This is a genomic window from Comamonas terrae (genome assembly GCF_001544075.1).
Taxonomy (GTDB): domain Bacteria; phylum Pseudomonadota; class Gammaproteobacteria; order Burkholderiales; family Burkholderiaceae_C; genus Comamonas; species Comamonas terrae.
In genome coordinates, this window is sequence record NZ_BCNT01000019.1 from 1 (window position 1) to 56,673 (window position 56,673).

Annotated in this window: 51 protein-coding genes and 1 pseudogene (1 of these 52 only partly in view); 12 read left to right on the plus strand and 40 right to left on the minus strand. The window is 66.7% G+C overall.

All coding sequences use genetic code 11. From position 1 onward, the window contains the following. Window positions 1–359 (plus strand): annotated as a pseudogene (locus Cte04_RS19055) (hypothetical protein); the annotation flags it as partial. A gap of 93 nt (window positions 360–452) precedes the next feature. On the opposite strand, the gene Cte04_RS19060 reads toward Cte04_RS19055, so the two are convergent. The 7 genes from Cte04_RS19060 to Cte04_RS19090 form a co-directional block, all read right to left on the minus strand. Beyond that, a complete protein-coding gene (locus tag Cte04_RS19060) occupies window positions 453–1,355 on the minus strand; it encodes a carbohydrate kinase family protein (protein ID WP_066482649.1) in 903 nt (300 codons plus the stop codon). A gap of 26 nt (window positions 1,356–1,381) precedes the next feature. Then, the gene (locus Cte04_RS19065) at window positions 1,382–2,626 is read right to left on the minus strand and encodes a DUF3426 domain-containing protein (protein ID WP_066482650.1); all 1,245 of its coding nucleotides are present in this window, start codon (window positions 2,624–2,626) and stop codon (window positions 1,382–1,384) included. 68 nt (window positions 2,627–2,694) lie between these two features. Next, entirely contained in the window at window positions 2,695–3,585 is an 891-nt protein-coding gene (gene prmA / locus Cte04_RS19070) for a 50S ribosomal protein L11 methyltransferase (protein WP_066482653.1), read from the minus strand. Window positions 3,586–3,676: 91 nt separating this feature from the next. Continuing rightward, window positions 3,677–5,035: an acetyl-CoA carboxylase biotin carboxylase subunit gene (gene accC, locus Cte04_RS19075; protein ID WP_066482658.1), complete on the minus strand. Its 1,359-nt coding sequence runs from the start codon at window positions 5,033–5,035 to the stop codon at window positions 3,677–3,679. Between the two features lie 207 nt (window positions 5,036–5,242). After that, a complete protein-coding gene (gene accB / locus Cte04_RS19080) occupies window positions 5,243–5,704 on the minus strand; it encodes an acetyl-CoA carboxylase biotin carboxyl carrier protein (RefSeq protein ID WP_066482661.1) in 462 nt (153 codons plus the stop codon). Window positions 5,705–5,849: 145 nt separating this feature from the next. Continuing rightward, a complete protein-coding gene (locus Cte04_RS19085; RefSeq protein WP_066482663.1) occupies window positions 5,850–6,425 on the minus strand; it encodes a TlpA family protein disulfide reductase in 576 nt (191 codons plus the stop codon). Further along, entirely contained in the window at window positions 6,418–7,047 is a 630-nt protein-coding gene (locus tag Cte04_RS19090) for a hypothetical protein (protein ID WP_174522951.1), read from the minus strand. Before Cte04_RS19090 ends, Cte04_RS19085 begins: the two co-directional genes overlap by 8 nt. Window positions 7,048–7,307: 260 nt before the next feature. Here Cte04_RS19090 and mpl point away from each other — a divergent pair, with 260 nt between their 5' ends. Then, the gene (gene mpl / locus Cte04_RS19095; RefSeq protein WP_066482668.1) at window positions 7,308–8,705 is read left to right on the plus strand and encodes a UDP-N-acetylmuramate:L-alanyl-gamma-D-glutamyl-meso-diaminopimelate ligase; all 1,398 of its coding nucleotides are present in this window, start codon (window positions 7,308–7,310) and stop codon (window positions 8,703–8,705) included. A gap of 171 nt (window positions 8,706–8,876) precedes the next feature. Here mpl and Cte04_RS19100 read toward each other — a convergent pair whose 3' ends face one another. After that, window positions 8,877–9,194, minus strand: coding sequence for a hypothetical protein (locus Cte04_RS19100; protein ID WP_066482678.1), 318 nt, complete (start codon window positions 9,192–9,194; stop codon window positions 8,877–8,879). 392 nt (window positions 9,195–9,586) lie between these two features. Between Cte04_RS19100 and Cte04_RS19105 the strand changes: the two genes are divergently transcribed. After that, complete coding sequence (locus Cte04_RS19105) at window positions 9,587–9,955, plus strand: YqcC family protein (protein WP_066482683.1); 369 nt, start codon at window positions 9,587–9,589, stop codon at window positions 9,953–9,955. 94 nt (window positions 9,956–10,049) lie between these two features. Here the strand turns inward: Cte04_RS19105 and Cte04_RS19110 are convergent, their stop codons facing one another. The 3 genes from Cte04_RS19110 to rodA form a co-directional block, all read right to left on the minus strand. Continuing rightward, the gene (locus tag Cte04_RS19110; protein ID WP_066482687.1) at window positions 10,050–11,210 is read right to left on the minus strand and encodes a 3-deoxy-7-phosphoheptulonate synthase; all 1,161 of its coding nucleotides are present in this window, start codon (window positions 11,208–11,210) and stop codon (window positions 10,050–10,052) included. 542 nt (window positions 11,211–11,752) lie between these two features. After that, on the minus strand, window positions 11,753–13,213 hold the full coding sequence (gene tldD / locus Cte04_RS19115) for a metalloprotease TldD (RefSeq protein ID WP_066482926.1): 1,461 nt from the start codon (window positions 13,211–13,213) through the stop codon (window positions 11,753–11,755). Window positions 13,214–13,600: 387 nt separating this feature from the next. Continuing rightward, on the minus strand, window positions 13,601–14,779 hold the full coding sequence (rodA, locus tag Cte04_RS19120) for a rod shape-determining protein RodA (protein WP_066482688.1): 1,179 nt from the start codon (window positions 14,777–14,779) through the stop codon (window positions 13,601–13,603). A gap of 138 nt (window positions 14,780–14,917) precedes the next feature. Here rodA and Cte04_RS19125 point away from each other — a divergent pair, with 138 nt between their 5' ends. The 6 genes from Cte04_RS19125 to ruvC all read left to right on the plus strand — a co-directional run bounded on the left by Cte04_RS19125 (window position 14,918) and on the right by ruvC (window position 20,870). Continuing rightward, the gene (locus Cte04_RS19125; RefSeq protein WP_066482692.1) at window positions 14,918–15,502 is read left to right on the plus strand and encodes a YqiA/YcfP family alpha/beta fold hydrolase; all 585 of its coding nucleotides are present in this window, start codon (window positions 14,918–14,920) and stop codon (window positions 15,500–15,502) included. A 46-nt stretch (window positions 15,503–15,548) separates the two neighbouring features. Then, complete coding sequence (locus Cte04_RS19130) at window positions 15,549–17,624, plus strand: ribonuclease catalytic domain-containing protein (RefSeq protein ID WP_066482694.1); 2,076 nt, start codon at window positions 15,549–15,551, stop codon at window positions 17,622–17,624. A gap of 25 nt (window positions 17,625–17,649) precedes the next feature. Continuing rightward, on the plus strand, window positions 17,650–18,510 hold the full coding sequence (locus tag Cte04_RS19135) for an energy transducer TonB (protein WP_066482699.1): 861 nt from the start codon (window positions 17,650–17,652) through the stop codon (window positions 18,508–18,510). A gap of 121 nt (window positions 18,511–18,631) precedes the next feature. Further along, on the plus strand, window positions 18,632–19,507 hold the full coding sequence (gene aroE, locus Cte04_RS19140; RefSeq protein WP_066482702.1) for a shikimate dehydrogenase: 876 nt from the start codon (window positions 18,632–18,634) through the stop codon (window positions 19,505–19,507). A gap of 9 nt (window positions 19,508–19,516) precedes the next feature. Next, on the plus strand, window positions 19,517–20,227 hold the full coding sequence (gene mtgA, locus Cte04_RS19145; RefSeq protein ID WP_066482705.1) for a monofunctional biosynthetic peptidoglycan transglycosylase: 711 nt from the start codon (window positions 19,517–19,519) through the stop codon (window positions 20,225–20,227). Between the two features lie 94 nt (window positions 20,228–20,321). Continuing rightward, window positions 20,322–20,870, plus strand: coding sequence for a crossover junction endodeoxyribonuclease RuvC (gene ruvC, locus Cte04_RS19150; RefSeq protein ID WP_066482708.1), 549 nt, complete (start codon window positions 20,322–20,324; stop codon window positions 20,868–20,870). A 67-nt stretch (window positions 20,871–20,937) separates the two neighbouring features. Here the strand turns inward: ruvC and Cte04_RS19155 are convergent, their stop codons facing one another. From Cte04_RS19155 to dapF, 26 genes are all read right to left on the minus strand, one after another. Then, the gene (locus tag Cte04_RS19155; protein WP_066482710.1) at window positions 20,938–21,348 is read right to left on the minus strand and encodes an RcnB family protein; all 411 of its coding nucleotides are present in this window, start codon (window positions 21,346–21,348) and stop codon (window positions 20,938–20,940) included. A 280-nt stretch (window positions 21,349–21,628) separates the two neighbouring features. Next, entirely contained in the window at window positions 21,629–21,805 is a 177-nt protein-coding gene (locus Cte04_RS21785) for a hypothetical protein (protein WP_169798068.1), read from the minus strand. A gap of 21 nt (window positions 21,806–21,826) precedes the next feature. Then, window positions 21,827–22,750, minus strand: coding sequence for a UDP-3-O-acyl-N-acetylglucosamine deacetylase (lpxC, locus tag Cte04_RS19160; protein ID WP_066482712.1), 924 nt, complete (start codon window positions 22,748–22,750; stop codon window positions 21,827–21,829). A gap of 254 nt (window positions 22,751–23,004) precedes the next feature. Further along, a complete protein-coding gene (gene ftsZ / locus Cte04_RS19165) occupies window positions 23,005–24,198 on the minus strand; it encodes a cell division protein FtsZ (RefSeq protein ID WP_066482714.1) in 1,194 nt (397 codons plus the stop codon). 146 nt (window positions 24,199–24,344) lie between these two features. Further along, the gene (ftsA, locus tag Cte04_RS19170) at window positions 24,345–25,574 is read right to left on the minus strand and encodes a cell division protein FtsA (RefSeq protein WP_066482717.1); all 1,230 of its coding nucleotides are present in this window, start codon (window positions 25,572–25,574) and stop codon (window positions 24,345–24,347) included. Between the two features lie 73 nt (window positions 25,575–25,647). Then, the gene (locus tag Cte04_RS19175; RefSeq protein ID WP_066482724.1) at window positions 25,648–26,445 is read right to left on the minus strand and encodes a cell division protein FtsQ/DivIB; all 798 of its coding nucleotides are present in this window, start codon (window positions 26,443–26,445) and stop codon (window positions 25,648–25,650) included. After that, window positions 26,442–27,428 (minus strand): D-alanine--D-alanine ligase, encoded by a 987-nt coding sequence (locus Cte04_RS19180; protein WP_370671039.1) that lies wholly within the window; start codon window positions 27,426–27,428, stop codon window positions 26,442–26,444. The genes Cte04_RS19175 and Cte04_RS19180 overlap by 4 nt, the downstream gene beginning before the upstream one ends. Window positions 27,429–27,430: 2 nt before the next feature. Then, entirely contained in the window at window positions 27,431–28,864 is a 1,434-nt protein-coding gene (gene murC / locus Cte04_RS19185; protein ID WP_066482733.1) for a UDP-N-acetylmuramate--L-alanine ligase, read from the minus strand. After that, a complete protein-coding gene (gene murG, locus Cte04_RS19190; protein ID WP_066482746.1) occupies window positions 28,861–29,946 on the minus strand; it encodes an undecaprenyldiphospho-muramoylpentapeptide beta-N-acetylglucosaminyltransferase in 1,086 nt (361 codons plus the stop codon). Before murG ends, murC begins: the two co-directional genes overlap by 4 nt. Beyond that, the gene (ftsW, locus tag Cte04_RS19195) at window positions 29,943–31,214 is read right to left on the minus strand and encodes a putative lipid II flippase FtsW (protein ID WP_066482753.1); all 1,272 of its coding nucleotides are present in this window, start codon (window positions 31,212–31,214) and stop codon (window positions 29,943–29,945) included. The genes murG and ftsW overlap by 4 nt, the downstream gene beginning before the upstream one ends. Then, window positions 31,211–33,127 (minus strand): UDP-N-acetylmuramoyl-L-alanine--D-glutamate ligase, encoded by a 1,917-nt coding sequence (murD, locus tag Cte04_RS19200; protein ID WP_370671040.1) that lies wholly within the window; start codon window positions 33,125–33,127, stop codon window positions 31,211–31,213. The genes ftsW and murD overlap by 4 nt, the downstream gene beginning before the upstream one ends. Before the next feature lie 32 nt (window positions 33,128–33,159). After that, the gene (gene mraY, locus Cte04_RS19205) at window positions 33,160–34,338 is read right to left on the minus strand and encodes a phospho-N-acetylmuramoyl-pentapeptide-transferase (RefSeq protein ID WP_066482757.1); all 1,179 of its coding nucleotides are present in this window, start codon (window positions 34,336–34,338) and stop codon (window positions 33,160–33,162) included. Then, window positions 34,329–35,768, minus strand: coding sequence for a UDP-N-acetylmuramoyl-tripeptide--D-alanyl-D-alanine ligase (locus tag Cte04_RS19210; RefSeq protein WP_066482768.1), 1,440 nt, complete (start codon window positions 35,766–35,768; stop codon window positions 34,329–34,331). Before Cte04_RS19210 ends, mraY begins: the two co-directional genes overlap by 10 nt. Beyond that, window positions 35,765–37,303, minus strand: a complete 1,539-nt coding sequence (locus tag Cte04_RS19215; protein ID WP_066482777.1) for a UDP-N-acetylmuramoyl-L-alanyl-D-glutamate--2,6-diaminopimelate ligase — start codon at window positions 37,301–37,303, stop codon at window positions 35,765–35,767. The genes Cte04_RS19210 and Cte04_RS19215 overlap by 4 nt, the downstream gene beginning before the upstream one ends. Further along, complete coding sequence (locus Cte04_RS19220; RefSeq protein WP_066482784.1) at window positions 37,300–39,045, minus strand: peptidoglycan D,D-transpeptidase FtsI family protein; 1,746 nt, start codon at window positions 39,043–39,045, stop codon at window positions 37,300–37,302. Before Cte04_RS19220 ends, Cte04_RS19215 begins: the two co-directional genes overlap by 4 nt. Further along, a complete protein-coding gene (gene ftsL / locus Cte04_RS19225; protein ID WP_066482787.1) occupies window positions 39,042–39,329 on the minus strand; it encodes a cell division protein FtsL in 288 nt (95 codons plus the stop codon). Before ftsL ends, Cte04_RS19220 begins: the two co-directional genes overlap by 4 nt. A 43-nt stretch (window positions 39,330–39,372) precedes the next feature. Next, window positions 39,373–40,302 carry a 16S rRNA (cytosine(1402)-N(4))-methyltransferase RsmH gene (gene rsmH, locus Cte04_RS19230; RefSeq protein WP_066482800.1) on the minus strand — a complete coding sequence of 310 codons (930 nt, stop codon included), beginning with the start codon at window positions 40,300–40,302 and terminating at the stop codon, window positions 39,373–39,375. Between the two features lie 14 nt (window positions 40,303–40,316). After that, window positions 40,317–40,745, minus strand: coding sequence for a division/cell wall cluster transcriptional repressor MraZ (gene mraZ, locus Cte04_RS19235; RefSeq protein WP_066482805.1), 429 nt, complete (start codon window positions 40,743–40,745; stop codon window positions 40,317–40,319). Window positions 40,746–41,101: 356 nt separating this feature from the next. After that, a complete protein-coding gene (hslU, locus tag Cte04_RS19240; protein ID WP_174522952.1) occupies window positions 41,102–42,421 on the minus strand; it encodes an ATP-dependent protease ATPase subunit HslU in 1,320 nt (439 codons plus the stop codon). A gap of 78 nt (window positions 42,422–42,499) precedes the next feature. Beyond that, window positions 42,500–43,045 (minus strand): ATP-dependent protease subunit HslV, encoded by a 546-nt coding sequence (gene hslV, locus Cte04_RS19245; RefSeq protein WP_066482812.1) that lies wholly within the window; start codon window positions 43,043–43,045, stop codon window positions 42,500–42,502. A 139-nt stretch (window positions 43,046–43,184) separates the two neighbouring features. Further along, on the minus strand, window positions 43,185–44,927 hold the full coding sequence (locus Cte04_RS19250) for an STAS domain-containing protein (RefSeq protein ID WP_066482937.1): 1,743 nt from the start codon (window positions 44,925–44,927) through the stop codon (window positions 43,185–43,187). A 46-nt stretch (window positions 44,928–44,973) separates the two neighbouring features. Then, window positions 44,974–45,726 (minus strand): RNA polymerase-binding protein DksA, encoded by a 753-nt coding sequence (gene dksA, locus Cte04_RS22085; RefSeq protein ID WP_245633450.1) that lies wholly within the window; start codon window positions 45,724–45,726, stop codon window positions 44,974–44,976. Window positions 45,727–45,974: 248 nt separating this feature from the next. Continuing rightward, on the minus strand, window positions 45,975–47,081 hold the full coding sequence (locus tag Cte04_RS19260) for a CobW family GTP-binding protein (RefSeq protein WP_066482820.1): 1,107 nt from the start codon (window positions 47,079–47,081) through the stop codon (window positions 45,975–45,977). A gap of 198 nt (window positions 47,082–47,279) precedes the next feature. Further along, on the minus strand, window positions 47,280–48,335 hold the full coding sequence (locus tag Cte04_RS19265; RefSeq protein ID WP_066482822.1) for a tyrosine recombinase XerC: 1,056 nt from the start codon (window positions 48,333–48,335) through the stop codon (window positions 47,280–47,282). A gap of 9 nt (window positions 48,336–48,344) precedes the next feature. After that, complete coding sequence (locus Cte04_RS19270) at window positions 48,345–49,055, minus strand: DUF484 family protein (RefSeq protein WP_066482826.1); 711 nt, start codon at window positions 49,053–49,055, stop codon at window positions 48,345–48,347. Further along, on the minus strand, window positions 49,052–49,930 hold the full coding sequence (dapF, locus tag Cte04_RS19275) for a diaminopimelate epimerase (RefSeq protein ID WP_066482942.1): 879 nt from the start codon (window positions 49,928–49,930) through the stop codon (window positions 49,052–49,054). The genes Cte04_RS19270 and dapF overlap by 4 nt, the downstream gene beginning before the upstream one ends. A gap of 163 nt (window positions 49,931–50,093) precedes the next feature. Here dapF and Cte04_RS19280 point away from each other — a divergent pair, with 163 nt between their 5' ends. Continuing rightward, entirely contained in the window at window positions 50,094–51,776 is a 1,683-nt protein-coding gene (locus Cte04_RS19280) for an MBL fold metallo-hydrolase (RefSeq protein WP_066482833.1), read from the plus strand. A 40-nt stretch (window positions 51,777–51,816) separates the two neighbouring features. Continuing rightward, entirely contained in the window at window positions 51,817–52,587 is a 771-nt protein-coding gene (locus Cte04_RS19285; protein ID WP_066482835.1) for a pseudouridine synthase, read from the plus strand. A gap of 138 nt (window positions 52,588–52,725) precedes the next feature. Here Cte04_RS19285 and Cte04_RS19290 read toward each other — a convergent pair whose 3' ends face one another. From Cte04_RS19290 to Cte04_RS19300, 3 genes are all read right to left on the minus strand, one after another. After that, complete coding sequence (locus Cte04_RS19290; RefSeq protein WP_157082177.1) at window positions 52,726–54,438, minus strand: tannase/feruloyl esterase family alpha/beta hydrolase; 1,713 nt, start codon at window positions 54,436–54,438, stop codon at window positions 52,726–52,728. A 64-nt stretch (window positions 54,439–54,502) separates the two neighbouring features. Then, complete coding sequence (locus Cte04_RS19295) at window positions 54,503–55,501, minus strand: Bug family tripartite tricarboxylate transporter substrate binding protein (RefSeq protein WP_066482844.1); 999 nt, start codon at window positions 55,499–55,501, stop codon at window positions 54,503–54,505. A 23-nt stretch (window positions 55,502–55,524) separates the two neighbouring features. After that, complete coding sequence (locus Cte04_RS19300) at window positions 55,525–56,010, minus strand: DUF3237 domain-containing protein (protein WP_066482847.1); 486 nt, start codon at window positions 56,008–56,010, stop codon at window positions 55,525–55,527. 103 nt (window positions 56,011–56,113) lie between these two features. Here Cte04_RS19300 and Cte04_RS19305 point away from each other — a divergent pair, with 103 nt between their 5' ends. Beyond that, window positions 56,114–56,673, plus strand: partial view of a helix-turn-helix transcriptional regulator gene (locus tag Cte04_RS19305; RefSeq protein ID WP_245633448.1) — the 5' portion only. It continues 289 nt past the right edge of the window; 560 of the gene's 849 nt are visible here — the first part of the coding sequence; it begins with the start codon at window positions 56,114–56,116; its stop codon lies beyond the right edge, outside the window.

Consider the following 56,673-nt stretch of genomic DNA (forward strand, 5'->3'; position numbering starts at 1 on the left):
TTGCCGCACCGGCCAAGAAGGCTGCTGCGCCCAAGGCCGCCGCCAAGGCTCCTGCCAAGAAGGCTGCTGCTCCCAAGGCCGCCGCCCCCGCCAAGAAGGCTGCTGCGCCCAAGGCCGCCGCCAAGGCTCCGGTCGCCAAGAAGGCCGCCGCACCCAAGGCCGCGGCCCCCGCCAAGAAGGCTGCTGCGCCCAAGGCCGCTGCCAAGGCTCCGGTCGCCAAGAAGGCGGCTGCTCCCAAGGCTGCTGCAAAGAAGGTGGCGGCGCCCGCTCCCGCACCTGCAGAGGCACCTGCACCGATCGCACAGACCCGTCTGGCGCCTCAGGCTGCATGGCCCTTCCCTACCGGCAACAAGCCCTGAGCCTCCCCGGGCTCTGCATGCCCCGATCCCGGGGCATAAAAAACCGGCATCTTGGAGGGCCGGTTTTTTTATGCCGGAGTCCGCCGCATCAGTTCATGGCTGCACGAAATCCAGCACATAGTTCTGCGGGCCGCGATGGGCGATTTTCAGCGCGCCCATGCGGTTGCCCAGCTCGGCGCAACGCACCAGATCCCAGCCGCGCTCCAGGCCGAACAGCAGGGCTCCGCGCCAGGCGTCGCCGCAGCCCGTGGGATCCACAATGGCCGCCGGCTTGACAGATGCCACCGCCGTCCTGCGGCCATCCTCCCAGACCTCGCAGCCTTGCGCACCCAGTGTGACGATCAGCCCGCGGACCTTGCGCGAGATCTCATCCAGGCTCCAGCCGGTGCGCTCGCACAGCATCTTGCCTTCGTAGTCGTTGACCGCCACCCAGTCGGCCTGTTCGATGAAGGCCTTGAGCTCTTCGCCGTTGAACATCGGCAGGCCCTGGCCCGGATCGAAGACGAACGGGATGCCTGCGGCCTTGAACTGGGCCGCGTGCTCGATCATGGCCTGCCGGCCATCAGGTGCGATGATGCCGACCTTGACCTGCGCCGCCATCCCGGGTGTGATCACGTTTCCGTGCGCCTGCATCATGGCACCGGGGTGGAAGGCCGTGATCTGGTTGTTGTCGCGGTCCGTCATGATCATGCACTGGGCCGTATGCGTGTCCTGCAGCTGGCCCACATGCGCGGTCTCGATGCCCAGTGCCTGCAAATGGCCGACATAGTCCGCACCGTCACTGCCCACCATGGCCATGGGCCAGGCATCGCCGCCCAGCAGGCGCAGGCTGTAGGCGATGTTGCCGGCACAGCCGCCAAAGTCGCGGCGCAGCGTGGGCACCAGGAACGACACATTGAGGATGTGCAGCTGGTCGGGAAGGATCTGGTCCGCAAAACGACCTTCGAAGGTCATGATGTTGTCGAATGCCAGCGATCCGCAGATCAAAGCGGCCATGATGTTGTTCGCTTTCTTGTTGAAATTTAGGGATAAAAAACCAGGGCGCGGTAGCCCGCCACGGGCGCAGGCAGTTCCTGCACCTGCACCGGCACGCTGACGCTCCATTCCTCGCGCGCGCCCAGCTGCGCTGGTGCCCCCAGGGGAACCAGCTCGACCACGCGGCGCAGCAGCGGCTTGTCCTGCGCATCGGTCAGCGTCAGCTCCGCCACGGGCGTGGCCACCGGTACCTCGGAGCGGTTTTCCAGACTCAGGCTCCACAGATACTGGCGCTGGCCAGGCAACTGCCTGAAGCCCGAGCTGCTGATGACCACATCGGCAATCTCGCGGCGCGCCTGCAGCTTGCAGCCTGCGGCCAGGCACATGGTGCGCAGCACCGGCTGCAGCGCCGGATATTGCACGGCCAGCGCATCGCGCTTTTGCCACAGCATCTGCGTGGCAAGGCTGGCCGCCGCCGCCACACAGCCCAGCAGCAGCACGCCGCGCACCGTTGCGCTGTGCCAGAAGGCCTGGCGACGGGCCTGGCGCACAAAGCCGGGCTCGGCCTGCGCGGTACCGGCCTCATCAGGCGCCTGCATCCCAAGCTCGCCATCGTCGTCCTGCCCAGCCTGGTCCGGGCGGCGCACATGCGGCGTGCCGTCGGTCCATGCAGGAGACGGGCCGGATAAAGATGCCTCAGGAGCCGGCGTGTCCTGCACGGAAGGCGGTGCCGGAAATGCCGGCGGCTGCGATCCGGGCCGGGCCGGCTCCCGCTCTCCACGCACATGCCGCCCATCGTTGCCATGCAGAGGCCTGGACTGGTCGACAAACGACGGCTCGAACAAGGATTCAAGAAAGGGCTCGTCACCCGAAGGCTGGCGCTCCTGCGTATCCGGCGCGACCCTGGTTACGGGCTTTGCATCGATGCTTTCTTCGGCAGCCGTGCCGGCGGAATCGGGCAAGGCGGCAGCCTGCGCATCCGCCAAAGTGCCGAAACCCGGTTCAGGGGCGCCAGATGCCTCCGACGGCGCCATGGATTGATCCACCGCATTTTTTTCGGCGGCATCTGCAGGGACTGGCGCGGGGGCCGACCGGTGCGGCCGGTCCGGCGGGATGCCTCCCCGTGCCGCGGCAATTTGCAGCACCTCGTCCGGCAGCTCCAGCAGGTCCAGCGAGGCATCAAAGACGTTCTGGCAGATGCCACAGCGCACCCAGCCCTGCGAGATGCGCAGCTGATCGGCCACCACTTTGAAGCGGGTTCCACAGGAGGGGCAACGGGTGATCTGGGTCATCGATTGGCAATTGTAGGCAGGAGCATGGGTTCGCCAGGGCAGATGCAGCGAACCCGCACGTCGCGCGATCAGGCCGGGCGCTGCGCCGTCATCAGGATCCAGCCGTCCTCGCTGTCGGCCACCTCCAGCTTCAGATAAGGCGCATAGGCCTGCTTGAGTTCGTCGGCCTGGCGCTCCAGGATACCGGCCAGCACCAGACTGCCGCCGGCCGCGACGCGGCCGCACAGCAGCGGAGCCAGCACTTTCAGCGGCGTGGCCAGGATGTTGGCCAGCACGGTCTGGTACTCGCCCTCGGCCGCATCGGGCAGGCCCGACCTGAGCTGCACGTGGTTGGCGCTGGCGTTGTAGTTGGTGGATTCCACGGCCGCGGGGTCGATGTCCACGGCATCGATTTGCGTGGCACCGAACTTGGCCGCGCCGATGGCCAGGATGCCGGAGCCGCAGCCATAGTCCAGCGTGCGCCCCAGCGAGCCCTGGGGCTGGCGTGCAATCCAGCGCAGGCACATGCGCGTGGTGGGATGCGTGCCGGTGCCGAAGGCCAGGCCCGGATCGAGGCGGATGCTGACCCTGGCCTGCTCGGGCAGCTCATGCCAGCTCGGCACGATCCAGAAATCGGGCGTGATGTCCACGGGCGCAAATTGCGATTGCGTCAGGCGCACCCAGTCCTGCTCGGGCACCGGCTTGACGGCCAGCACCGAGCAGCCTTCGAAGAAATCCTGCGGCTCCAGCAGCGCACAGGCCTCGCGGGCCGCCTCCTCGTTGGGGAACAGTGCAATCACGCGGCTGCGCTGCCAGCCTTCCTTGGGCGGCGGCATGCCGGGCTCGCCGAACAGTGCCTGTTCGGCCTCGGTTTGCGCATCGGCATCCTCCACCGAGACGCTCAGCGCATCCAGCGCATCCAGCGCATCGCTGACGGTTTCAACCCGGTCCTCCGGGCACAACAGGCTCAGCTCGAACATGGGCCATCCTTTCCTGAAAAACGAAAATGCTGGCCTCCGTTGCCAGAGGCCAGCATGAGATGTCAAAACAGCGCCCGCGGCAGCTGTCTGCTCATCGCTTGTTGGTGTTGCGGTGCGTCAGCCACTCTTCCAGATAGTGGATGTTGGTGCCGCCTTCGATGAACTTGGCATCCACCATCAGGTCCTGGTGCAGCGGAATATTGGTGTTGATGCCTTCCACCACCGTCTCCAGCAGCGCCGTGCGCATGCGGGCGATAGCCTGCTCGCGCGTGTCGCCGTAGGCGATGATCTTGCCGATCATGGAGTCGTAGTTGGGCGGCACGAAGTAGTTGTTGTACACGTGCGAGTCCACGCGCACGCCGGGGCCGCCGGGGGCGTGCCACATGGTGATGCGGCCGGGCGAGGGAATGAACTTGTACGGATCCTCGGCGTTCACGCGGCATTCGATGGCGTGGCCCTTGAACTCGATCTGGCGCTGGGTGTAGGGCAGCTTCTCGCCGGCGGCGATCATGATCTGGGTGCGCACGATGTCCACGCCCGTGATCAGCTCGGAGATCGGATGCTCCACCTGAACGCGGGTGTTCATCTCGATGAAGTAGAACTCGCCGTTTTCGTAGAGGAACTCGAAGGTACCCGCACCGCGGTAGCCGATCTTCTTGCAGGCGGCCACGCAGCGCTCGCCGATCTTCTCGATCAGGCGGCGGGGGATGCCGGGGGCCGGCGCTTCCTCGATCACCTTCTGGTGGCGGCGCTGCATGGAGCAGTCACGCTCGCCCAGGTAGATGGCATTCTTGTAGGTATCGGCCAGCACCTGAATTTCCACGTGGCGGGGATTCTGCAAGTACTTTTCCATGTAGACGGCCGGGTTGCCGAAGGCTGCGGCAGCCTCGGCCTTGGTCATCTGCACGGCATTGATCAGCGCGGCTTCGGTATGCACCACGCGCATGCCGCGGCCGCCGCCGCCGCCGGAGGCCTTGATGATCACGGGATAGCCGATGGCCTTGGCGATGCGCTTGATCAGTGCCGGATCGTCGGGCAGCTCGCCGTCCGAGCCGGGCACGCAGGGCACGCCCGCCTTGATCATGGCCTGCTTGGCCGAGACCTTGTCGCCCATGGTGCGGATGTTCTCGGGCGTCGGGCCGATGAAGGTGAAGCCGCTCTTTTCCACGCGCTCGGCAAAGTCGGCGTTCTCTGAGAGAAAGCCGTAGCCGGGATGGATGGCTTCCGCATCGGTCACCTCGGCGGCCGAAATGATGGCCGGCATGTTGAGGTAGGACAGCGGAGACGGTGCCGGGCCGATGCACACGGCCTCATCGGCCAGCTTGACATACTTGGCATCGCGGTCGGCTTCGGAATACACCATCACCGCCTTGATACCCAGTTCGCGGCAAGCGCGCTGGATGCGCAGGGCGATCTCGCCCCGGTTGGCAACCAAAATTTTCTTAAACATGAAGTTCCTCGCAGCTTGGCGCCTGTGCCGGGGCACAGGCCACTGCCAATGACTCACGACTTGCGCAAATCCGGTTCAGGCAGGGCGTCCATCCTGGGGATGCGCCCTTTGCGCCCGCTTGTTCGCGCAAATACAACTCAGTCGCGCTGCCCATGGCATGCGCGCCTTGGCGTCGGGCTGCCGGCAGCCTGCAACGCCTCAAGCCCATCACTCGATCACGAACAGGGGTTGGCCGTATTCGACAGCCTGGCCGTTCTCGCCCAGGATGCGCACGATGGTGCCGCTCTTGTCGGCTTCGATTTCGTTGAGAATCTTCATCGCTTCCACGATGCAGATGGTGTCGCCTTCCTTGACCTGGCTGCCCACGTCCACAAAGGGCTTGGCGCCGGGGCTGGAAGCGCGGTAGAAGGTGCCGACCATGGGGGACTTGACCACATGGCCTTCCACTGCGGCGGCCGCAGCGGGAGCTGCTGCCGCAACAGGCGCAGCTGCCGCCACCGGAGCCGCCACAACGGGAGCCGCCTGAACAGGCGCAGCCACATACTGCTGCACGACCGCGCCATCGCTCTTGACGATACGGACCTTGCCCTCTGCTTCGGTGATCTCCAGTTCCGAAACATTCGATTCGGATACCAGGTCAATGAGGGTCTTGAGTTTTCGCAAATCCATGGGAGCTCCAGCGGCTTAGAAACTAAATAGGGCGCGAATTTACCTCAATTTCGCCCTACTGCGTGCATTCGCACACATTTTTCACCAACACCACTATGGAATTGTGCATTCCATACACCTTTTCGGCGGGCTCCTGGCAGCAACATCAGCGTTTCAGGGTCCAATCCGCAAGATCTTCGCTGGACAATTCGCCTATTTTACGTTGCCGCAGGTTTCCCTTCGGATCGATCAGCACCGTGAAAGGCAACCCTCCCTGCAGGTTGCCCAGAGCCCGCGTCAACCCGAGGCCGCCCTGCATGGCCAGGGCCACCGGGTATTGCACGGGCTGGCGCGCCAGGAAGCGGCTCACGGCCTCCGCCTTGTCAACGGCCAGGCCGATGACCTGGATACCATGCTGCGCGGAGCGCCCCGCGAACTCGCTGAGCATGGGCATTTCCTTGACGCAGGGCGGGCACCAGGTGGCCCAGAAGTTGACCAGCACCCATTTGCCGCGCCAGTCGGACATGGCAAACGGTTTGCCGTCCGGCGTTTCCAGATGTTGCTCCCACAACTGCTGTTCGGCACCAGAGCCCACGGCCTGCGGGCCGCCGCGCTTCCAGGCCACGGCAGCGCCGGCCGCTGCGGCGGCCACTGCCACGGCGCCTGTAAGCCAGAGGCGGCGGGAAGCGGGAGAGGCCTGGCTTGCGGTCTGCCCGGGCTGGGAATCGCGCTGCTCAGTCATGATCGGCCTCCGCGGCCTGGGAAGCCTTCAGGTCGTCCTGCATGCGCTTCCTCAGCGCCTGCGCATCGCCGCGCTGGCTCTGCCCGCGGCTGTCGGGCCTCATTGCTCCGCGCATATCGTCATGGTCGTAAATCATCAGGTGCACGCCCACCTCCTCATGCAGCGGCTTGCAAAAGGCATGGATGCTCAGCGCCTCCACGTTCTGGCCGTGGAAGCCGGTGACGGTGCTGGGCTCGTAGTTCACATGGTTGTTGATCAGCGCGATTTCGGCGGACTTGGGATCGTCGCAGAAGAGCTGCAGATAGATGTCGGACTGGCGCGTGGCCGTGCCGCGCCAGACCGCGCCGGCGATATAGGGACGGAACTGCGCCATCCGCTCCATCCAGACCAGCGCCAGCTCGCGCAGCGCCAGCAGTTCCTGCGGCTGCGTGTCGGCGCAGAACAGCGCAATGTATTCGCGCACGGCGTCCTCGAGCTGCTCGTTGTCGGGCAGGGCCGAGCGGGCCGGCAGGCCGAGCTGGCGCACGGCGCGGTGCTTGGCCGCGCCCCATTCCAGCCCCTCCTCCACGACCATGCGGGCGGCGGTCTGGGCGATTTCAGCAGTCACTTGATCCAGGCTCATAAGGCTTGCACTCTCCAATCCATTGCATTGTGGCCCATGCCCGCTGCAAGGCCTTTGCGTTTGCACCGCCGTGCCGATGGGCTCACGGTTTTATAGCGTATTGCGCCTTGGAAGCCTGGATTTCAAGGCCTTTTCACATCCGATTTCATACGTAGCCTGCGCTGGCAGCTCTCTTTTTGACAAGAGTCGTTACCACTGCGCCGGATGCCCAAGGCCATGCTCGGCCATGCGGCAGCCACGCAACCGTAAAATGCCCGCCCATGCACATACATATTCTGGGCATTTGCGGCACCTTCATGGGAGGCCTTGCCGCCTTGGCACGTGAAGCCGGTCACCGGGTCACCGGTTGCGATGCCGGCGTCTATCCCCCCATGAGCGACCAGCTGCGCCAGCTCGGCATCGAGCTGATCGAAGGCTATGGCGCCGACCAGATCGCGCTGCAGCCCGATATGTATGTCGTAGGCAATGTGGTCAGCCGCAAGCGGCTGCCCGACGGCTCGCCCAAGTTCCCGCTGATGGAAGCCATTCTGGATACGGGCGCGCCCTATACCAGCGGCCCGCAGTGGCTGGCCGAGCATGTGCTGCACGGCCGCCATGTACTGGCCGTGGCCGGTACGCACGGCAAGACCACGACCACCTCCATGCTGGCCTGGGTGCTGGAATGCGCGGGCCTGCAGCCCGGTTTTCTGGTCGGCGGCGTGCCGCTGGACTTCGGCGTTTCGGCCCGCCTGGGTGCCTGGGTGGACGGCCAGGCCCGGCCGCTGTTCGTGATCGAGGCCGACGAGTACGACACCGCCTTCTTCGACAAGCGCAGCAAGTTCGTCCATTACCGTCCGCGCACGGCCGTGCTCAACAATCTGGAATTCGACCACGCCGACATCTTTGACGACCTGGCCGCCATCGAGCGCCAGTTCCACCATCTGGTGCGCACCGTGCCCGGCACGGGCCGCGTGGTCGTCAACGGGCTGGAGGAAAGCCTGGCCCGCGTGCTCGGCCAGGGCTGCTGGAGCGAGGTGGCCAGCTTTGGCGCCACGGTCAGCGATTTCTGCGCCGAGGGCGACCCCGGCGACTTCGACGTGCTGCACCGCGGCCGCAAGGTGGCACACCTGTCCTGGTCGCTGACCGGCGTGCACAACCAGCTCAACGCCCTGGCGGCCATCGCGGCGGCCGACCATGTGGGTGTCTCCGCCGAGCAGGCCTGCGAAGCCCTGTCGCGCTTCCAGAACGTCAAGCGCCGCATGGAGCTGCGCGGCACCGTGAACGGCGTGGCCGTCTATGACGACTTCGCCCATCACCCCACGGCCATCCGCACAACGCTGGACGGCCTGCGCCGCAAGCTGGGCGAAGAAGCCCGCATCCTGGCCGTCTTCGAGCCGCGCAGCAACACCATGAAGCTGGGCACCATGAAATCCCAGTTGCCCTGGTCGCTGGAAAGCGCCGATCTGATCTTCTGCCACACGGCCGGCCTCGACTGGGACGCCGCCGAAGCCCTGGCTCCGCTGGGCGTGGGCCCGGGCCGGCGCGCCCAGGTGGCCGGCGACATCGATACCCTGCTCGCCCAGGTCAAGGCCGCAGCCCAACCGGGCGACCATATCGTCTGCATGAGCAACGGGGGCTTTGGCGGCATCCATGCCAAGCTGCTGGCGGCCCTGAAGTAAAAACACCCGCTGAACCACTCAGCGGGTGTTTGAGAGCACCGCCCCGAAAAACTGGCGTAAACCACGCCAGGGACATCGAGCAAGGGCCTGAGCCGGCCGCGCCGCCCCGCAGCGAAGATGTCGTCCCACTACCGAAGAGGGAGGGGAAGCGGCGCAGCCGCTCAGAAGGTCTCAATAACTGATGGACATCGCCGGCACATCGACGCAGATCAGCGCCTTGGACAGTACGGCCTGGGCTGCCAGCGCATAGTGGTTGCGCCAGCTCTCGTCGTCGAACAGGCCGGCCCGGCCGCGCGCCTCGCGTGCCACGACCACCAGCTTGTCGGCCAGCAGCACCTTGCCGGTGGCGCGCAGCGGCTCGCAGTCCAGTTCCACGAACTGCTTGTCCAGCCAGAGGCGGCCATCTTCCGAACTCAGCGGTGTCAGCGACTGGGTGTCCACCCGGTATTCACGATCAGCATCTAACACCACTATCACTTCATTGCGCATGGATTTCCTCTCGTTCGTTATTGCGGCCCCGCATCCACAAGGACATGCCGGATCCGACGGTTACAGCCCAGGGGCCATAGGGGCAAGCCCGGCGACGGCAGACTGCGCTGATACAGGCAAGCCAGGGCCTGGCACTGAAAAGCATCGTAGCGGTTACCCAATTTCCGGACTTCCCCCAGCGGCAGAAAGCCCATTTTTCATAGCAATTCATACCGCAACGGTCTTGAATATAGGGCTGTGCGCCCATAACTCAATAGCCAGGGCTCTTGTGTAACCACCTGGTTACCGCGCCGTGGAGGCAGATCAATCTTTTCATGCCGGCATACGGAAAGCGGTACATGCCCTGGCCTGTCCGCCGCCGTTGCGTCCCGTTCCCTTTTCCACAGACCGCCATGACCACCGCACACCCCCATCAGGAATTGCTGACGCATCTGCAGCAGCTGGAAACCGAGCTGCAGGCCCAGAAACTCTGGTCCAGCACACCGCCCAGCCCCCAAGCGCTGGAGTCCGTCATGCCGTTCATGTACGACACGCTGCAGCTGCACGAATGGCTGCAATGGGTCTTCCTGCCGCGCCTGCGCGCCCTGATCGATGCGCAAGGCCAGCTGCCGCACCAAAGCCACATCCATCCGCTGGCCGAGCATGAATGGGAAAAGCGCGAGGACTTCGACAAAGGCCGGTTGCTGGTGCTGCTGGAGCGCATCGACATCACCCTGAACAGGGGCTCGCTCACTCCGACCGACCAGGACCCCGCCCACTGAACCCGGGATCCGCTCCCGCCCGAGCGCCCGACCGGAATGGAAAAAAGGCCGCGCAGCAGATGCTGGCGGCCTTTTTTTGCGGCAGTGCTGCGGCTCAGGCGACGGCTTCGGCCCGGACCTTGGCCGGTGCGGCCGCCGCGCGGCGCTGCTGCACCGCCTGGGACAGTTCCTGCAGCGTGGGCAGCGAGTCCTCCCAGCTCAGGCAGGCATCGGTGATGCTCTGGCCGTAGGTCAGGCCCGCAACGTCGTCCTTGCCGGGCGTGAACTTCTGCGCGCCGCCCACCAGATGGCCTTCGATCATCACACCGAACACGCTGTTCGAGCCGCCGGCGATCTGGCCGGCGATATCGCGCGCCACATCCTTCTGGCGCTCGTGCTGCTTGGCGCTGTTGGCATGGCTGCAGTCCACCATCAGCGTGGGCGGCAGGCCGGCAGCCGCCAGGTCCTTGCAGGCGGCTGCCACACTGGCTGCGTCGTAGTTGGGCGTCTTGCCGCCGCGCAGGATCACATGGCAATCCTGGTTGCCCGCCGTGTTGACGATGGCGACCTGGCCGTTCTTGTGCACCGACAGGAAATGGTGGCCGCGGCTGGCCGACTGGATGGCATCGGTGGCGATGCGGATGTTGCCGTCGGTGCCGTTCTTGAAGCCTATGGGCGCCGAGATGCCCGAGGCCAGCTCGCGGTGCACCTGGCTTTCGGTGGTGCGGGCGCCGATCGCACCCCAGCTGATCAGGTCGCCGATGTACTGGGGCGAGATCACGTCCAGGAACTCGCTGGCCGCCGGCACGCCCAGGCGATTGATGTCGATCAGCAGCTGGCGCGCAATGCGCAGGCCCTCGTCGATGCGGTAGCTCTGATCCAGATAGGGATCGTTGATCAGGCCCTTCCAGCCCACAGTGGTGCGGGGCTTCTCGAAGTACACGCGCATCACCACCTCCAGCGTGTCCTTGTACTGCTCGCGCACCACGGCCAGGCGGCGGGCGTACTCCAGGGCCGCAGCGGGATCATGGATGGAGCAGGGGCCGATGATGACCAGCAGGCGGTCGTCCTCGCCCTGCATGATGTTGTGGATGGTGCGTCGGGTATTGCTGATCAGCGTTTCCACGGCCGTGCCGCGGATGGGGAAGAAGCGAATGAGGTGCTCGGGAGGGGGCAACACGGTGATGTCCTTGATACGTGCGTCGTCGGTCTGGCCAGTCTTGGGAGAGCCGTTGCGATACCAGGAATCGGTGGTGGAAGCGTTCAGAGCAGTCATTGCGAGCTTTCGTGAATTCGGTTGATCGTGGGGATGGAAGGCTGTCGGGAAACGTAGGGATGAAAAAAAACCGCCGGGCTTTGCAGCTCGGCGGTTCTTTGGGAGGTTTGGGTGCAGGTGCGCGCTTACCTCTCAGCCGCCGAGGGCGAGAACCAAAAGTAAAAGAAATAAGCGCTGCGTGTTTGCATGCTTTTCAATGTAGCACAGTCATTGCGCAATGCAACATACGCCCCGCTGCGCCAGGGCCACGGCCACCCTCTCTTCAGAGAGAGAATTGAAATTTCAAAAACGCATTTATATTGCGTTTTTTTATTTTTTACGAAATTAAATTGATGACAAACCGCAAAAACACCATTGCAACGCAAGTTTTCCTGCATATCACCGGTTTTTGCTGAAATCTCGTCCTGGCCACCATGGCGCCACGGGCCAAAGGCCCCGCGGCAAGCGCCCGGGCCTGCAACTGCAGGCCGCCAGGACACAAAAATGCCCAGCGCCCCGTTTCCGGGAGGCTGGGCAGATCCGGAGATCCTTGCAGGCGGGCCTTAAGCCGTGCCGCCCACGGTCAGGCCGTCGATGCGCAGCGTGGGCTGGCCCACGCCCACGGGCACGCTCTGGCCTTCCTTGCCGCAGGTGCCCACGCCGCTGTCCAGGCGCATGTCGTTGCCGATCATGGTGATGTGCTTGAGCGACTCGGGGCCGCTGCCCACGATGGTGGCCCCCTTGACGGGGTATTGGATCTTCCCGTTCTCGACCCAGTAGGCTTCGCTGGCCGAGAACACGAACTTGCCGCTGGTGATGTCCACCTGGCCGCCGCCGAAGTTCGTGGCGTACAGGCCCTTCTTGATCGAGGCGATGATTTCCTGCGGGTCCTTGTCGCCGCCGAGCATGTAGGTATTGGTCATGCGCGGCATGGGGATGTGCGCATAGCTCTCGCGGCGGCCGTTGCCCGTGGGCTGGACGCCCATCAGGCGGGCATTCATCGCATCCTGGATGTAGCCCTTGAGGATGCCATCCTCGATCAGCACATTGCTCTGGCTGGCATGGCCTTCATCGTCCACGTTGAGCGAGCCGCGGCGGTCGGCCAGGGTGCCGTCGTCCAGCACAGTCACGCCCTTGGCAGCCACGCGCTGGCCGATGCGGCCGCTGAAGGCGCTCGAGCCCTTGCGGTTGAAGTCGCCTTCCAGCCCGTGGCCCACGGCCTCGTGCAGCAGCACGCCGGGCCAGCCCGGGCCGAGCACCACGGTCATCTGGCCTGCGGGTGCAGGACGCGAGTCGAGGTTGACGAGTGCCGCATGCACGGCCTCGTCCACATACTGGCCGATCTGCTCGTCGCTGAAATAGGCCAGGCCGAAGCGGCCGCCGCCGCCGGCCGAGCCGACTTCGCGCCGGCCCTTGTGCTCGGCAATGACGGTGACCGACAGGCGCACCAGCGGGCGCACATCGGCGGCCAGCGTGCCGTCGGCGCGGGCCACCAGCACCACGTCGTATTCGCTGGCCAGGCCGGCCATGACCTGGACGATGCGCGGGTCCTTGGCGCGGGCCAGTTTCTCCACCTTGCCCAGCAGTTCGACCTTGGCCGTGCTGTCCAGCGTGCTGATGGGGTCCAGCCCCGGATACAGCGAGCGGCTGGAAGCGATCCTGGGCGCGCCGGCGCGCACGCGGCGCGACTGGGCGCTGCTGCCGATGGAGCGCACGGTGCGCGCGGCGTCGAGCAGCGAGGCTTCGGAGATGTCGTCCGAATAGGCGAATGCGGTCTTTTCCCCGCTCACGGCACGCACGCCCACGCCCTGGTCGATGGAGAACGAGCCGGTCTTGACGATGCCCTCTTCCAGGCTCCAGCCTTCGGCGCGCGTGTACTGGAAATACAGGTCGGCATCGTCGACCTGGTGTGCGCGGATCTCGGCCAGAGCGCGCGCAAGATGGGTTTCGTCCAGGCCAAACGGCTCAAGCAGCAACTGACGGGCCGTAGCCAGGCGTTCGATGGTGGGTTCGCGGGAGATCATGCGGCACATTGTAGAGAGACACGCATGCCCCCATCGCCGTGTGCATCCCGGTTTGCGCGGGCCCCAAAGAAAAAGAACGGAATGCCCCCCCACCAGGCTGGACGACATTCCGTTCTGCAGCGCTTTTGTGCCCCTTGCCGCAGCCGCGACGGGCACCGGTCCATCTCCCTCGCAGGGGTCGCTCAAGCCCCTGTTCCTGAAACCTTTCTAACCCCTGCCGTGCAGGCAGGCAAGAGCAGCAGCCCCATTTTGCAATCAAAGCGATAGCGGCTGGCGCCAGCATCAGCATGCTTTTGGCAACAAAGCATGTCAAAACACAGCATGCAAAGGCGAGATGCGCTCACATTTTGATGAATCTGCGCCGTTTTGCAAGCTTTTCCTACAAGCTCAGGCGCGCGGCAAATGCCCTTCGCCCGGCAACTGGCGCTGGGCCCGCGCGACGGACATGAGCACGCCCAGCGCCAGCCCCAGCGTGACCATGGCCGTGCCGCCGTAACTGATGAAGGGCAGCGGCACGCCGACCACGGGCAGGATGCCGCTGACCATGCCCATGTTCACGAAGGCATAGGTGAAGAAAATCATGGCCACGGCCGCAGCCATCAGCCGGCCGAACAGCGAGCTGGCCTGCATGGCGATGGCCAGGCCGCGCCAGACCAGGAACAGAAAGGCCACGATGATGAACAGATTGCCGATCAGGCCGAACTCCTCGGAATAGGCGGCGAAGATGAAGTCGGTGGTGCGCTCGGGAATGAATTCCAGGTGGGTCTGTGTGCCGGCCATGAAGCCCTTGCCCCAGACACCGCCCGAGCCGATGGCGATCATGCCCTGGATGATGTGGAAGCCCTTGCCCAGCGGGTCGCGCGTCGGGTCCAGCAGCGTGCACACGCGGGTGCGCTGGTAGTCGTGCAGGAAATACCAGCTCACGCCGTCGGCGCACAGCTGGGGCTCGTACCAGATGATCAGGAAGATGCCGACCACGCCCAGCACCACGGGCGGCACGATCAGCTTCCAGGGCAGGCCCGCGAAGAAGATGACCGACAGGCCCGCGGCCATCACCAGCAGCGAGGTGCCCAGGTCGGGCTGCTTCATGATCAGCCCCACGGGCACCATCAGCAGGCCGAAGGCGATGGCGAAATCCGTGCCGCGCAGATTGCCCTCGCGCCGCTGGAACCACCAGGCCAGCATCAGCGGCGTGGCGATCTTGAGCAGCTCCGAGGGCTGGATCACCACGCCCACGTTCACCCAGCGCTGCGCGCCCTTCTTGGTGATGCCGAACAGCGCCACCGCCACCAGCAGGGCCACGCCCAGCGTATACAGCGGCACGGCCACCTTCATGAGCTGCTGCGGCGGCACCTGCGCCACGACGAACAGGATGCCGGCGGCGATCAGCATGTTGCGGCCATGGTCCACGAAGCGCGAGCCGTGGTCGAAGCCCGAGGAATACATGGCCAGCAGCCCGGCGCCGGCCAGCATGGCGACAAACAGCAGCAGCAGGAAATCAAAGCCGCGAAACAGCGGCACGATGCGCTGCAGCAGCGAGGGCTTGTCGAATTCGGTCGCGGACATGGGCCGGCATTATCGAGGCAGCGGCCTGTCCCGTCGCGGCGCAGGGTTGAGCCAGGCTGACGGCTTTGCCCGCTACCGCGGCCTCGGTCCACAATGCAGACGAGACCGTCTGCAAACCTACAAGAGGAGATTGCCGCCATGACCACCACCCATCTGCTTTACCTGCACGGCTTCCGCTCTTCGCCCCAGTCCAACAAGGCCCGCATCCTGGCCGAGCACATCGGCAGCCGGCATTCCCATGTGCGCTGGTGGTGCCCGCAGCTGCCGCCGTCGCCGCGCGAGGCCATGGCCCTGATTGCCGAAGGCATCGCCACCTGGCCGCGCGAGACCATGGCCGTGGTCGGCTCCTCCCTGGGCGGCTACTACGCGAGCTGGGTGGCGCAGCTGGCGCGCTGCAAGAGCGTGATGATCAACCCGGCCGTCAACCCGGCCCGCGACCTCGAGAAATACATCGGCGAGCAGACCGCCTGGCACGACCCCGAGGCACATTTCTTCTTCCGGCCCGAATACATCGAGGAGCTGCGCCAGCTGGACACGCGGCACATGACGCCGGCCGCGCCCGAGATGGTGCTGATCGCCCAGGGCGACGAGGTGCTGGACTGGCAGGAGATGAGCGAGCGCTACCCGCATGCGCTGCAGCTGGTGCAGGAAGGCGGCGACCATGCGCTGTCGAATTTCGCGGAATACCTGCCCCGGCTGGACGATTTTCTGCTGCTGGCCTGACCCTCGCCCCGGGCACGGTTGCCCGCTCGTGGGAAAATGCGCGGTTATGCACGCATTGTTTGAAGAAGCCGGCAAGTTCCTCGCCGGACGCATCCTCTCCGAAGCCGAGACTTCGGCCCAGGTCGAGCTCGATTCCGGCAAACGGATCAAGGTCAAGGCCGCCAACATCCTGCTCAAGTTCGACAAGCCCGCTCCCTCCGAGCTGATGGCCCAGGGTCAGGCGCAGGCGGCCGAGATCGACCTGGACCTGGCCTGGGAGTTTGCCCCCGAGGAGGAATTCGGCTTCGCCGACCTGGCGCGCGACTATTTCTCCGAGTCGGCCAGCCTGGCCCAGCAGGCCGGCGCGCTGTTCAGGCTCTACGAGGCGCCGCACTATTTCCGCCGCGCGGGCAAGGGCCGCTTCAAGAAGGCGCCGGCCGAGATCCTGCAGCAGGCCCTGGCCGCCATCGAGAAGAAAAAGCTGGTCCAGGCCCAGATCGACGCCTGGGCCGAGGAACTGGGCCGCGGCGCATGCCCGCAGCCGATCCGCGAGCAGCTCTACAAGATCCTGTTCAAGCCCGACAAGAATGCACCCGAATACAAGGCCGTGGTCGAGGCCAGCCGCGCCACCAGGCTGGCCCCGCTGGAGCTGCTGCACCGCGCGGGCGCCATCGATTCGTCCTACCAGTTCCACTGGAAGCGCTTTCTGTTCGACAACTTCCCCAAGGGCACGCAGTTTCCGCAGCTGGCCGCGCCCCAGCCTCCGGCCGACCTGCCGCTGGCGGCCGTGCAGGCGTTTTCCATCGACGACTCGGCCACCACGGAAATCGACGATGCGCTGTCCGTGCAGGGCCTGGGCAGCGGCACCGTCACCGTGGGCATCCACATCGCCGCGCCGGGCCTGGCCATCACGCCCGGCGGCGAACTGGACAAGCTGGGCCGCGCGCGCCTGTCCACGGTCTACATGCCGGGTTACAAGATCACCATGCTGCCCGACGAGGTGGTGCACATCTACACGCTGGACGAAGGCCGCGCCAACCCGGCCGTCTCGCTGTACGTGACCATCGACGAGGAAACGCTGGAGACCACGGCCACCGAAACCCGCCTGGAGCGCGTGCCGGTGGAGGTGAATTTCCGCTACGACAAGCTCGACCACATCGTGACCGAAGACTGGCTGGCCGATTCCTCCATCGAGATCGAAAACACGCCTCAGGCCTTGCTGGGCAAGCGCAAGGAGCTCACTTTTCTGCACCGCTGGTCCAAGCATCTGAAGGCCAGGCGCGAAGTGGTGCGCGGCAAGCCCGAGAATTTCAGCCGCCCGGACTACAACTTCCGCCTCGTGGGCAACGACGGGGCCGAGCCCACCGGCAGCGAGCAGGTGCAGATCACCGTGCGCAAGCGCGGCGCGCCGCTGGACCTGATCGTGGCCGAGGCCGCCATCGTGGCCAACAGCACCTGGGGCAGCTGGCTGGCCGAACTGGGCGTGCCCGGCATCTACCGCAGCCAGGCCAGCCTGGCGCCCGGCGTCAAGGTGCGCATGAGCACCAAGGCCCTGCCCCACGCGGGCATCGGGGTCAAGAGCTATGCCTGGGCCACCTCGCCGCTGCGCCGCTATGTGGACCTGGTCAACCAGTGGCAGATCATCGCCTGCGCGCGCCATGGCGCCACGGCCGCGCTGGCCGCGCCGTTCAAGCCCAAGGATGCCGAGCTGTTCGGCATCATCAGCAGCTTCGACGGCGCCTACAGCGCCTATAACAGCTACCAGGCCGGCATGGAGCGCTTCTGGACGCTCAAGTACCTGGAGCAGAACGGCATCACCGAGCTGACGGCCAGCGTGATCAAGGAAGGCGCCAACGGCGGCTACCTGGTGCGCGCCGACGACCTGCCGCTGGTGCTGCCCGTGCTGGGCGCGCAGAACCTGCCGCGCGGCGCCCACGTGCGCGTCAAGCTCGGCGAGATCGACGAGATCTCGCTCGACATCTCGGGCACGCTGATCGAGCGCCTGGACGGCGACATCGCTGCCGACGAGGACGGCGGCGAGGATGACGAGGACACCGTGGCCGGCCCCATTGCCATCGCCGTGGACATGAACGACGCCGAAGCCTCCGACAGCACGCCCGCCAAGGACGCTGCGCAGTCCTGATCCCTCCATTGCACGATCTGCCGCCGTGAAACTGCCCTCCCCCCTTCAACGCCTGAGCACGCTGCAGATTGCGCTGGGCGTGTCCATCGCCCTGCATGCCGTGCTGCTGAGCGTGCGCTTCGTGGACCCCGAGCGCTTCGACCGCGTGTTCCAGGACACGCCGCTGGAAGTGATCCTGGTCAATGCGCGCGCCAACGAGGCGCCCGAAAAGGCCCAGGCCATCGCCCAGACCTCGCTGGCCGGCGGCGGCGAGGCCGAGAAGGGACGCGCAAGCAGCCCCATGCCCTACTCGGCCCTGACGGCCGTGGGCGACGACTTCGAGGAAAAGCAGCGCCAGATCGATGCCATGCAGGAGCAGCAGAACGTGCTGCTGACCCAGCTGCGCCAGCAGATCGCCGCGCTGCCGCCGCTCGACCCGCGGCTGGCGGCCGAATCCAAGGAAAAGGAAGCACAGCAGGAAAAGCGCCGCCAGCTCGTCAAGCTGCTGGCCGAGATCGAAAAGCGCATCAACGAGGAAAACGCCCGCCCCAAGAAGCGCTACATCAGCCCGGCCACCAAGGAAGCCGTCTATGCCGTCTACTACGACGCGCTGCGCCGCAAGGTGGAAGACAAGGGCACGGAAAACTTTCCCGAGCACAAGGGCAAGAAGCTCTACGGCGAACTGGTCATGATCCTGACCGTGAACCACGACGGCCGCGTGCTCGGCACCGAGGTCGTGCAGGGCTCGGGCAACCGCATGCTGGACACGCGCGCCGAAGCCATTGCGCGTGCCGCCGGCCCCTACGGCCACTTCGGCCCGGCCATGCGCGCCAAGGCCGACCAGATCGCCGTGGTCTCGCGCTTCAAGTTCACACGCGAGCAGACGCTGGAAACCAGCGTGCAGTAGGGAAGGGGCCCCCACGCTTGCTCACTGCTTGCAGTCGCCTCCCCCGAAGGAGCAGCTTTTTGCCCTGGGACGGCCCGGAGGCACTGAAAATATCGCCTCCTTCATCGCTATCGCTCCTGCCATGACTTTGGAAAATTCGGACTTCGCCATCGACACCTACTGCGTCATGGGCAATCCGGTGGCGCACAGCCGCTCTCCCTGGATCCATGCGCGCTTTGCCGAGCTGACCGGCCAGACGCTGCACTATGAGCGCGCCCTGGTGGCGCTGGACGGCTTTGCCGCCCATGTGACCGACTTCGCCGCGCGCGGCGGCAAGGGCTGCAACGTGACCGTGCCCTTCAAGCTGCAGGCGGCCGGGCTGGCCACGCACGCCAGCGACCGCGTGCGGCGCGCCGGCGCGGCCAACACGCTGGTGTTTTGCGACGACGGCATCCATGCCGACAACACCGACGGCCTGGGGCTGGTGGCCGACATCGTGCGCAATGCGGGCGTTGCCATCGCCGGCAGGGACGTGCTGCTGCTGGGCGCGGGCGGCGCGGCCGCAGGCGCCCTGGGCTCGCTGATCGAACAGCAGCCGCGCCGCATTGCCGTGGCCAACCGCACCCATACCAAGGCCCAGGCGCTGGTGGCCCAGCATGCCGACCTCGCATCGCTACATAAAACAGAGCTGCTTGCGCTGGAGCAGCAAGCGCTAGAGTCCGAAAATACCCCAACCTTCGACATCATCATCAACGCCACGGCCAGCAGCCTGGCCGGTGCCCAGGTGCCGGCGCCGGCGGGCGTGCTGCGCCCCGGCAGCCTGGCCTACGACATGATGTACGGCCCCGCGGCCCAGCCCTTTCTGGACTGGGCCCGCCTCCATGGCGCCCAGGCCCGGGACGGGCTGGGCATGCTGGTGGAACAGGCCGCGGAATCCTTTGCGCTGTGGCGTGGCGTGCGCCCGCCCTCGCAGCAGGTGCTGGCCGAGCTGCGCGCACTGATCCAGGCCGGGGCCTGAACCTTTCCCATGAAGGCCCTGACGCGCCTGGTGCTGCTCATCGTGGGGGCGGCCGTGCTGCTGCAGCTGTTCTTCGTGCTGCGGATCGCGCTCATGGTCGTCGTCGATCCGCAGTCCACGAGCTTTCAGCGCTCCGAAGCCTGGCAGATCCTGCAAAGCCGCGGCTCGCTGCCGTGGAGCCAGCACTGGGTGGCCTATCCGCAGATTGCCGGCAGCCTCAAGCGCGCGGTCGTGGCCTCGGAGGACGCAGGCTTCATGGAGCACAACGGCGTGGAATGGGAGTCCATACAGAAGGCCTGGCAGCGCAACGTCAAGGCCGAGGCCCGGGCCGGGAGAACCGACCGGCCTGCCAAGATCTATGGCGGCTCCACCATCACCCAGCAGCTGGCCAAGAACCTGCTGCTGTCGGGCGAGCGCAGCTTTCTGCGCAAGGGCCAGGAGCTGCTGCTGACCATGCTGCTGGAGCTGCTGCTGGGCAAGCAGCGCATTCTGGAGATCTACCTCAACAACGTGGAATGGGGCCAGGGCGTGTTCGGCGCCGAAGCGGCCGCCCGCCACTATTTCGGCAAGGGCGCGGCCCAGCTCACCAACGCCGAGGCCGCGCGCTTGGCGGCTATGCTGCCCCAGCCCAAGCGGTTCGAGAAAATGCCGCAGTCGGCCTATCTGGTGCAGCGCGCACGCACCGTCATGCGCTACATGCCCATGGTGGAGATTCCTTGATCCCCCTGAGGCGCTACGCGCCTTCCCCGAGGGGACGACGCCCCAGGCCATGCCGGTGCCATAGGTCATCTGCACAACGGATAATCGAGCCAACATGCGTATTCTTGGAATCGACCCCGGTCTGCAGACCACGGGCTTCGGCGTGATCGACGTCGAAGGCCATCGCCTGTCCTACGTGGCCAGCGGCACCATCCGCACCACCCGGATGGAACTGGGCGATCTGCCCGGGCGCCTCAAGATGCTGTTCGACGGCATCTCCGAGGTGGCTTCGCGCTACGAGCCCGACATGTCGGCCGTGGAGATCGTGTTCGTCAACGTCAACCCCCAGTCCACGCTGCTGCTGGGCCAGGCGCGCGGCGCGGCGCTGACCGCGCTGGTCAACGCCAACCTGCCCGTGGCCGAATACACGGCACTGCAGATGAAGAAGGCCGTGGTGGGCCACGGCCGCGCGGCCAAGAGCCAGATCCAGGAAATGGTCAAGCGCCTGCTGCAGCTGCCGGGCCTGCCCGGTACCGACGCCTCGGATGCGCTGGGCCTGGCCATTACCCACGCCCATGCGGCGTCGGCCATGGGCAAGATGGCCCAGGTCACCGACCTGCGCCGCAAGCAGCATGCCATGTACCGCGGCGGCAGGGTCTATTGATCCCCGGAAAGGCTGCGCATGAAAAAACCGGGGCGCAATCCCCGGTTTTTTCCTGGAAAGGCCAGCCTCAATAGCTGCTGTTGAGCACCATGGAGGCAATCACGCCGGTGGCAATGGCAACCAGCAGATAGTCGCCGCCGTTCTGTATCCATTGATAGCCGCGTGGCGGTGCGGACAAGTGGTGGCCACGCCAGTCATTCACCACATAGTGATGGGTACGGTATTGCGGAGGCACGCGGCTGCCGCGCATCCATCGGTGGTCGGGGCCGGCGCCGCGCCTGTCGTCATGGCGGTCGAAGCGCGGATCGCGACGGTCCTCCGGCCCGCGGTGGTCGTCATGGCGGCCACCATGGCGCACGTCGTTGTAGCCATGGCCCGGAGGCGGGCCGGGGCGCGGCTGGGCCTGCACCGCCAGGGGCCCCAGGCCCATGCAGGCAGCCATGGTGGCGGAAAGAATACGGGTCGTCAGACGGGACATGGTATGGCTCCTTTCTGAAGGCACGGCGGCGGGGAACAGGAACATTCCCCGTTTCTCCAGCGCCTGCAGACGGATCGCAGGCGCTGCACATTCGGTGCCCATGGCCACATGATCCGTGTTCCGGCGCCCGTTCCACGCAGGACGATGGCGCTTTACCCTTGTTTTTCCTGCGCTTTACCGAGGCGATACAGCGTTTGCAAAGTGTTCGCAAACGCAAGGCTTCAGCGTGAAAGACCGCCCCGGCCTGCCGCCACGGACGGCACGGGATCCATGCCGCGCCTCAGGCAATGCGCCCGGCAAACAGCACGGCAAAGAACGCCAGCGCGGCGATCAGCGTCCACTTCAGGATGAGAATGCCCAGCCGCTTGTACTGCGGCCGGCCGGTGCCGAGGTAGAACGCAAAGGACAGGGCCGAAGCCAGGAGCAGCAGCGTGGCCAGCCAGCGAAAGATCAGCATGGGGGGCAGCCTCTGTCCGGATTACCAGGCGCGTGCCGGCAGCGCAAAGCCCTGAGGGGCCTGGCGTTCGCTATCGAAGGTCACGATCTCCCAGGCGTCGGGCTGGGCCAGCAGCGCGCGCAGCAGCTGGTTGTTCATGCCGTGGCCCGAGCGGAAGGCGCTGTAGGCGGCCAGCAGCGGCTTGCCGATCAGGTACAGGTCGCCGATGGCGTCGAGGATCTTGTGCTTGGCGAACTCGTCGTCATAGCGCAGGCCGTCGCTGTTGAGCACCTTGTAGTCGTCCATGACGATGGCGTTGTCCAGCCCGCCGCCCAGCGCCAGGCCGTTGTTGCGCAGCATCTCCACATCCTTGGTGAAGCCGAAGGTGCGCGCGCGCGCGATGTCGCGCGTGTAGTTGTCCCGCCCCATGTCGAATTCCACGCATTGCCCCGTGGAGTCGACGGCCGGATGGGCGAAGTCGATCTCGAAACGCAGCTTGAAGCCGTGGTAGGGGTCGAAGCGCGCCCACTTGAGGTTGGCGCCCTCACCTTCGCGCACTTCCACGGGGCGGGTGACGCGGATGAAGCGCTTGGGCGCCTTCTGCACTTCAACGCCCGCGCTTTGGAGCAGGAAGACGAAGGAAGAGGAAGAACCGTCCAGGATGGGCACCTCTTCGGCCGTGATGTCCACATAGAGGTTGTCCAGCCCCAGGCCCGCGATGGCCGACATCAGATGCTCCACCGTATGCACCTTGGCACCCCCGGTGCCTATGGTCGATGCCATGCGCGTATCGGTCACGGCTTCGGCCGAAATCGGAATGTCCACCGGCTCCGGCAGATCCACGCGCCTGAAGACGATGCCCGTATCGGGCTGGGCCGGGCGCAGCGTCAGCTCGACGCGCTGGCCGCTGTGCAGACCCACGCCGACGGCACGGGAAATGGTCTTGATGGTGCGTTGTTGGAGCATGGTGGCATTTTAAATGGGGACAACCCTGAGCGGCCTACGCCTGCCCAGGGTTGTCTTAATCGCTGCAATACAGCGAATCGATGAGGGCCTTCCCCATTTAACGGTTCAGACCTTTGCAAGGCTGACAGCGCAGTGCACAAACAGGCATGCACCATGCCGGGGATGCCGGGCAAAGGCCGCCCCGCAAAGGCATCGTCCCCCTCCCGCGAAGCGAGAGAGGGGGAAGGCGCAAAGCGCCTCAGGGGGTGCCTTGCTCAGTCCGCCTGCTTGCGCAGAAATGCCGGGATTTCCACGTCGTCCATGCCGCCCGAGGCCAGGGCGCTCACGCGCTCCGAAGCCTGGGTGCGGTTGGTGCGCCACACGCTGGGCACGTTGGTGTTGGCCGTGCCGAACGGAACGGCTGCACCGGCGGGAACGGCAAAGCCCACGTCGTCGGTACCGGTGCGCAGGCCGCCCTGCACCACCTGGATGTTCTGGCGGCGTGCGCTGGGGCGCGACAGGCCGGTGGCCACCACGGTCACGCGGATGTCGTCACCCAGCGAGTCGTCGTAGGCCGCGCCGTAGATCACGTGCGCATCGGGCGATGCGTAGGCATTGATGGTGCTCATGGCCAGGCGCGACTCGGACAGCTTGAGGCTGCCCTTGGCGGCCGTGACCAGCACCAGCACGCCCTTGGCGCCCGACAGGTCGATGCCTTCCAGCAGCGGGCAGGCCACGGCCTGCTCGGCGGCGATACGGGCGCGGTCCGGGCCGGAGGCCTTGGCCGTGCCCATCATGGCCTTGCCGGGCTCGCCCATGACGGTGCGCACGTCTTCGAAGTCGACGTTCACATGGCCGTACTCGTTGATGATCTCGGCAATGCCGCCCACGGCGTTCTTGAGCACGTCGTTGGCATGGGCAAAGGCTTCGTCCTGGGAGATGTCGTCGCCCAGCACGTCGAGCAGCTTCTCGTTGAGCACGACGATCAGCGAGTCCACGTTGGCTTCCAGCTCGGCCAGGCCGGCGTCTGCGTTCTGCATGCGGCGGCCGCCTTCCCATTCGAAGGGCTTGGTCACCACACCCACCGTCAGAATGCCCATTTCCTTGGCCACGCGCGCGATCACCGGAGCCGCGCCCGTACCCGTGCCGCCACCCATGCCGGCCGTGATGAACAGCATATGCGCGCCTTCGATGGCGGCACGGATGTCTTCCACAGCGACTTCCGCAGCGTCCCGGCCCTTGTCGGGCTTGCTGCCGGCACCCAGGCCGCTTTGACCCAGCTGAATGGTGCGGTGTGCACGGCTGCGCAGCAGCGCCTGTGCATCGGTGTTGGCGCAGACGAACTCCACGCCCTGCACTCCGCGTTCAATCATGTGGTCGACGGCATTGCCGCCGCCGCCGCCGACGCCGATCACCTTGATCTGCGTTCCCTGGTTGAACTCTTCAACTTCAATCATGTCGATAGGCATGGTGGTGCTCCTGTTCTGTAGTGGTGGTAGGTCGCTGCTGTGGAAAAGAAATCATCGAAACTGTCGGCGGTCTGGGCCTTCGCCGCCGGTAACCGAAAAAACGCGTCGGGGGCGGGCCCGTGATGTACAAGCGATGGCTGTCCATGTCAGAAGTTCCCCACGATGAAGTCCTTGAAACGGCCGAAGGCGGTCTTCATGGAACCGCTCTTCTGGGCCACCTTGAAGCCGCGCAGCCGTGCCAGGCGCGCTTCCTCGAGCAGGCCCATCACGGTGGCGGCACGCGGCTGGGCGACCATGTCGGCCAGCGCGCTCGAATACTTGGGAATGCCGCGGCGAACGGGCTTGAGGAAGATGTCCTCGCCCAGTTCGATCATTCCGGGCATGACGGCGCTGCCGCCCGTCAGCACCACGCCCGAAGAGAGCACCTCTTCGTAGCCGGACTCGCGGATCACCTGCTGCACCAGCGAGAAGATCTCCTCCACGCGGGGCTCGATCACGCCGGCCAGCGCCTGCTTGCTGATCATGCGCGGGCTGCGGTCGCCCAGGCCCGGCACTTCGACCTGGGCATCGGGATCGGCCAGCAGCTGCTTGGCATAGCCGCTCTCGACCTTGATGTCCTCGGCATCCTTGGTGGGGGTGCGCAGGGCCATGGCGATGTCGCTGGTGATCAGGTCGCCGGCGATCGGGATCACGGCCGTGTGGCGGATCGCGCCGCCGGTGAAGATGGCCACGTCCGTGGCACCCGCGCCGATGTCCACCACGGCCACGCCGAGCTCGCGCTCGTCGTCGGTGAGCACGGCCTGGGCCGCCGCCAGCGGGTTGAGCAGCAGTTGCTCGACTTCCAGGCCGCAGCGGCGCACGCACTTGATGATGTTCTCGGCCGCGCTCTGCGCGCCGGTCACGATGTGGATCTTGGCCTCGAGGCGGATGCCGCTCATGCCGATGGGCTCGCGCACTTCCTGGCCGTCGATCACGAACTCCTGGGGCTCGACCAGCAGCAGGCGCTGGTCCGAGGAAATGTTGATGGCCTTGGCCGTCTCCATCACGCGCGCCACGTCGGTGGCCGAGACTTCCTTGTCCTTGATGGCCACCATGCCGCTGGAGTTGAGGCCGCGGATATGGCTGCCCGTGATGCCCGTGCACACGCGCTGGATCTTGCAGTCGGCCATCAGCTCGGCCTCCTTCAAGGCCTGCTGGATGCTCTGCACGGTGGCGTCGATATTGACGACCACGCCGCGCTTGAGCCCGCTGCTCGGAGCCACGCCCAGCCCCGCCAGCTTGAGTTCGCCGTTGTACATGACCTCGGCCACCACCGCCATGACCTTGGCCGTGCCGATGTCCAGTCCGACGATCACATCCTTGTATTCTCTTGCCATATCAGCATCCGCCCCCGGTAGGTTTTCTCTTGTCCTTGTGTATGCCTTGCATTCGGGTCTCCTGTGCGCGCCGCTAGCGCCTGGGCCGCGCACCCGCAGCCGTTGCAGAACCCGTGGTCACGCCCTTCAGACGCAGGGCATAGCCATCGTCGTAGCGCAGGTCGGCCGACTCCAAGGCTTCGGCCGTGCGCTTGTATTGCGAAGTGATTTGCGGCAGCGTGCGCACGAAGCGCTGCACACGCTGCAAAACATCCTCGGTGCCGCCGCCGCCGGCCTCGATCACGGCATCGTTGTCCAGCCGCAGCTGCCAGCTGCCGCGCGCATCCAGCACCAGCCCGTCCAGCGTCACGTCCAGCGGCTGCAGCGCCGGAGCGAGCAGGCGGTACATCTGCAGCATGCGCGGCGCCGAACCCTCGGGCCCCTGCAGGCGAGGCAGGCCGTCGCGGTCGAGCTCACCCAGGTTGGCCTCGAAGACCTTGCCCGTGTTGTCCACCAGGCCGGTGCCGGTGTCCGGGCCCCAGAAGGCCTCGGCCACATGCTCCTTGAGCAGCACGCGCAGGCTGTTGGGATACTCGCGGCGCACCTGGGCCTCGCGCACCCAGGGCACCTGCTCGAAGGCCTCCTGCGCGGCCTTGAGGTTGACCGTGAAGAAGTTGCCCTTGAGCACCGGCGCCACATTGGCGCGCAGCGTCACGGCGTTGTTGTGCACCAGCTCGCCCTCGACCACGATGCGGCCGATGTTGAAGGCCGGATACCGCATCAGCCACCAGCCCACAGCCGCCACGCCCGCAGCCAGGCACCCCATGAACAGCACCGTGGCGGTGATGTTCATGAGCCTGACGTCGAAGGGGACTGCGGACATGCGGTTCATGCGTGCTCCTGGTCTCCGGCCACCCCGTCCAGCGTGGCGCTGCCCAGCAGCCCCAGGCACAGGTCCTCGTAGCTCACACCGGAGGCCCGCGCCGCCATGGGCACCAGCGAATGGCCCGTCATGCCGGGCGAAGTGTTGATCTCCAGCAGGAATGGCTTGCGGTCGCTGGCGCGGATCATGATGTCGGCGCGCGCCCAGCCGCGGCAGCCCAGCGTGCGGTAGGCCTTGACCACGATGCGCCGGATTTCCGCCTCCTCTGCCTCGGGCAGTCCGCTCGGGCAGTGGTACTGCGTGGTGTCGGTGAAGTACTTGTTCTGGTAGTCGTAGTTGCCTTCGGGCGCCACGATGCGGATCACCGGCAGCGCATGGGCGCCGGCTTCGGCGCCCAGCACGGGGCAGGTGGTCTCGTCGCCGGCGATGAACTCCTCGCACAGCACTTCGTCGTCGTACCTGGCGGCCAGCTCGTAGGCCCTGGCGCACTCCTCGGCGGTCGTCACCTTGGTCAGGCCGATGCTGGAGCCGTCGCGCGCGGGTTTGACGATCATGGGCGCGCCCAATACCGCCAGGGCGGCGCGCGTTTCCTCGGCGCTGGCGACCAGGCGCCAGTCGGGCGTGGGCAGGCCCTCGAAGCGCCAGATGCGCTTGGTCATGATCTTGTCCATGGCAATGCTCGATGCCATCACGCCGGAGCCCGTGTAGGGAATGCCCAGCAGCTCCAGCGCGCCCTGCACCGTGCCGTCCTCGCCGTAGCGCCCGTGCAGCGCAATGAAGCAGCGATCGAAACCCTGCACCTTGAGCTGGTCCAGCCCCTGCTCCGCGGGATCGAAGGCGTGGGCGTTGACGCCCCTGGATTGCAGCGCGGCCAGCACGCCGCGGCCCGACATCAGCGAAACCTCGCGCTCGGACGAGCGGCCGCCCATGAGCACGGCCACCTTGCCCATGGCCTGCACATCCACGTTGCGGCCGAAATCTGTGTCATTCATGCTCATTGCGCGCTCTCCTTGTGCGCATCCAGCTCTTGTTTCTGAAGCATCTCGACCAGCTTTGCCGGTACCGCGCCGATGGAGCCCGCGCCCATGCACAGCAGCACGTCGCCGCCTTGCGCATTCGTCGCGATCGCCGCGGGCAGATCGGCAATGTTTTCCACGAAGACCGGCTCCACCTTGCCGGCCACGCGCAGTGCGCGCGCCAGCGAGCGGCCGTCGGCCGCCACGATGGGCGCCTCGCCGGCCGCGTAGACCTCGGTGAGCAGCACCGAATCGGCGCTGCCGATGACCTTCACGAAATCCTCGAAGCAGTCGCGCGTGCGGCTGTAGCGGTGGGGCTGGAAGGCCAGCACCAGGCGCTGCCCCGGGAAGGCGCCGCGCGCGGCGGCCAGCGTGGCAGCCATCTCCACCGGGTGGTGGCCGTAGTCGTCGATGACGGTGAACTGGCCGCCGTCGGCCGCGGGCAGCTCGCCATAGCGCTGGAAGCGCCGGCCCACGCCCTTGAAGCCTTCGAGGGCGCGCAGCAGGGCTTCGTCGGGGATTTCCAGCTCCATGGCCACGGCCACGGCCGACAGCGCATTGAGCACGTTGTGCTCGCCGGGCAGGCTCAGCACCACCTCCAGGTCGGGGTAGCTCTGGCCGTTGCTGCGGCGCACGGTAAAGCACATGCGGCCGGCTTCGGCGCGCACGTTGAGGGCGCGCACCTGGGCATCCTCGGCAAAGCCGTAGGTGGTCACGGGCCGGGCCAGCTGGGGCAGGATCTCGCGCACGGCCGGGCTGTCGATGCACAGGATGGCGCGGCCGTAGAACGGCATGCGGTGCAGGAAATCGACGAACGCGCCCTTGAGCCGGCCGAAATCGTGGCCGTAGGTTTCCATGTGGTCGGCGTCGATGTTCGTGACCACGGCCATGATGGGCAGCAGGTTCAGGAACGAGGCATCCGACTCGTCGGCCTCGACCACGATGTAATCGCCCTGACCGAGCTTGGCGTTGGCGCCGGCGCTGTTGAGCTTGCCGCCGATCACGAAGGTCGGGTCGAGCCCGGCCTCGGCCAGCACGCTGGTCACCAGGCTGGTGGTCGTGGTCTTGCCGTGCGCGCCGGCGATCGCGATGCCCTGCTTGAAGCGCATCAGTTCGGCCAGCATCAGCGCGCGCGGCACGACGGGAATCTTCTTTTCGCGGGCGGCGATCACCTCGGGGTTGTCGCCCTGCACGGCCGTGGAGGTCACCACGGCTTCGGCGCCCGCAATATTGGCTGCTGCATGGCCCACATGGGTGGCGATGCCCAGGCTCGCGAGGCGGCGCAGCGTGGCGCTGTCGGCCAGGTCCGAGCCCGAAATCTGGTAGCCCAGGTTGTGCAGCACTTCGGCAATGCCGCTCATGCCGGCGCCGCCAATACCGACAAAGTGGATGTGATGGATGGCGTGTTTCATGCGGCCAACTCCTCACAGGCGGCGACCACCTTCTCGGTGGCATCGATCTTTTGCATTTTCTTCGCTAGTTCAGCGCGCTCCAGCAGCGTCGCACGCTGCATATTTTGTAGCATTTCGGCCAACCCTTGGGCGCTCAGAGTGCTTTGTGGCATTAACCATCCACCGCCGGCGTCCACCAGGAAGCGCGCATTGGAGGTCTGGTGGTCGTCCACGGCGGACGGAAACGGTACATAGATGGCGGCGGCGCCCACGGCGGCGATCTCGGTCACCGTGCTCGCGCCTGCGCGGCAGACGATGACATCGGCATCGGCGAAGGCGCGCGCCGTGTCCTCGATGAAAGGCGTGAGCTCGGCCTGCACGCCGGCAGCGGCGTAGTTGGCGCGCAGGGCGTCGATCTGGGCCGCGCCGCTCTGGTGCAGGACCTGCGGACGCTGCGCCTCGGGAATCAGGGCCAGGGCCCGGGGCACGATCTCGTTGAGCGCCCGGGCGCCCAGGCTGCCGCCCACGACCAGCAGCTTGAGCGGCCCGCTGCGGCCGGCAAAGCGCTCGGCCGGCGCGGGCTGCTCGGTGAAGGCGCGGCGCAGCGGGTTGCCCACCCACTGGCCCTTGGCAAGCACATCGGGGAAGGCCGTGTACACGCGCCGGGCCACGGCGGCCACCACCTTGTTGGCCATGCCGGCCACGGAGTTCTGCTCGTGCAGCACCACGGGCCTGCCGGCCAGCGCCGCCATCAGCCCGCCCGGAACGGTGATGTAGCCGCCCAGGCCCACCACCACATCGGGCTGCACGCGGCGCATCACGGCGCGCGCCTGCAAGAAGGCCTTGAGCAGGCGGCCCGGCAGCATCAGCAGGGTCTTGAACCCCTTGCCGCGCACGCCGCCGAAGTCGATGGTCTCGAACGCAAAGTCCTGGGGCGGCACGATGCGCGACTCCATGGAGCCCGGCGTGCCCAGCCAATGCACGGTCCAGCCGCGCGCGCGCAGCTCCTGCGCCACGGCCAGACCGGGGAAGATATGGCCGCCGGTGCCGCCGGCCATGATGAGGGCCGTGCGTTGCCTTGTTGGCCGGATGGGCAGGCTCATGCGTGGCCTCCCTTCATCAGCAGCTTGTTCTCGTAATCCACTCTGAGCACCACGGCCACCGCTATCAGGTTCATCAAAATCGCCGAGCCGCCGAAACTCATCAGCGGCAGGGTCAGGCCCTTGGTGGGCAGCGCGCCCAGGTTCACGCCCATGTTGATGAAGGCCTGGAAACCCATCCAGATCGCCACGCCTTCGGCCACCAGCCCGGAGAACACCCGGTCCAGCGCAATGGCGCGGCGGCCGATCAGCATGATGCGGCGGGTCAGCCACAGGAAGACCACGGCGATCAGCAGCACGCCCACGAGGCCGAACTCCTCGCCGATCACGGCCATCAGAAAGTCGGTATGGGCTTCGGGCAGCCAGTGCAGCTTTTCCACGCTGCGGCCCAGGCCCACGCCGAAGATCTCGCCGCGGCCGATGGCGATCAGCGCGTGCGAGAGCTGGTAGCCCTTGCCCAGCGCGTGCTTCTCGTCCCAGGGGTCGAGGTAGGCGAAGATGCGCTCGCGGCGCCATTCGGAGGTGGCGATGATGCCCACGAAGGCCAGCACCACCACGAAGGCGATCAGGAAGAACATGCGCGCGTTCACGCCGCCCAGGAACAGAATGCCCATGGAGATCACCACGATCACCATGAAGGCGCCCATGTCGGGCTCGGCCAGCAGCAGCACGCCGACCAGCACCACGGCCACGGCCATGGGCAGCACGGCGCGGAAGAACCGCTCCTTGACCTCCATCTTGCGCACCATGTAGTCGGCCGCATAGATCAGCACCGAGAACTTGGCCAGCTCCGAAGGCTGGAAGTTCATGATGCCCAGCGACAGCCAGCGCCGCGCGCCGTTGACCACCGTGCCCACGTGGGGGATCAGCACCGCCACCAGCAGCACGATGGAGACGATGAACAGCTTGCGCGCCACTTTCTCCCAGGCGGCCATGGGCACCTGGAAGGCCAGCAGCGCGGCCACGAAGGCCATGCCGATGGACATGGCATGGCGCAGCAGGAAGTGATAGGGCTCGATCTTGCCGAAACGCGGGTTGTCCGGCATCGCGATCGATGCCGAATACACCATGACCAGGCTCCAGGACAGCAGGCCGATCACCACCCAGATCAAGGCCTGGTCCAGCCCCAGCACGCTGGCCGGGGTCTGTGTGGGTCGGTGGTACTGCGGCCCGCCCACGCGCACGGGCAGCACGTCGATGGGACGGTCGCCGCCGCTGCGAAACCACGAGCGCACGCGGGAGGAAACACCGGTCAGGAATGCGGCAGTCATGCGCCCTCCTCCAGTTCCTGGCCGGCGTCCAGCGCCAGCGCGCGCACCGCCTGCACGAACTGTTCGGCGCGGTCCGCATAGTCCTTGAACATGTCCATGCTGGCGCAGGCGGGCGACAGCAGCACGGCATCGCCCGCATGGGCCAGGCCGGCGGCCTGGGCCACGGCATCCTGCATGGTCGAGGCGTCCTGCAGCTGCACGCCGCAACCGGACAGCGCCTCCCGGATCCGCGGGCCATCCTGGCCGATCAGCACGGCGGCACGCACATAGCGGGCCACGGGCGCGGCCAGCGGCGTGAAGTCCTGGCCCTTGCCCAGGCCGCCCAGGATCACCACGATGCGATGGTCGGCGCCCAGGCCGGTCAGCGCGGCCACGGTGGCGCCCACGTTGGTGCCCTTGCTGTCGTCGAAGTATTCGACCTCGTTCACGCGGCCGATGGGCTGCACGCGGTGCGGCTCGCCGCGGTATTCGCGCAGGCCGTAGAGCAGCGGCGCCAGCGTGCAGCCGGCCGCCGTGGCCAGGGCCAGGGCCGACAGCGCGTTGATGGCATTGTGGCGGCCGCGGATGCGCAGCGCATCGGCCGGCATCAGGCGCTGGATGTGCAGATCGTCGGCGCTCTTGCCCCTGGTGGTCTCGTCGGCCTCATGGGCGCGCACCAGCCAGGTCATGCCGTTGACGACCTCGATGCCGAAATCGCCGGGCCGGCGCGGCATGTCGCCGCCGAAAGTCACATAGGGCCGCTGGAAGGTCTTGCCGCGCTTGCCGGGCAGAGGCTCGGGCGCGGGCAGCATGGCCATGACCATGGGGTCTTCGCGGTTGAGCACCATCAGGCCACCCTGACCGAAGATGCGCGCCTTGGCATCGGCATAGGCCTGCAGGCTGCCGTGCCAGTCCAGGTGGTCCTGGGTGATGTTGAGCACGGCCGCGGCCGTGGGCTCGAAGCCCTGCACGCCGTCGAGCTGGAAGCTGGACAGCTCCAGCACCCAGGCCTGGGGCAGGGTTTCGGCGTCGATGCGCTGGCTCAGCGTGTCGAGCAGCGTGGGGCCGATGTTGCCGGCCACGCCTACCGCCAGGCCCGCATGCTCGAGCAGCTGGCCGGACAGCGAGGTCACCGTGGTCTTGCCGTTGGTGCCGGTGATGCCCAGCACGGCGGGCTGGTAGCCATGGGCCTCCTTCATTGCCTTGAGCGCCTGGGCGAACAGGTCGAGCTCGCCGCCCACGGGCAGGCCGATGGCGCGCGCCGCCTGGAACACCGGCGCCACGGTGTCGGGGCTCAGGCCCGGCGAGCGGTAGACGGAACTCAGGCTCTGGCCGTCGACCAGCGCGGCGGTGAACGCGCCTGCCACAAAGCGCACGCCGGGCAGCTCGGTCTGCAGCGTGGCCAGGTGCGGAGGCGCCTGGCGCGTGTCGGCCACCGTGACCTCGGCGCCGGCGCGCACGCACCAGCGGGCCATGGCGATGCCGGAAATGCCCAGCCCCAGGATCAGCACGCGCTGCCCCTGCAGATGCTGCTCGGCACCTTGCGGCCACTGCACGGGCACGGGCGGCAGCTGCAGCGCCTCTTGCACCGGCGCCTGCTCGGCCGCCACGGCCGTGACCTCGCTGTCCGCGGCATCGGACACGCCGGGATCGGCAAAGATCTGCGCCACGAAGGCGGCCGCATCGCGGGCCGCCGTCAGCGTGGAGATGTCGGGAACCGGCTCTTCGCCCAGGGTACGGGCCAGGGTCTGGACCTCGGCAGGGGCAGCCACCGCGTCGGCTCCTGTTTCAGAAGCGTCTTGCGCAGTCATATCAAGCACTTGCACCCCATTCAATGCCGAAACGCCGGTTATATCAGCGCCAGCAGCTTCAGCACCGATAGCAGGCGTATCGGCTGCAACAGCCTGTTCGGGCATTGCTTGCGGTGCCTGCATGTCGAGCTGGAGGTCGTCTTCCTGCATGGCGTTCACCTCAGCTTCAGGGTCGACAGACCCAGCAGGCACAGCAGCATGGTGATGATCCAGAAGCGGACCACTACCTGGGTTTCCTTCCAGCCGCTCTTTTCGAAGTGATGGTGCAGCGGCGCCATCTTCAGCAGGCGCCGGCCTTCGCCGTAGCGCTTCTTGGTGTACTTGAACCAGCTCACCTGCAGCATGACGGACAGGGCCTCGACCACGAAGATGCCGCCCATGATGGCCAGCACGATTTCCTGGCGCACGATCACGGCAATCGTGCCCAGGGCCGCGCCCAGGGCCAGCGCGCCCACGTCGCCCATGAAGACCTGGGCCGGATGGGCGTTGAACCAGAGAAAGGCCAGGCCCGCGCCGCCCATGGCGCCGCAGAAGACCATCAGCTCGCCCGAGCCCGGGATATGCGGAAACAGCAGGTACTTGGCGTAGCCGGCATTGCCGGTCACATAGGCGAAGATGCCCAGCGTGGAGCCGACCAGGATCACCGGCATGATGGCCAAGCCGTCCAGACCGTCGGTCAGGTTCACGGCGTTGCTGGCGCCCACGATGACCAGGTAGGTCATGATCACGAAGCCGAACACTCCCAGCGGATAGCTGACTTCCTTGAAGAAGGGCACGAGCAGGCCGGCCTTGGGCGGCAGGTCCATGGAGAAGCCCGACTGAACCCAGGACACGAACAGCTCGAACACCTGTGCGTTGGTGTTCTCCGACACGCAGAACACCAGGTACAGCGCGGCCAGCAGGCCGATCGCGGACTGCCAGAAATACTTCTCGCCCGAGCGCATGCCTTCGGGGTCCTTGTTGACCACCTTGCGCCAGTCGTCCACCCAGCCGATGGCGCCAAAGCCCAGCGTGACCAGCAGCACGATCCAGACGAAGCGGTTGGACAGGTCGAACCACAGCAGGGTGGACACGGCGATGGAGAACAGGATCAGCACGCCGCCCATGGTGGGCGTGCCGCTCTTGACCAGGTGCGTTTCCATGGCATAGCCGCGCACGGGCTGGCCGATCTTGAGCGCGGTGAGCATGCGGATGGCCCTGGGGCCGATGAACAGGCCGATCAGCAGGGCCGTGACGGCCGCCAGCACCGCGCGCAGCGTCAGGTACTGGAAGACGCGCAGAAAACCGAAATCGGGCGACAGGCCTTGCAGCCACTGGGAGAGCATCAGCAGCATGCGGCCTCCCCGCAGGCGCGCTGCCCCTTGTCCGCGCAGGCTTCAATGGCCTGCACCACTTGCTCCATCTTCATGAACCGAGAACCTTTGACCAACACGCTGCCCACTTCGGGCAGCACTGCGCATACGACCTGCACAAGGGCCTGCATGCTATCGAAATGCCGGGCTTCGCCACCCTGCCCGCTGTTGAAGGCCGCGGTGGCATATGCGCTTTGCGCGCCCAGCGCAAAGAAGCGGGGAATGCCTTGCTGCCGTGCCAGCGCACCGGCCTCGGCATGGAATTGCGGGCCGTTGTCGCCCACCTCGCCCATATCGCCCAGCACCAGCAGCTGGGGCGCGGGCAGCTCGCGCAGCACCTCGATGGCCGCGGCCACCGAATCGGGGTTGGCGTTGTAGGTGTCGTCCACCACGGTGACCGGGCGCCCCTGGACGGACACCGCCAGCGCGCGCGAGCGGCCGGTGACCGGCTCGAAACCCGACAGCCCCTGCGCAATGGCGGCCAGCGGCACGCCGGCCGCATGGGCGCAGGCCGCAGCGGCCAGCGCGTTGCGCACGTTGTGGCGGCCGGCGATGTGCAGCTGCACCGGAGCCTGGCCTTGCGGCGTATGGAGCTGCATGGCCCAGGCGCCTTCGCGCCAGGCCACGTCCGAGGCGAACACCTGGGCGCCGTCCTCGGCGTCTCCGAACATCAGGCAGGAGCGGCCGGCGGCCAGCCCGGCCCACAGCGCGGTATAGGTGTCACCCGCAGGGAAGACAGCCACGCCATCGGCCGGCAGAAAGGAGAGAACCGAGCCGTTCTCGCGCGCCACGGCTTCCACCGTGTGCATGAATTCCTGGTGCTCGCGCTGGGCGTTGTTGACCAGGGCCACCGTGGGCTGGCCGATGGCGGCCAGTTCGGCAATCTCGCCGGTATGGTTCATGCCCATCTCCAGCACGGCGATGCGATGCCCGGCCGTCATGCGCAGCAGATTGAGCGGCATGCCGATGGAATTGTTGAAGTTGCCGCGCGTGGCCAGCGCCGCGTCGCCCGCTCCGCCGACATGCGCCCGCAGGATGGAGGCAATCATCTGCGTGACCGTGGTCTTGCCGTTGCTGCCGGTCACCGCGATCAGCGGCACATCGAACTGGCCGCGCCAGGCACGCGCCAGTGCCCCGAGGGCCGCCAGGGTGTCGGGCACCTCGATGCCGGACAGGCCGGCCTCGGCCAGGCCGTGCGATGCCAGTGCAGCCACGGCCCCCGCGGCCTTGGCCTGGGGCAGGAAATCATGGGCGTCGAAACGCTCGCCCTTGAGGGCTACGAACAAGTCCCCGGCCTGCAGCGTGCGCGTGTCGGTATGCACGCGCGCCAGCAGGGTCCGGCCGTCGCCAATCAGGCGGGCCTGGGGGATATGCGCCTGGAGCAGCTCCAGCGCTTTTTCCAAGGTCATCATGACCGTTTCTTTCCTTCGCGGGCCGCCAGCGCCTTGTGCGCCTCGGCCATGTCGGAGAACGGATGGCGCACGCCCTTCGTCTCCTGGTAGTCCTCATGTCCCTTGCCGGCGATCAGCACCACGTCGCGCGCATCGGCGCGGGCCAGGGCCTCGGCAATGGCCGCCGCGCGGTCGGCCTGGACATGGAGGTTTTCACCCGCACGCATGCCGGCCAGAATCTGGTCGATGATGCGTTCGGGCACTTCGCTGCGCGGGTTGTCACTGGTGACGAGCACGCAGTCGGCATAGGTCTGGGCGGCCTGCCCCATGAGCGGGCGCTTGGTGTTGTCGCGGTCGCCACCGCAGCCGAACACGCACCACAGCTTGCCGCCGCGCTGGCGGGCCGCAGGCTGCAGCGCCTGCAGCGCCTTCTCCAGCGCATCGGGGGTATGGGCATAGTCCACCGCCACCAGCGGCTGCCCGCTCCGGGCAATCTGCTGCATGCGGCCGGGCACGGGTTCCAGGTGCGCGCAGGCGGCTGCGGCCTCCTGCAGGCTCAGCCCCAGGCTGCGCAGGGCCGCGAGCACACCCAGCAGATTGGATACGTTGTACTGGCCCACGAGGCGCGTGTTCATGCGCAGGCTGTGCTCTGCAGTCGCGCCGGCTTCCACCACGGTGAAGGCCAGGCCTTGTTCTTCCAGGCGGATGTCCCGGGCCTGCAGACGCGCCGGGCCCTGGAGGGAAACGCTCCACAGATCGAGCGGCCGGCCCTGCAGACCGGCCCAGAGCCGGGCGCCGTGGGCATCGTCCACATTGACCACGGCGGCCTGCAGGCCGGGCCAGTCGAACAGCGCGGCCTTGGCCCGCCAGTAGGCGTCCATGCTGCCGTGGTAGTCCAGGTGGTCCTGGGTGAAATTGGTGAACAGCGCCACGCGGATGCGCGTGCCGTCCAGGCGGTGCTCGACGATGCCGATGGACGAGGCTTCGATGGCGCAGGCGGCCAGACCCGCATCCGCATATTCGCGGAAGGCGCGCTGCAGCCGCACGGGGTCGGGCGTGGTCAGGCCCGTGTATTCCAGATGGGGCGGTACGCCAACACCCAAAGTACCCACCAGCGCAGCACCGGCACGCGCCTGCAGCTTCACTTTCGACAGCGCATGCGCAAGCCACCAGGCCGTGGTGGTCTTGCCGTTGGTGCCGGTCACGGCCAGCACCTCGATCTCGCCGCTGGGATGGGCAAACCACTGGTCGGCGATCAGGCCGGTGGCGGCCTTGAGGCCCTTCAGCGCGGCAATGCGTTCGCCCTGCAGCGCGAACGCCTCCAGGCCGTCGGCCTCCACGAGCACGGCGGCCGCGCCCTGTTCCAGGGCCTTGACCACGTAGGCGCGGCCGTCGGTGGCCGCGCCCGGCCAGGCGATGAAGGCATCGCCTGCGCCCACCTTGCGGCTGTCGGTCTGCAGGCTGCCCGCCACCTGGCTGCGCAGCCATTGCACGGCTTCGTCTACCGAGGCCAGCACGCGCACGGCAGTGCCGGAATTCGAGGATGTGGCATTCATAGGGCCGGCTCCTCCACCGGGTTGGCCACGATCAGCGGCTTGACTTCCATATCGGGCTGCACGCCCATCAGGCGCAGCGTCTGCTGCACCACATCGCTGAACACGGGCGCGGCCACCGTGCCGCCGTAGATGCTGAGCTGGGGTTCGTCCACCATCACGGCGACGATGATGCGCGGGTTCTCGATCGGCGCCATGCCCGTGAACCAGGCGCGGTACTTGCCGGCCGCATAGCCCTTGCCCTGCTGCTTGCGCGCCGTGCCGGACTTGCCGCCCACCGAGTAGCCCACGGTCTGGGCCTTCTGGCCAGTGCCGCCCGGGCCGGCGGCCATGGCCAGCATCTTGCGCACCTCGTCGGCCGTGCGCGGCGAGAACACGGGCACGCCGATGGGCGCCTCGTTGATGCGCAGCATGGTGGCCGGAATCACGCGGCCGCCGTTGGCGAACGTGGTGTAGCTGCGCGCCATCTGCAGCAGGCTGGCCGACAGGCCGTAGCCGTAGCTCATGGTGGCCTGCTCCACGGGACGCCAGGTCTTGTAGGGCCGCAGGCGGCCGCTGGCCGCGCCGGGGAAGGCAATCTGCGGCTTCTGGCCGAAGCCCACGGCCGAGTAGGTCTCCCACATGCTTTGCGCGCTCAGCTGCTGGGAGATCTTGGTCGTGCCCACGTTGCTGGACTTCTGGATCACGCCGGCCACGGTCAGCACGCCGTAGTTGTGGGTGTCCGAGATCGTCGAGCCGGTCACGTTGATGCGGCCCGGCGTCGTGTCGACGATGGTCGTTGGCTTGAACTTGCCCGTCTCCAGCGCCAGGGCGATGGTGATGGGCTTCATGGTCGAGCCGGGCTCGAAGGTGTCGGTGATGGCGCGGTTGCGCAGCTGCTCGCCGGTCAGGTTCTTGCGGTGCCCGGGGTCGTAGGTCGGATAGTTGGCCAGCGCCAGCAGCTCGCCCGTATGGGCGTCCATGACCACCACGCTGCCCGCCTTGGCCTTCTGGGCCAGCACCTGCTCCTTGAGCTTCTGGAAAGCGTAGTACTGGACCTTGCTGTCGATCGACAGCTGGATGTCCTGGCCGTCCTGCGGCGGCACCTCCTCGCCCACGCCCTCGACCACGCGGCCCAGGCGGTCCTTGATCACGCGGCGCGAGCCGGGCTTGCCCGCCAGCTCCTTGTCGAAGGCCAGCTCCATGCCCTCCTGGCCATGGTCTTCCACATTGGTGAAGCCCACGACATGGGCCGCAGCCTCGCCTTCCGGGTACTGGCGCTTGTATTCCTTGCGGTTGTAGATGCCCTTGACATTGAGAGCCAGGATCTTCTGGCCCACATCCCAGTCGAGCTGGCGCTTGATCCAGACGAAAGTCTTGTCCTCGTCGGCCAGCTTCTTCTGCAGCGTGGCCAGCGGCATGTCCATGAGCTGGGCCATGGTCTTGAGCTTGGCCTGCACCTCGGGGTCGTTGTGGTCCACGTCCTCCGGGATCGCCCAGATGCTGGCGGCCGGCACGCTCGATGCCAGGATCAGGCCGTTGCGGTCCAGCAGGCGGCCGCGGTTGGCCGGCAGCTCCAGCGTGCGCGCAAAGCGCACCAGGCCCTGGCGCTTGAAGAAGTCGTTGCCGAACACCTGCACATAGGCCGCGCGCGCGCCCAGGCCCAGAAAGCCCAGGCCCAGCATGGCCACGATCATCTTGCTGCGCCACAGCGGCGTCTTGGACGCCAGCAGGGGACTGGAGGTATAGAGCACGCTGCGCGTCATCGGGCCGCTCCTGCCGTGCCGGATCCGTCCTGCACATACTGCGTGATGGCAGGCGTGGCCGATTTCATCTGCAGGCGCTCGCGCGCCAGTGTCTCGATGCGCTGCGGCGTGGCCTGGGCGCGCTTTTCCACCTGCAGGCGCTGCTGGTCCGTGGCCAATTGGCGTGCCTGGGCCTCGGCGCGGTCCAGCTCGGTGAAGAGCTTGCGCGACTCGTACTGGGTGTGCACCAGAAAAATGGCACTGGCCATGACCGCCAGCAGCAGCAGCAGATTCAGGCGCAGCATGGCATGCCCTCCTCTTCGCTGCCGGGAATCAGCGTGCGGCGCCTCATGCGGGCGTCTCCGTGCGTTCGGCCACACGCATCACGGCAGAGCGCGAGCGGGGATTGCTCGCCACCTCGGCCTCGCCGGGCTTGATGCGGCCCAGCGCCTTCAGCCGCATGGGCTGGGGCGGTGCGAAAGGCATGCGGCGGTCGTAGACCTCCTTGGAGTGCTTGGCGATGAACTGCTTGACGATGCGGTCTTCCAGCGAATGGAAGCTGATCACGACCAGGCGCCCGCCCGGCGCCAGCACGCGCAGGCTGGCCTCTAGCGCCTGCTCGAGCTCTTGAAGCTCGGCATTGATGAAAATCCGAAGAGCCTGGAAGGTGCGTGTTGCCGGATTCTGCCCAGCCTCACGGGTCTTGACCGCGCCAGCCACGAGTTCGGCCAGCTCGGCCGTTGTGCGAAGTGGCCCCTGGGCCTCGCGCCGAGCAACAATCGCCTTTGCAATGGGGCCAGCAAACCGTTCTTCACCGTAGTCACGTATCACCTCCGCAATCTGCTGCATCTCCGCCTCGGCCAGCCACTCGGCCACGCTTTGGCCGCGCGTGGTGTCCATGCGCATGTCGAGCGGACCGTCAAAACGGAAGCTGAAGCCCCGGTCCGGGTTGTCGATCTGGGGCGAGCTCACGCCCAGATCCATCAGCACGCCCTGGACGCTGCCTTCGGGCAGTTCGTCCAGATGGCAAAAGCCTTCATGCCTAATCGAAAAACGCGCATCGGTGATGCGCGCCGCTTCTGCGATGGCGTCCGGATCCTTGTCGAACGCCTGCAACCGCCCTTGCGGCCCCAGCCTCTGCAATATGAGCCGGGAATGCCCTCCGCGGCCGAAGGTTGCATCCACCCACTGCCCCGACGGCTGCGCGCCGGCGCCGCCCAGCAGCGCGTCCACGGCTTCGTCGAGCAATACGGTGATATGTTGCAACGGCTGGTTCACAGGCACGTCTCTTCCTAAAAAACAAAATCCTGGAAAGCCGCAGGCATCTCCTGCTGCATGGCTTCCGCTTCGCGTGCTTCATAAGTGGCCTTGTCCCACAGCTCGAAATGGTTGCCCATGCCGAGTAGCACCACTTCCTTGGTCAGACCTGCAGCCTCGCGCAATTCAGGGGACACCAGCAGACGCCCGGTCGCGTCCATCTCCGCATCCATGGCATTGCCCAGAAAAATCCGCTTCCACCACTGGGCGTTCATGGGCATCTGCGCGATGCGCTCACGGAACTGCAGCCATTCGGGGCGGGGAAACAGCATCAGGCAACCGTGGGGGTGTTTGGTGAAAGTGACCTGGCCTTCGGCCATGGCCATGAGGGCGTCACGATGCCGGGTCGGCACAGAAAGCCGCCCCTTCCCATCGAGATTCAGCGAAGACGCCCCTTGAAACACGGTCAGCCACCCCGGTCGATTGGAGCCATACACGCTCGACCACCGAGATCGTGAAGGCAGTTTTCACCACTTAATTGCACTTTTTTGCACTGTAGCAGCAATTCTAGGCGACTCCAAACCCGCCGGGACAATTATTTGCAATGAAATCAACGACTTAGACGCCACGCAGTCAGGCAGCCGTCAAAAAAACCCTTCCCCCACAAGCACTTAGCAGAACCTGTGCATGTGGTCTCTCAATAGAAAGACTCAATTGCAACGATTCACTTCACCTTGGGCGGGTTAGACATGCAGCGCTTTTTCTACAAACGCAAACTGCCCGCCAAGGCGGGCAGTCCGGTCCGGGCCAGAGGCCGGAATCAGAGGATGAAGCGCGACAGGTCCTCGTCCTGGCTCAGCATCTGCAGGCGCTGGTCGACATAGGCTGCGTCTATCGTCACGGTCTGGCCGGCAAGTTTGGCCGCGTCGAAGCTGACTTCGTCGAGCAGGCGCTCCATGACAGTGGACAGGCGGCGCGCGCCGATGTTTTCGGTGCGCTCGTTCACCTCGAAGGCAATCGTCGCCAGCCGCGTGATGCCCTCGGGCGTGAACTCCAGCGTCACGCCTTCGGTAGCCAGCAGCGCCTGGTACTGCTTGACCAGGGAGGCGTGAGTCTGCATCAGAATCGCCTCGAAGTCCTGGACCGACAGGGAATCCAGTTCCACGCGAATGGGAAAGCGCCCCTGCAGCTCGGGAATCAGGTCGCTGGGCTTGGACAGATGGAAGGCACCCGAAGCGATGAACAGGATGTGATCGGTCTTGACCACGCCGTACTTCGTGGAAACGCTGGTGCCCTCCACCAGCGGCAGCAGGTCGCGCTGCACGCCCTGGCGCGAGACGTCGGAGCCGCTGGTCTCCTGGCGCGTGGCCACCTTGTCGATCTCGTCGATGAAGACGATGCCGTTCTGCTCGGCATTGACGATGGCGCGGTTCCTGACATCTTCCTCGTTGACCATCTTGGCCGCTTCCTCGTCGGTCAGCAGCTTCAGCGCCTCGGCAATCCTGAGCTTGCGCGTCTTGCGCTTTTCCTGGCCCAGCTGGCTGAACATGCCGCGCAGCTGCTCGGCCATCTCCTCCATGCCCTGCGGGCCCATGATCTGCACCTGGGGCGGCTGCTCGGCGACGTCGATCTCGATTTCCTTGTCGTCGAGCTGGCCCTCGCGCAGTTTCTTGCGAAAGACCTGGCGCGCCGTGCTGTCGGCCGCCACCTCGCCGGTACGCGCCTGGGGAATCAGCACGTCGAGGATGCGTTCCTCGGCCGCGTCCTCGGCGCGGGCACGCATTTTCTTCATGTCGGATTCGCGCGTCTGCTTGACGGCCACCTCGGCCAGGTCGCGGATGATCGCATCCACGTCCTTGCCCACATAGCCGACTTCGGTGAACTTGGTGGCTTCCACCTTGATGAAGGGCGCATCGGCAAGCTTTGCCAGGCGGCGCGCGATCTCGGTCTTGCCCACGCCCGTGGGGCCGATCATCAGAATGTTCTTGGGCGTGATTTCCTGGCGCAGGCCATCGGCCACCTGCTGGCGGCGCCAGCGGTTGCGCAGCGCGATGGCCACGGCGCGCTTGGCGCCGCCCTGGCCGACGATGTGGTTGTCCAGCTCGGAGACGATCTCCTGGGGAGTCATGGCAGACGACATGGAAAATACTCGATCAAATAAGCCTCTGACGCTTTGCAGGCAAGCGAAAGCAGCTATGAATTCAGGACTGAAAGAAGCTTACAGCGTCTCGATGGTGTGGTTCATGTTGGTATAGATGCACAGCTCGCCGGCAATCGCCAGCGACTTGCGCACCACCTCCTCGGCCGACAGCTCGGTGTTGTTGAGCAGCGCCTTGGCCGCCGAGTGCGCATAGGCACCGCCCGAGCCGATGGCCACGATGCCCTGCTCGGGCTCCAGCACATCGCCGTTGCCCGTGATGATCAGCGAGGCCGTGGCATCGGCCACGGCCAGCATGGCTTCCAGGCGGCGCAGCACGCGGTCGGTGCGCCAGTCCTTGGTGAGTTCGATGGCCGCACGCGTCAGGTGGCCCTGGTGCTTTTCCAGCTTGGCCTCGAAGCGCTCGAACAGGGTGAACGCATCGGCCGTGGCGCCGGCAAAGCCGGCCAGCACCTTGCCGTGGTAGAGCTTGCGCACCTTGCGCGCCGTGCCCTTGACGACGATGTTGCCCAATGTGACCTGACCATCACCGCCGATGGCGACCTGTACGCCTTCGGGAGTCTGGCGGCGCACGCTCAAAATGGTGGTGCCGTGAAACTGTTCCATAGAACAGCCAGATGGGGGCCGCCCCATCCTGCCTCAAGAGGCCCGGCAAATTTAATTTGCCGAAAGCACGGGCGCGCTCCAAAGCCGAGAAGGACGGGCAAGCACCGCCCTGGGGGAAGGCGCACGGCGCCCCGGGGGATCAATCTCGCCGTGGAAGCACCTGGGCGTGTTCCTGGATGCCGATCACATTGAAGAACACCGCCACCAGCTGGTGCAGCTGGCTCAGCTGCAGCACATGGCCCAGCGACTGCATGGCCGAAGCCCAGTTCAGCACCGAGCCGGCTGCCGCGAAGTCCATGCGCACCAGATGCCTGCAGTCGATCACCACGGTCTCGCCGAGCACGGCCTTTTCCTGGATCGATGCCAGCCAGGGCAAGGCATCGCCTTCGATGACGCCCTGCAGCGCAAACTGAGGTGCCCGCTCGCGCCACAGCACATCGGGCGGCAGGGTGTCCTCGAACGCCTGCGGCGCTGCCAGCGCCAGCGCCTGCCCCTCCAGCAGGGACTGGCAGACCGGATCGCTCCAGGAAGGCGGCGACAGTTCGTAGGTCACGCAGTATTCGAGGGCTACCAGCTCGAAATCATCCGGCAGGTTCATCAGGCGCAGCACGGCCAGGCGCAGATGCCACCAGCCGCTGTCCACCTCGCCGGCCAGCGAGGGCGTGCTGCGCGCCAGCAGGTCCAGCAGCACCTGTGCCCTGCCGAAGACAAACTGGCCGGGCGCATCGGCCCACCGGTGCGCCAGGGCTTCGAGGGCCGGCACGGCTTCGGGCGCAATCGCCTCCAGCGCGCCCCAGTCCAGGCTCCAGGGCCCGGCCGTGCGCGCCTGCATCGCCTGCAGGCCGGCCACGCCCTGCACGGTCAGCTGGGCCGGCGCGCTCCAGCGCGCACACCGGGCCTCGGCCGGTGCCGTGTCCGTGGTGCGCAGCCCGCCATCTTCCAGCGGCATGGCAAACCACTGCGGGGCCGAGCGCCCGAAGCGGCTTGCAAAATCGATGGCTGCCTGCTCGAATTCGGCCTGCCAGCCTGCGGCACGGTACAAGTCCAGCAAGGCCAGCCAGACCGGCAGCTGTGCGGGCACGTCGTGCGCGCGGCGCCGGATCAGCTCCTGCAGGCTGTCCCGGGCAAATTCGGTGTCTCCGTTGGCGAAGACAATGGCCGGCTCCTCCAGGTCCACATCGTGCTCGAAGCGGACAAAGGACGGAGGCACCATGCCCGCCTCGGCCGGCGCGGACACTTCGGTCGGCGCGAACGCCGGTGCAAAATCGGTTTCCCCGGCCAGACCCTGCATGCCCATCAGCGCGGGCGACAGCTTGGGAGGCAGGGGGCGGGTCATGCCGAAGGCGGCGCCCATGCCCCGGGTCGCCACCTCTTCGGGCACCACATCGCTGAGCAGAGGCAGCGTGCTGCCCGGAGGAGGTGCGTGGAAGGAAGATGGCGCCGGATTGCCGCCGTCGGGCAACCGCATCGGCATGGTGGTGGCATCGGCGCTTTGCTTGCCACGCCACCACTGCTGGGACATCTGGGCCTCGATCTCGTCGATCTTGCGCAGCGTCACGGCGCGCTCGCCGGGGTGGGAGCTGCTGTGCAGACTCTGCAGAAAAGACGAAACCGGCACCGCGGGGGTGCCGGATACGGAAGCCGGGCGCGCGCTCTGGGCCAGCTGGGACTGGCGCAGCTTGCGCAGCTGGTCGAACTCGCGCTTGCGCGCAAAGTCGTTCTGGCGCTTGCGCTCCAGCATTTCCTTGAGCGCCTGCTTGCTGTACTGGCTCTCTGGCTCGTCGTCGAGAGTATCCAGATCGGACCAGTTGACCGTCGGATGGCGCACAAAGCGCACCACCTTGGAAAGCAACCGGTTCGATCGAGTCTCTTCTTTGGCCATGGTCAGTCCACTATGGCGCAGCCCCAGGGGCTGCGCCTGATGCATCTCAATCCCCGTACATCTTCTGCTTGAGCTCGCGGCGCTGCTGGGCTTCCAGCGACAGCGTGGCCGTGGGGCGGGCCAGCAGGCGGCCGACGCCGATGGGCTCGCCGGTCTCGTCGCAGTAGCCGTAGTCGCCGGCGTCGATGCGGGCGATGGACTGGTCGATCTTCTTGAGCAGCTTGCGCTCGCGGTCGCGCGTGCGCAGCTCCAGCGCATGCTCTTCCTCGATGGTGGCGCGGTCGGCGGGATCGGGCACCACCACGGTGTCTTCACGCAGGTTTTCCGCGGTTTCGCCCGCGTTCTCGTGCATGTCGTTCTTCAGGGCGACCAGCTTACGGCGGAAGAAAGCCAGCTGCACGTCGTTCATGTAGTCGTCGTCGGACATAGCCAGCACGTCGGCATCCGTCAGCTCCTCCACCGATTTGGTCTTCCAAGCATTGGCCAGCTTGGGATCTTTCTTCGTCGCAGCTTGCTTTGTGATGGGCATAGTTTTCGTATCGCTAATAGTGTCCGGTCCAACGCCTGTGGACGAGGCCATGGATGGTACTGTCAATCGGGACTGCTGTGCGAAATGCGTTGCAGGGCGCTTGGGTATGGACAAGGCGGAACAATTCCGCCGCGCTGCAGGCGCCAGGTCCGGCGCTGCCGGGCCTGCGTCCGCCAAAGAGGTCCGGAGACTGCGAAGATGGACGGCCCACGCGGGCGCCCAGGGCCGGTATGGCGGCCTTGGCGCTCCTGGGCTTGTAGTGGCATCCAGCGCTCACGTCCTGTCTCCTCACAGCACTGTGATCAAACCAGGACCGGTCTGCTCCGGCCCTCTTTAGGGGCGGCATTGTATCGACGCTTGCTCTCCCCTCCCGCCCGCGTTGTGCATACCCCACAAAACCACGGGTGTGCCCCATCCGGCAATTTAGTGTGCGTCAAACAAAACGGCCTGCATGCAGGCCGTCAGTCAGTGTCAGAAAGCGCCCCGAGCAACGCTCGCATGCTTCTTTTTTCCTGGACTCAGACCAGGCACTGCTCCAGACCCTGCTGGAAGATATCCTGCGGCAGGTCGATGCCGATGAAGACCATTTTGCTTTCACGCTTTTCGTCCGCGGCCCATTCGGGGCCCAGATCGCTGCCCATGAGCTGGTGTACGCCCTGGAAGATCACCTTGCGCTCCGTACCCTTCATGTTGAGCACGCCCTTGTAGCGCAGCATCTTGGGGCCGTAGATGTTCACGATGGCGCCCAGGAAGTCCTCGAGCTTGGCCGGATCGAAGGGCCGGGACGCGCGAAAGACGAAGCTCTTCACATCGTCGTCGTGGTGATGGTGGTGGGGATGGCTGCAATGCTCGCCATGCTCGTGGTCATGGTGGTCGTGGCCGCAGTGCTCGTCGTGCTGGTGGCCATGGTCGTGATCGTGATCGCAGTGGCCGTGCTCATGGTCGCAGTGGCTGTGGTCGTGCTCGTCTTCCTTGAGGAAGTCGGGGTCGATGTCCAGCTTGGCATTGAGGTTGAAGCCACGCAGGTCGAACACATCCTTGAGCGGCACGTCGCCGAAATGCACGGCCGTGATGGGCGCGCGCGGGTTCATGTGCTTGAGGCGGTGGATCAGCGCGTCCTTTTCGGCCTCGGTCACCAGGTCGGTCTTGGACAGGAAGATCTGGTCGGCAAAGCCCACCTGGCGGCGCGCCTCCTGGCGGTCGTCGAGCTGCTGGTTGGCGTGCTTGGCGTCCACCAGCGTGATGATGGAGTCGATCAGATAGGTTTCGGCGATCTCGTCGTCCATGAAGAAGGTCTGGGCGACAGGGCCGGGATCGGCCAGGCCCGTCGTCTCGATCACGATGCGGTCGAAGTCCACCATGCCCTTGCGCCGCTTGGCAGCCAGCAGCTGCAGGGCTTCGCGCAAGTCCTCGCGGATGGTGCAGCAAATGCAGCCGTTGCTCATCTGCAGGATCTGCTCCTTGGACTCGGTCTTGAGAATGTCGGTGTCGATGTTCTCCTCGCCGAACTCGTTCTCGATCACGGCAATCTTCATGCCGTGGGATTCGTGCAGCACGCGCTTGAGCAGCGTGGTCTTGCCCGAGCCCAGAAAGCCCGTGAGGATGGTGACAGGAATGAGAGCCATGCGTTGAAACCTCTTGCAGCGGCCGGGAGCAAACGCCCGGCCCGAAACGTCAAGCTGGGGAGTGTAGCGATGAAATCAAGCCCTCCCTGAGCCGCTGCGCGGCATCCCCGGGGGGACGATGGCCTTTGCCGGGGCCGCCCCTGCGGCGGGGCGGCTCTCTCTGACCTGGGCTGCGCCAGCTTTCCGGGCCGTGGGTATTCAGTCGTCACCGGCCTGATCGGGCGGGTCGCTGGCAGGTCCTTGGGCCGGTGCCTCCTGCCGGTGTGCTCGCGGATGCGCGTTTTCGTAGGCCTGGGCCAGATGCTGGAAATCCAGCCGCGTGTAGACCTGGGTGGTGGAGATGCTGGAATGGCCCAGCAGCTCCTGCACGGCGCGCAGGTCGCCGCTGGACTGCAGCATATGACTGGCGAACGAGTGGCGCAGCACATGCGGGTGCACGCCGGACGCCAGGCCCGCCTGATGGCCGCGCTGGCGCAACCGCGCCCAGACCGACTGGCCCGACAGCCGGGCGCCGCGGCGGCCGATGAACAGTGCCGGCTCCTGCCGGGCGGCCAGCTGCGCCGCCCCGGCCAATCCGCTGCTGCGCATGGCCAGCCAGCGCCGCAGAGCCTGCAGCGCCGCCGCGCCCACAGGCACGATACGGCGCTTGCCGCCCTTGCCCTGCACATGGGCGTCGCCGGCTTCCAGGTCGATCCAGCCCCTGCCCTCGGCCTGGGTGCGCTGGTCGGGCCGCACGTCCAGGCCCACCAGTTCGCCTACGCGCAGGCCGCAGCTGTAGAGCAGCTCGGTCATCGCGGCGTCGCGCGCCTCGCTCCAAGGATCGGCATCGGGGTTTTGGTAGCTGGCCAGCTGCACGGCGTCGTCCACGCCCAGGGCCTTGGGCAGCGGCTTGGGCACCTTGGGGCCGCGCACGCCTTCGACGGGATTGAACGGCACCAGATCCTGCTGCGCCGCCCAGCGGAAAAAGCTGCGCCAGCCCGACAGGATCAGCGCAATGCCGCGTGCGCTGCGGCCCTGGCTGTGCATCTGGGCCGCAAAGCGGCGGATATGGGCGGGCTGCAGCGCCAGCAGCTCGGCCCCCGCCTCTGCCGCCATGGCCTGAAGCCGGATCAGGTCCAGCGTGTACAGCGTGTGCGTGCGCTGCGCGAGCCGCTTTTGCACGCGCACTTGCTCCAGATAGTCCCTGGCAGCCTCTGGCAGGCTTGCCGCCTGCTCCTCGAAGGAGAGCTGTTCAGCCTTGCCAGGCGCCACCATGGACGTGCTTCAGCCGTGAGCCAGGCTCAAGGGCGACAGGCGCATGCGCGACAGCGAGGCGCTGGCCAGCTGGGCGATGCGCGAGAGAAATTCCGTGCCCATGGTGGCCTCGAAGCGCGTGGGATCGGGCGAGCCCAGCACCAGCATGCCGAAGGCATTGGTCGTGCTGTCCATGGCGCCGTCGTGCAGGGTCAGCAGCGCCACCGACTGCACGGAATCAGGCTGGGAAAGCCAGCCCACGGGCTCGAAGCCCATGTTGGGGCCGCAGAACGGCATGGTCAGCGAGGCTGCAAACGCCTTGGCGTCCTCGCTCACGCCCATGGTGTAGACCGTGCCCGAATGCATGCCGGCCACGTTCCACAGGCGCAGCGCCACCTGCGGGATGTCGAAGACGCGCTGCAGGCTGGCCGTCGCCGCATGCGGCAGCTCGCGCAGGTCCTGCACCTTGGCCAGCGCGCAGCCCCATTGCTGGATCTTGTTGGCGATGCTGGTGTTTTCGCTGCCGTGGCGCATCATGTCGATGATGCGGTGCTCCAGCACCTTGATCTTCTCGCGCAGCATCTCGGCCTGGCGCTCCTGCAGGCTCACCGCGCGCGGGCCGTGGCTGCTGACCAGCTGCACGCCGGCCAGCAGTTCGGCATGGCGCTCGAAAAACTCGGGGTTCTGATACAGATAGTCGGCAATCGCGTCTTCGGTCAGGGCTGTGTCGGTAGTGCTCATAGCGTATCGGGAATTTCGATCTGTCCTTCAAAAACGAATTCTGCCGGGCCTGTCATGCGAACGCTGTCGCCGGCGCCGCCCGCCCACTCGATGGTCAGCAGGCCTCCGTGGGTGTGGACATGAACGCGCGCATCCAGCAGGCCCCAGCCGATGCCGGCCACCACGGCGGCGCAGGCGCCGGTGCCGCAGGCCAATGTCTCGCCGGCGCCGCGCTCGTACACGCGCAGCCTGATCTCGCCGCGGTTCACGACCTGCATGAAGCCGGCATTCACGCGCTGGGGAAAGCGTGTGTGCCTTTCTATCAGCGAGCCCCAGGCGGCCACGGGCGCCTGCTCCACATCATCCACCAGCTGCACGGCGTGCGGATTGCCCATGGAAACGGGCGCTATCCATACCGTAGCTGCCGACGCAGAGCCATCCAGTGCCAGCGGCCATTTTTGTGTTGTACCCAGAGCTTCGGGAGCCAGCCCCCGGATATCGAAGGGCACCTTGGCCGGCTCCAGCTCGGGGCGGCCCATGTCCACGGTCACGCGGCCGTCGGCATGCAGCTCGGGCGCGATCACGCCGGACAGCGTCTGCACGCGGATCACGCGCTTGCCAGTCAATCCCTTGTCGTGCACGTAGCGCGCAAAGCAGCGCGCGCCATTGCCGCATTGCTCCACCTCGCCACCGTCGGCATTGTGGATCACGTACTCGAAGTCCACGCCTTCCGAGGGTGCGGGGCGTACGGTCAGTATCTGGTCGGCCCCGACGCCGAAATGGCGATTGGCCAGATAGCGGTATTGCGCGGCGGTCAGGCCCAGGCGTGCCCGGGTTTCATCGAGCACGACAAAGTCGTTGCCCGCGCCCTGCATCTTGGTAAAGCGGATCTGCATGATGGCGCCCATTATCCTACCGAGCCGGCCCGGCCGCAGCCGGGTCGCGCCGGCGGCCGGGCGCCGCCGCGGCCTAGTGATTTCCCGCAGCTGCCCCCTGGTATGCGGCCCGCGCTGTCCAGCCCGCTACAGGAAGGCCGTGGCGCCTGCCCATAATGGGCGCATGACCCGCACCAGCCAGCTTCTGCATCCGCAAGTCCAGCCCGTAGAACCCCGCCACGCCTCCACCGTCCTGCTGCTGCGCGACTGCGCCGACGGCAACGGCTTCGAGGTGCTGATGACCCGGCGCTCGGAACAGGCCAGCTTTGCCTCCAGCGCCTATGTGTTCCCGGGCGGCGGCATCGAGGAACAGGACGCCACGGCGGCCGCCCATGCGCTGGCCCGCGCACGCGCTGCGCAGCGGCAGACGCCGGACGCGCTGCGCGTGACCCAGGCCCTGGCCGGCCTGCGCGAAACCTTTGAGGAACTGGGTATTTTGCTGGCCTATGACGCTGCCGGCCGCCCCGTGGAACCCGCCGAGGTCGCGCAGCTCGACCGCCACGCCCCGCTGTACGAGCAATGCCGCGCCCGCGGCTGGCAGCTGGCCGTGGACCAGCTCTGGTATCTGGCGCACTGGACGGCCGACCGCACCCTGCCCAAGCGCTTCAGCGTGCCGTTCTTCGTGGCGCGCATGCCCGAGGGGCAGATTCCCGAAGCCGACGGCACCGAGCAGTTCGAGCCGACCTGGATCCGCCCCCAGGACGCCGTGCAGCGCTTCGAGGCCAGGACCCTGAGCCTGCTGTTTCCCACGCTGCGCACGCTGCAGCACCTGGGCCGCTACGCCAACACCGACGCCGTGCTCGCCGCGCTGCAGGGCGAGCAGCCGCTGTGGCAAAGCTGCCCGCGCACCGGCTTTGTCGACGGCCGGGAAAAGCGCCATATGGAAAGCGACATGGCCTATGGCGAGCTGGAGCTGGTCTGCCCCGACGGCCAGGTGTCGCACCACCTGGACTGGCAGTCCGAACGCGCCGTGCCGCTGCGCAGGAACCTGCTGCGCCTCACCGCGCCCAACCCCGGCACGATGACGGGACCGGGCACCAACAGCTATCTGGTCGGCGATGCGGCCACGGGCTTCATCGCCATCGATCCCGGCCCCGACGAGCCCGCGCACCTGCAGCGGCTGTTCGAGGCTGCCGGCGGTGACATCCGCTATATCGTCTGCACCCATTCCCATCCCGACCATTCGCCGGGCGCCGCGCCGCTGCAGGCCCTGGTGGAACAGGCAGGCCGCGCCCGGCCGCCTGTCATGGGCCTGCCCTCGGCGCCCACGGCGCGCGCCAACAGCCGCTTCAAGCCCGACATCACGCTACGCGATGGAGAGCGCATCGCGCTTGCCGGACAAGGGCCGGAGGGCAAAACAACGCATACGCTGCAGGCCGTGTTCACGCCCGGCCACGCGGCCAACCACCTGTGCTTCGTGCTGGAGGAGGACGGGCTGCTGTTCAGCGGCGACCACATCCTCAACGGCAGCACCACCATCATCAACCCGCCGGACGGCAACATGCTGGACTACCTGGATTCGCTGGACCGGCTCGACGCGCTGTGCGCCGCCCAGGACATTGAGTACATCCTGCCCGCCCACGGCCATGTGCTGGGCAGTGCGCGCCAGGCCATTGCCCGGCTCAAGGCCCACCGGCTCGCGCGCGAGGCCAAGGTGCTCGCGGCCATGCGCACCAGGCCCGACGGCAGCATCCAGGACTGGGTGGCCCTTGCCTATGCCGATACGCCCGAGGCGCTGTGGCCGATTGCCGAACGCTCTCTGCTGGCCCATGTGGAGCGTATCCAGACCCTGTGCCTGGGAGGCTGATGTACGGACGGCGGGCGCCAACTCCGGCTAAGCTCGCGGCATGTCTGAAATCGAAAGCATCCGGCTGGCCAAGCGCCTGGCCGAACAACAACAATGCTCGCGCCGCGAAGCCGAGCTGCTGATCGTCGCCGGCCATGTGCGCGTGGACGGCGAACTCGTGCAACTGCCCGAAACCCGCGTCCTGCCCGCGCAGGTCATCACCGTGGACCAGGGTGCCAGGCCCGATGCCGTCCCCCCCGTCACCCTGCTGCTGCACAAGCCGGCCGGCTACACCCAGTGGCCCCAGGCGCAGCCCGGGCGCAATGCGCCCCGCAACGCGCCGCCCAGCGCCTACGATCTGCTCAAGCCTGAAAACCTGGCCGAGGTGGACACGCCCCACCCCATCAAGGTGCTGCAGCAGCACTTTCGCCAGCTGCAGGCCTTCCTGCCGATTCCGGTGCCGGCCAGCGGCCTGGTCGTTTTCACGCAGGACAAGCGCGTGGCCCGCAAGCTGGCCGAGGAAGGCCAGTGGCTGGAGCAGGAATGCATCGCGGGAGTGGAGGGCAGGATCGCCGACGGCGGCCTGGAGCTGCTCCAATCGGGCCTGCCCGTCCGCGGTAGCCGCCGCATGCCGCCGTGCAAGGTGAGCTGGCAGAACGAGCGCCACCTGCGCTTTGCGCTCAAGGGCATAGCCCCGGAGGAAATCGAGTCCATGTGTGCCGCCGTGGGCCTGACCGTGGTCAGCCTGCGCCGCCTGCGCATAGGGCGCGTGAGCCTGGCGCAGGTGCCCGAGGGACAGTGGCGCTATCTGATGCCCTGGGAGAGGTTCTAGGCCGGGGCAGCTTGCGGCTTTCCTGCCAGCGCCCTGGAAGCCGACATCGTTGCCGAACCGGAATGGCGGAGGATCAAGCCGGCCCCATGGCGACCGGCCGCCCCGTACCCACCATGGGCACGCGGCAAGTCCGCGTCGTCATTCGGCAGAGCAGACAAAGCTGCCGGCATCTTCCACGCTGCCCGAGCCTTTGTACCTGGCGAACCTGGGATAAGCACACAGGGGACGCGTACGGTTGGGATGGTCGGCCTGGGTCGGCAAGGCTCGGGCCGCGATCGTGTCGGGGGCGATGCCCTTTTCCACCCAGTCCACCATGGCCTGTATCGAGTCGAAATTGTCCGTGGCCGGACCGCCCGAGCAATGGTTCATGCCCGGCACCAGAAAGGCCCGCGCGAACTCCTGCGTGCTGGCGATGCCGCCATGGTTGGCCGCCAGCCGCTCGTAATAGTCCACCGTGTCGTTGGCCGAGAAGATGGGGTCCGACATGCCGTGGATGAGCAGCAGCTTGCCGCCGTGCTGGCGAAAGGCCGTGAGCCTGTCGTCGGCATAGGTGTCGTACATGGCCGAGTAGGCGGCCATGCGCGCGGGGTCGGTGTCGAAGTTGAAGCCCAGGGGATCGAAGCCGGGCTGCGGCGGCGTGAAGAACTCGTTGGCCAGCGCATCCGCCATGAGGGTGATGTAGCGTGCATCGGGCGTGGCCGTGGGGGAGCTGCCCAGGGTCCAGGCACGCCAGCCTGGCGCGGCCAGGCCCGGGTCCCAGGGCTGGCCCGCATACAGCGCCTGCCCCTCCGAGTTGCGCGGGCCGGCGAACACCTGGCCCAGCGCGTCCACCTGCTCGGCCGAAAGGCAGTCCGCAGCCTTGGCGCCGCTGCACTGCAGCACGGCGGGATCGAAGCGGCAGGCCTGCGTGTTGTTCACCATGCCGTCGGCCACGCCGTCGGCCGCGTCGCAGGACGACTTCACGGCCTCGGCCACCAGGTTCAGGTCGGCGTTGCTGAAGGCCTTCGAAAGAATGCGCGCACCCGATTCATCCCGGGGCGCGATGGCGTTGAACCGACTCACATTCCACATGGCGGCCACCGTGGCGCCGCTGGACACGCGCATGGCCGGAGCACCGGCCGTGATGGCGTCGAAGTAGTCGGGAAAGCGCTGCGAGAACATCATGCCCTGGCGCCCGCCGCCCGAGCAGCCCGAGAAATATGAGTGCTCGGGCTTGCGGCCGTAGTGCGCCGCGATCAGCGACTTGGCCGTGACCGCCGTCCTGTCGTAGGAGTTGTAGGCGTGGTCGATGCGCGCCTGCGGATCGGCGCCGAAACTCGCCGTGGTTCCGCTGTGGCCGGCATCGGTGGAGACCACGGCAAAGCCCTGCCCCAGCGGAGAAGGCGTGCCGCCCGAGATGCTGGAGCTCAGCGAGGTATCGCGCAGGATGCCGTCGTTGCCGCCACCGCCCAGGAACAGGAAGCGTCCGTTCCAGTCATCCGGCAGGCTGAGCTCGAAGCCGATGGCGTAGGGCTTTCCATCCACGCCCACACGCGGATTGATGCTGCCTGTCACCACGCAATGGCCCGGCAGGAAGTCGCCCGTGGCGGCACCACCAGGGCGCCGGGTGCCGGCGGCCACATAGCGGGCACTCAGCATGGTGTTCTCCAGCCTGGCCGTGGCGGCCAGCCGGGTGCAGGCGGCCGCATAGGCACCATGGGCCGGCGGCCACGCCGGGCCGGCAGCGGCATCGCCGGCGCCATCGCTGCCACCGCAGGCTGCGAGCGCCAGGGGCAGCAGGGCCGCGGCAGGCCAGGCGCCGCGGGTCAGTACATGGCGTGCATGCTGGCGCAAGGGTCGGGTGGTGGACATGGTGCTTGTCTCCTTCTGGTTCTTGCTGTGGTTGGCGGCCTGGTCCCGGGCCCTGTCCCGGGCTTCAATCGGCCTTGAAGCCCGTGGCGGCCACGGCCTTGCCCCATTTGGCGGTGTCGGCCGCGATGATGTCGGCGAACTGCGCGGGGCTGGTGCCGGTGACGCGAAAGCCCGCATCCTGCAGCTTTGCGCGGCCATCGGGCGACTGCAGCACCTTGAGAATGTCGGCATTGAGCCTGGCGACCACCTCCGGCGACGTTCTGGCTGGCGCGACGATGCCGAACCACGAGCCGAACTCCAGGTTGCCGAAGCCCTGCTCCTTCATGGTCGGCACCTGGGGCAGCTGCTCCACGCGCACCGCCCCCGTGCTGCCCAGGGCCGCGAGCTTGCCGGCCCTGACCTGGGGCACGGCCATGCCGGCCGAGGCGAAGACGCCTTGCACATCGCCGCTGAAGATGCCGCCCAGCGCATCCGAGGTGTTCTTGTAGTGCACGACCTCGGGACGCATGCCAACGGCATCGCCGAACATGAAGGCCCCGAAATGGCCGGGCGTGCCCGCGCCGAAGGTCGCCATGAACAAGCCCTTTTGCTGCTGCGTCCAGGCCACGAAATCCTGGACGTTGCGCGCCTTGACCTTGTCGGGATTGACCAGCAGCACGAAATCCGAGCTGACCACCTGGCTCACGGGAACGAAGTCCTTTCCGGGGTCATAGGACAGCTTGCGGTAGGTGCTGGGCGCAATGCTGAGCTGGCCGGTCTCGGCCAGCATGATGGTGTAGCCGTCGGCCGGGGCGCGCGCAGCCTCGCTGGCGGCGATCAGGCCTGCCGCGCCGGGCTTGTTGTCCACGACCACACCCACGCCGCCCCAGGTCTCCGAGAGCTTTTGCGCGAGCAGCCGCGCCACCACGTCCGGGCCCGTGCCTGCGGGAAAGCCCACGAGCATGCGCACGGTCTTGGCCGGATAGCCGGCCGTCTGCGCGACAGCCCCCGTCGCCGCCAGCCAACCCAGGCCCGCCGCGGCGGCCAGGGCGGCGCGGCGCTGCAGCCGCTTGGTGTTCTTCATGGTTGTCTCCTCTTGGTATGGGTTCAAAGCACTTCGAAAATCCGCATGGCCACAAGATCGGGGTAGCGTGCGCCCGAGCCCAGGAACAGGCGCTGCGACAGCCAGGCCAGGCTGGGCGCCGAAGCCTCGAAGCGCGGCGTGCAGCGGAAATAGATGTCGGCCGGGTCCACGGGCTCGCCGCGGCGCAGGCGCTCCATCAGCGCCGCCGGTCCCGTGCGCAGCGCATGGTTGGTCACGTAGATCAGGTCGCCTGCGTCGGTCTCGATCACGTAGCGCGCGTCCAGCTCGGCCAGCTCGTCGCTGACCAGCAGCTGGAAGTCGGCCCCGCCGGGCAGCACCCGCGCCGACCAGCCGTCGCCGCGCACCTGTCCGCCCACGATGGGAATCACGCGCCGAAAGCCCCGGGCCGTGGCGCCCACCTCCTGCGCCGCGCCCACCTGCACCGCGAAATCGGCGAAGCGGCGCAGCTGCGGCGCGGCCATCTGGAAATCACTGCCTGGCAATGTCATCGGTCTCCCTGTTCCTGCAGTCCATGCGAGTTCTCAGCGTAAGCACTGTTGGAGAAAAGCGCTGTCCCCCAAGAAGATGACAGCCCGCACACCGCCGCTGCCGATGACCCCCTGGAAACCGACCCCGCCCACCGATGCCATGCCGGCCCGCGGCATGGCGCATGCCAGCGCGCTGCTGGCCGGCCTGGTGGAATCGCTGGGCCAGGCGGACTTCGCCCATTCGACCCTGGCCCGGCTGAGCACCATCGCGCCCCTGGCCTCGCTGTCCGTGTACCGCATCGGCAGCCTGCAGCCGCGGCTGTTCATGTCGGCCTCGCAGGGCGTTCCGGATACCACGCGCCAGTGCTGGAGCGCCTATCTTTCGGGTCCGCAGCACGAGGACCGGAGCTGGGGCCGGCAGTGGCCCTGCCACGCGCCAGCCGCGCCAGGCACGGGCACGGCAGCCGTGAACGGCAAGGGAGGCAGCGGGGAGGAACAGGGCTCGTGCAGCCTGGTGCATGTACAGGCCAGCGAGGTCACGCCCCTGCACCGCCAGTGCGTGTACGAGGCGCATGGCGTGGCCGAGCGCATCTCCATCGCCGAGCGCGGCGGCGACGGCTCGGTGTTCGCCGTCAATTTCTACCGCCATGCGCACCAGAAGCCTTTTTCCGACCGCCACCTGAG

Bases quoted from the DNA above. Each gene is read 5' to 3' on its own strand.
- aroE (WP_066482702.1), top strand. From the start codon at position 18,632: ATGACTTTGGAAAATTCGGACTTCGCCATCGACACCTACTGCGTCATG.
- mraY (WP_066482757.1), bottom strand. From the start codon at position 34,338: ATGCTGCTGATGCTCTCCCAGTGGCTGCAAGGCCTGTCGCCCGATTTC.
- Cte04_RS19130 (WP_066482694.1), top strand. From the start codon at position 15,549: ATGCACGCATTGTTTGAAGAAGCCGGCAAGTTCCTCGCCGGACGCATC.
- tldD (WP_066482926.1), bottom strand. From the start codon at position 13,213: ATGATCTCCCGCGAACCCACCATCGAACGCCTGGCTACGGCCCGTCAG.
- Cte04_RS19100 (WP_066482678.1), bottom strand. From the start codon at position 9,194: ATGCGCAATGAAGTGATAGTGGTGTTAGATGCTGATCGTGAATACCGG.
- Cte04_RS19125 (WP_066482692.1), top strand. From the start codon at position 14,918: ATGACCACCACCCATCTGCTTTACCTGCACGGCTTCCGCTCTTCGCCC.
- Cte04_RS19180 (WP_370671039.1), bottom strand. From the start codon at position 27,428: ATGAATGACACAGATTTCGGCCGCAACGTGGATGTGCAGGCCATGGGC.
- Cte04_RS19295 (WP_066482844.1), bottom strand. From the start codon at position 55,501: ATGAAGAACACCAAGCGGCTGCAGCGCCGCGCCGCCCTGGCCGCCGCG.
- Cte04_RS19265 (WP_066482822.1), bottom strand. From the start codon at position 48,335: ATGGTGGCGCCTGGCAAGGCTGAACAGCTCTCCTTCGAGGAGCAGGCG.
- mtgA (WP_066482705.1), top strand. From the start codon at position 19,517: ATGAAGGCCCTGACGCGCCTGGTGCTGCTCATCGTGGGGGCGGCCGTG.
- Cte04_RS21785 (WP_169798068.1), bottom strand. From the start codon at position 21,805: ATGCTGATCTTTCGCTGGCTGGCCACGCTGCTGCTCCTGGCTTCGGCC.
- murD (WP_370671040.1), bottom strand. From the start codon at position 33,127: ATGCAGGCACCGCAAGCAATGCCCGAACAGGCTGTTGCAGCCGATACG.
- ftsA (WP_066482717.1), bottom strand. From the start codon at position 25,574: ATGGCAAGAGAATACAAGGATGTGATCGTCGGACTGGACATCGGCACG.
- murG (WP_066482746.1), bottom strand. From the start codon at position 29,946: ATGAGCCTGCCCATCCGGCCAACAAGGCAACGCACGGCCCTCATCATG.
- Cte04_RS19175 (WP_066482724.1), bottom strand. From the start codon at position 26,445: ATGAACCGCATGTCCGCAGTCCCCTTCGACGTCAGGCTCATGAACATC.
- ftsL (WP_066482787.1), bottom strand. From the start codon at position 39,329: ATGCTGCGCCTGAATCTGCTGCTGCTGCTGGCGGTCATGGCCAGTGCC.
- lpxC (WP_066482712.1), bottom strand. From the start codon at position 22,750: ATGCTCCAACAACGCACCATCAAGACCATTTCCCGTGCCGTCGGCGTG.
- ruvC (WP_066482708.1), top strand. From the start codon at position 20,322: ATGCGTATTCTTGGAATCGACCCCGGTCTGCAGACCACGGGCTTCGGC.
- Cte04_RS19300 (WP_066482847.1), bottom strand. From the start codon at position 56,010: ATGACATTGCCAGGCAGTGATTTCCAGATGGCCGCGCCGCAGCTGCGC.
- prmA (WP_066482653.1), bottom strand. From the start codon at position 3,585: ATGTTCGAGCTGAGCCTGTTGTGCCCGGAGGACCGGGTTGAAACCGTC.
- mpl (WP_066482668.1), top strand. From the start codon at position 7,308: ATGCACATACATATTCTGGGCATTTGCGGCACCTTCATGGGAGGCCTT.
- Cte04_RS19220 (WP_066482784.1), bottom strand. From the start codon at position 39,045: ATGACGCGCAGCGTGCTCTATACCTCCAGTCCCCTGCTGGCGTCCAAG.
- Cte04_RS19270 (WP_066482826.1), bottom strand. From the start codon at position 49,055: ATGAGCACTACCGACACAGCCCTGACCGAAGACGCGATTGCCGACTAT.
- dapF (WP_066482942.1), bottom strand. From the start codon at position 49,930: ATGCAGATCCGCTTTACCAAGATGCAGGGCGCGGGCAACGACTTTGTC.
- hslV (WP_066482812.1), bottom strand. From the start codon at position 43,045: ATGGAACAGTTTCACGGCACCACCATTTTGAGCGTGCGCCGCCAGACT.
- Cte04_RS19280 (WP_066482833.1), top strand. From the start codon at position 50,094: ATGACCCGCACCAGCCAGCTTCTGCATCCGCAAGTCCAGCCCGTAGAA.
- accC (WP_066482658.1), bottom strand. From the start codon at position 5,035: ATGTTTAAGAAAATTTTGGTTGCCAACCGGGGCGAGATCGCCCTGCGC.
- ftsW (WP_066482753.1), bottom strand. From the start codon at position 31,214: ATGACTGCCGCATTCCTGACCGGTGTTTCCTCCCGCGTGCGCTCGTGG.
- Cte04_RS19090 (WP_174522951.1), bottom strand. From the start codon at position 7,047: ATGAGCCTGGATCAAGTGACTGCTGAAATCGCCCAGACCGCCGCCCGC.
- murC (WP_066482733.1), bottom strand. From the start codon at position 28,864: ATGAAACACGCCATCCATCACATCCACTTTGTCGGTATTGGCGGCGCC.
- Cte04_RS19110 (WP_066482687.1), bottom strand. From the start codon at position 11,210: ATGACTGCTCTGAACGCTTCCACCACCGATTCCTGGTATCGCAACGGC.
- accB (WP_066482661.1), bottom strand. From the start codon at position 5,704: ATGGATTTGCGAAAACTCAAGACCCTCATTGACCTGGTATCCGAATCG.
- ftsZ (WP_066482714.1), bottom strand. From the start codon at position 24,198: ATGCCTATCGACATGATTGAAGTTGAAGAGTTCAACCAGGGAACGCAG.
- Cte04_RS19285 (WP_066482835.1), top strand. From the start codon at position 51,817: ATGTCTGAAATCGAAAGCATCCGGCTGGCCAAGCGCCTGGCCGAACAA.
- Cte04_RS19105 (WP_066482683.1), top strand. From the start codon at position 9,587: ATGACCACCGCACACCCCCATCAGGAATTGCTGACGCATCTGCAGCAG.
- Cte04_RS19060 (WP_066482649.1), bottom strand. From the start codon at position 1,355: ATGGCCGCTTTGATCTGCGGATCGCTGGCATTCGACAACATCATGACC.
- Cte04_RS19260 (WP_066482820.1), bottom strand. From the start codon at position 47,081: ATGGCTCTCATTCCTGTCACCATCCTCACGGGCTTTCTGGGCTCGGGC.
- Cte04_RS19215 (WP_066482777.1), bottom strand. From the start codon at position 37,303: ATGAATGCCACATCCTCGAATTCCGGCACTGCCGTGCGCGTGCTGGCC.
- Cte04_RS19290 (WP_157082177.1), bottom strand. From the start codon at position 54,438: ATGTCCACCACCCGACCCTTGCGCCAGCATGCACGCCATGTACTGACC.
- Cte04_RS19065 (WP_066482650.1), bottom strand. From the start codon at position 2,626: ATGACCCAGATCACCCGTTGCCCCTCCTGTGGAACCCGCTTCAAAGTG.
- Cte04_RS19085 (WP_066482663.1), bottom strand. From the start codon at position 6,425: ATGACTGAGCAGCGCGATTCCCAGCCCGGGCAGACCGCAAGCCAGGCC.
- Cte04_RS19250 (WP_066482937.1), bottom strand. From the start codon at position 44,927: ATGGCCAAAGAAGAGACTCGATCGAACCGGTTGCTTTCCAAGGTGGTG.
- Cte04_RS19155 (WP_066482710.1), bottom strand. From the start codon at position 21,348: ATGTCCCGTCTGACGACCCGTATTCTTTCCGCCACCATGGCTGCCTGC.
- hslU (WP_174522952.1), bottom strand. From the start codon at position 42,421: ATGTCGTCTGCCATGACTCCCCAGGAGATCGTCTCCGAGCTGGACAAC.
- Cte04_RS19210 (WP_066482768.1), bottom strand. From the start codon at position 35,768: ATGATGACCTTGGAAAAAGCGCTGGAGCTGCTCCAGGCGCATATCCCC.
- rodA (WP_066482688.1), bottom strand. From the start codon at position 14,779: ATGTCCGCGACCGAATTCGACAAGCCCTCGCTGCTGCAGCGCATCGTG.